Source organism: Psychroserpens sp. NJDZ02, from assembly GCF_004843725.1.
In the GTDB taxonomy this organism is placed as follows: Bacteria; Bacteroidota; Bacteroidia; order Flavobacteriales; family Flavobacteriaceae; genus Olleya.
In genome coordinates this window covers 1,333,603-1,391,273 of the sequence record NZ_CP039451.1, presented here as the reverse complement: position 1 = coordinate 1,391,273, position 57,671 = coordinate 1,333,603, and the positions used below count along the sequence as shown (strand labels likewise).

Here is a 57,671-nt window from a genome sequence, read left to right as displayed (position 1 = left end):
TTTAGCTTGGACCGCTCGAATTTGCCTTTGGAATGTGCTACATAATCCTTTTGATCCATGGCGATTAACTCAAACAATCTAGTTTTTAAAACTAGATTTAATCCTTTTTGATACTGGTCATTAAGTTTAGAATATTTTAATAAAAAGGAATTCCATAATTTTTTACCTTTTAGTCTTTTAAATATATTAGCATTATAATAGTTAAGAGAGACTCCTTTTAATGCCAATTTTTCACACAGTAATATTGCTGTTTTATCATCTCTAGTTGTAATTGCTACGCGAACTGCATTGTGTAAATCTCTTGCGAATATATAGTGCTCTTTTTCTAATAATTTGTTGTATTCATCTCTAGCTTTGGCGTATTGGTTATTTGCTATATAACCTTCTGCAGTTTTAACTATTTCATAATACCAAGGTTGTTTTGGTTTAGGAATAGTGTCTTTATACAATTCTTGTATATTGTTACGTATTATGACTTTAAATTTTTTATTATCATGTTTTTTTTCTTTTTTCTTATTTGCCTTTACTTTTTTACGTCTTTTATCTTTAGTATTAAAAACTAATTGTCCTATTTCAAAAATTTCAGTATAACAGTTTGTTAATCCAAAAGTTAATATAGAATGAGGATTAATCTTGGCTTTAATACTAAATATTCTATTAGTTCCTTTTTGTGTCTCAAAATGATGATAATTATTTATGTAAAAGGAGGAGAAGGTATCTAGAATTGTCTTTTTGTTAATATTCTTGTCTTTATGTGTTATTTTGTATTTATCGGGATAATTAATCATTAAGTCTGGAACATAGTATAATTTACTTATGGTGTCTTTTTTCCCCCCAATATATATATTAACATTATTTTTTTCCACCTTAGTTCCAGATTGTTTGTATATATCGTCTTTTGCAGACCATCCTTTTTTTACAACACCTTGAATGCTAACTAAGCTATCTTTGGGATTAAAACTAAATTTTTCCAAGACCACTTTCATGTAGTACATCTTGAAGTATTCATTAAAATGTATGTTAGTTTTATCTAACATTGAGTACTTTATTCCATAATTTAAAATCCCTTTATACTCGCTCTCATTTACAAAATAAGGTAAGGTGTCTCCTTTAGATAACGTGCGTTGTTTGTTCCAATTATTTTTGTAAAACCAAAAATTGTAAACACCAGAATCTACTTTGTAAGCTTCTATATCTTTTTGATTAAAACTCATTATTCCTTTTTGGGAAAAAGTAATATTAGTTATTAAAAAAGTGAAACTAATTATTAGAGTTAGTTTAATTTTCATTTATTTTATGTTTGCCTTTTTAACTCTTAAAAAGAGTTGATTATTGTTTAAAACTATTAATCAACTCTTTTTTTTTTTTTTTTAACTTACTGAGCTGGAGTAATTACCTGGTATGTTTTGGCATGGTAAGTAATACGATTATCTCTGTCTGAATCATACCTATAAGTATAAGTATGACCACCTCCTGAATTAGTTCCACGCTTTAATTATGGCGGATAGTATTTCCAAAAAATAAAACAAACTAATTAATCATTTGTAAGATCTAGTCATTTTTTTAACCTGAATATGGTGCTTAATAACAACATAAGAAGTAATTATTTTGGAAATAAATGAAAAGAAGTAGCAATAACCATGAAACGGTATACGACTGAAGTCCTCTGTAAAGAGTTATTACTGCTGAGGAAGTAGTAGTTTATAATATTGTTTTAAACATACAAAAGGCTCGCAATTATTGCGGGCCTTTTGTGTTGATTTACAAGATGTTAATCTACGGCATCTTCTACATCATCTGCGACATTTTCTACTGCGTCTCCTACTTTTTCTCCTGTTGATTTTTCTTCTCTACATCCTGTTAGCGTAATCGCTAAACTAAACATAACTAGAAAAGTATATGCTAATTTTTTCATGTTGGTCGTGTTTTAAGATTTGTCTTTTACTTTAATGCCGTCCTCATTGATTTTTACCTTTTTATCCTCGGTTTCCATCTTGATTTTGTCATCTTTTATTTTTATATCTGTACCATCATCATCTTTCATTTCCTGAATAACTTCTTCTTTTTCTGTTTGCTCTCTGCACGCCACGAAGGAAGTGGATAAAAGCACTAGTGTCAATATGGTATATAGTATCTTTTTCATGATTTTTGGTTTTTAAAAGGTTAGATTATCCTATAATATCCTCAAGTCTTTTTACGGTATTTAATGCCGATCTTACAGTGGTTAACTGAGATTCAATAATAGTCTTGATTTCAGAGTCTTCATTAAATTGTTCTAGCTTTTCTTCGTATTCACTAAGACTTGCTTTTTCTCCTCTAATGCATTCTTCTAATAGCGCTTCATCTGTTTCAGAAGATAAAGTAGATTTTACATTAATCCATCCTCTGTGTAAATCAGCTGCAATGGTTCCAGATGTTTTAGGCTCTGCATTGTGCTTTCTTATTTGAAAATCTAACTCGGTTGCAAACGTATTACGTTGTAATGCCTTTTGTTGCATCCAGTTTTTTAAAGGTGCATTTTCTGTTTTTTGCATTACTTGTTTATAACCAGCTTCTGCATCGTAGTTTTTTTGAAGTAAGTCTTGTAATGTATTTACTAATGCGTTATTGTCTTTTGTCGTTTTCATAATTTTTAGTTTTTGATGTGTTAATAATTAATTGGGATTGTTTTAGAATCTATAGCGTATCCCTAAGGCTATATCAAAGTCAACATCGTCACTATAAGCATCATCAAATCCTAATTCTGGTCTAAAATCTAATGATAATTGTAATGGAATATCAAAATTGTACTCGATACCAATGTCTCCAGCGACTAAAGCAAAAGTGCCATCATCATTTCCTGAATCGTAAGATCCAAATCCGGCACCTGCACCAACATACCAGTTAAAGCTGTCATCTATCGGCATAACCCATTGGTATAACCCAACTAGTTTAAATACGTCTAAGTTATCGGAGTCTCTCCAACCTAAATCCAACTCTAATCTGTTGTTGTCGTTTAAATGCCTTTGGTATGATATTTCTCCACCTAGTCCATCGTTATCACCTAATCTTAAACCTAGTGCGTTTTTAGAAATATCTTGTGCATTTACTGTAAATGCTGTGATTGTTATGGCTAGTATTGAGAATATTATTTTTTTCATATGTATTTTTTGTTTATTATTTGTATTAAAAATTTTATAGTAGTTAGACGCCTTTTCCGCCTATTAGTCTTAGTAATATTGCTATTACTGCAATGACTAGAAGGATGTGAATTAATCCACTTGCGCTGTACACAAAAAATCCTAGTGCCCAACCTATTACAAGTATTACTGCGATAATATAAAGTAGTCCTCTCATGATATTTTATGGTTTTAGGTTAATATTTTTATTTGTTTGATTTAAAAGATTCAATAATTTTGGTTTTTTGGACTTCTAAATCCCCCATTAATTTCACCATGGTTGTGGCTTGACTTATAGATGTAGCAACACCTGTTGCATATCCTCGATCTGTAATAACACCCCAAGTATAAATACGATCGGCATTTTGAGGGTGATTTAAATTAATGCTAGTAATGTTTTTATTAATGATTTTTGATGTTTTAGAAAGCTCTGAGATTTGACTGTTAGCCTCCTTTAAATTATCTGCTGTACCTGTAAATACACCAGTAGAAGTTTTTACAGTCCATTGATAAATTTGTGGTTTGTCCACTTTGACTTTGGGAGTATTATTTAACAAGTCACTGTCTAATAAGTCTAATTCTGCTGCCGAAACAAAAAATGTGCTTGTAACTAAAAATATTAAGGTGAATATTGTTGTTTTCATAGTAATTGTTTTCATAATTATTTTAACTGTTTGTAATTATATTATTTATAATGTTCTTTGTTTTTTTTAGGCTATCCTCTATTTTAGAGTCCGCTTTACCAATCAATGTTTTAAAGTCTGGACTATTGGTTGTTTTTGATAGTTTATCTAATAAAAACAATTGATTGTCTATTTTAGATTCTAGCTTTTTTAAGGTTTTAATTTTATAATCTTGTTGGTTGCTATCTAAAGGTGGCTTAATTGTTATTTCTGAATAGTTAGGTATTGATATTAATTTGTCCGAGGCTACTTCATGAAAATCTTCTGCAATCTCTAAATGTGTTAGTTCAATTTTTTTTGCCAAAGCAACATTTTGATCTTTAATAATTACATCTTGTAATACTTTACTCAGTTTAATGACATCTTGGTTGTCTTTAGATAACATTAGTAATAGCTTAGCTTCATTTTTGTTGGTACTTATGGTTTGATTGGTTTGTTCTGTTTTTTTCTTTTCTCGATGTTTGTTTGTGATTAACTCATCACAAGAAATAAAGCTTAAAGCAATCAGTAATACAGTACAGAAGACTAAAACGGTTACTCTTCTATTTTTAAAATATTTCATTGTCTTACTTATAATTTTATGATGTTACAAAGATGCAACCGATGTCTTGTTTTGATGTTACATCATTTTTTGTATTAGTTATAGAATTCTCATTTCTGTTTCATTCGTTACTAATTACACTGCAAAGGTGACACTTAAGAGCAATTTTTGTGTTACATCATTTTCATAGAGCGTTATAAAATTTCAATATTGATTTACATTTTTTGCATAAAAAAAGCCTTACTAAAAAGTAAGGCTGGAGATAAAAAGTGTTGGTGTCTTTAGTCGATAGGTAAATAGACTGTAAATATGGCGCCTTTACCAGGTTGTCCACTAGCGGTAATATAGCCTTTATGGTTTTCTACGATTTTTTTACATATCGATAAGCCTATACCTGTTCCAGAATATTCGTCTTTATTATGTAATCTGCTAAACAGTGTAAAAATTTGTTCTGCATATTGATTGTCAAAACCAATACCATTATCTGTAAAGACTATTTTATGGTAAAAAGGTTTTTTAGGTTTTATGATAGGATCTTCTTTTTCTGCTTCAATAATCTGATGTGTAATCGTTATTTTAGGTGTTTGTCCTTCAATTTTATATTTAATTGAATTCCCTAATAAATTGACAAACAACTGTTGTATTTGAAAAGGTATGACGGTCATTGTAGGAAATGCATCCGATGTGATTTCTGCATGTTCTGATGAGATAATCTCTGCTAAATCTTGTTTTGCTGCTTCTAGTAAAAGATTGACATTAGAGTCTTCAAAAACTTTGTCAGCTTTATTTGATCTAGAAAACTGAAGCAAATCGTCAATTAACGAGCGCATTCTAGTCGCTGCATTTTGTATTCTGTTAATATATTTTAATCCTTTTTCTGATAATTTTTCTGCTTCTTCATCTTCTAGACGTGATAAAAACGTTTGAATTTTTCGTAATGGTTCCTGTAAATCATGACTGGCTACATAATTAAAAGAAGATAATTCTTTATTGTTTCGTTCTAGCTCTGCGTTACGTTCTTCTAAGACTCTAAAGCTTGTAATCTCGTCTGTAATATCCGCGGTTGTCCCTAGTAATACGGTTTCATCATCGTCGTTAACTAAAGATTTACCATAAGCTTTAAGATGCTTTATATTCCCGTTTTTGTGCACCACCCTGTAATAGATATAAGGGAGTTCGGCGTCTTCGCGCATTTGTTCTACTTGTTCCTTTAGTTGGTCGACATCTTCGGGATGCACGTACTTCATAAAGTTGTCTATGGTAGATTCAAAAGATTGTGGTTGTTCTCCTAACAATCTATATAAATTGTCAGAGTAGGTAAACGTATTGGTTTGAGCATTCCAAGTCCAGCTACCATGTTTACTTACAATTTCCGACTGATTGGTAGATTCTTTAAAAATTTCTAATTCTTCGTTTGATGCTTTTAATCGTTTTATGTTTTTGTAAATATTATTATAAGCTGCATACATCAGTAATAGCGAACATAATAAAAGAGAAAATAATAACAAAGGTGTTGCCATCAAGTCGCTTTTATAGGCATCGTTCCGTTTGTCTAATAAATTGTTTTGTAATGTGATAACGCCTTTAATTTTATCTCTAATGCTATCCATTAACACTTTGCCGTTCCTGAAATTAGAAATAAAATTAGGATCGTCAATATCATTTTTTGGAAGTGATCGGTAAGAGGTCTGAAAGGCCAATAACCTTTTGTTAATTAAGACATTTAAATCTATTAAATTATCTTTTAATACACTGTTATCTGTGGTTAATGCTTTAAGTTCTGCAAAACTGTTGTTTATTTTACTTCTACCGACAATATAAGGCTCTAAAAAAATAGAGTCATTTGTAATGATATAACCACGTTGTCCTGTTTCTGCATCTTTAAGATTGGATAGTATTTGCTCTAATTCGACATTGACTTTATAGGTGTGTGTTATCATTTCGGAAGACTTAGTGACTTCCGTGATGCTTCTATAAGTTAAGGCGCCAACAACGAGAATAACCAATGCGCTTATGTAAAGCATTGATCTTAAGAAAGAAATATTATTTGATAATGTTTTGATCATAGTTTAAAAACGTAATAGGAAGTTTTCTTTGTTCATGCTATTGGTATGGTATTGCCAATTGATTGTCACGACTTCTGCTAATACTTTTTTAAGCGTTTTAAAATCGCTAGGCTTTTTAATATAAATATTGGCTCCTTGTATAAAGGTGTTTTCAATATCTTCTTCGGAAGCTGAGGTGGAGTAAATCGCTATTGCAATATCCTTAAATTTTGGATTTTGTTTGATTTCTTTCAAGCATTCTAAACCTGACTTTCTAGGCATATTTAAATCTAAAAATAACACGTTAGGCAGTAAGGCGTCATCACTATTTAAATAATCCATCAAGTAAACACCATCGTTATATGTTTTAACTCTGGTGGTTATTTTTATGTCGTCAAAAGCATCTGTAAAAAATAATCTGTCATCTTCGTCATCGTCTGCCAACGTTATGTTTATATAGTCTTCTTGCATGTCTTTTACTGGTTGTTTTGTTGATTTAATGCTCTTCTTTTTGCAATGATTCGTTGAAACGCCGAAGGTGTAATACCTGTCGTGTTTTTAAATTGCGTGCTTAAATGGGCAACGCTAGAGTAGTTTAGCCTAAATGCAATTTCGGTTAAACTAAACTCTTGTTTATTAATTAATTGTTTAGCAAATTCTATTTTCTGAATAATAATAAAATGCTCAATAGACGTATACGTTACTTCAGAAAATAAGTTAGAAAGATACCCGTAGCTATGCTCCAAAGTTTCCGCTAAATAGACTGAACTTTTTACATTAACCACTGTATCCTCATTAAAAACCATATCGATAATAGTGTCTTTAATTTTTTGGACTAAAATGCTTTTTTGATTTTCGACAATGTCTATTTGATACTTGCTTAAAGCTTCTTCTAGTTTGGCGTGTCTATCTTTGCTTAGTTTTTCTAAAACTTCGATTTCTCCAAATCCAATCGTTTTATATTTGACGTCATTAGCGTTTAGTGTTTGCTCTAAAACTATTTGGCAAATAGCATTAAAATCGAATTTAAAAAACAGGGTCATATTATATATTTAGTTACAAAATAAAGATAATATAAAAATATATTAAAAGTCTATATTATTAAAGTCTAGTGATAATATTAATGATTTTTGCAGTGTTGGAAACAGTATATTTAGTCGTGTTTTTGGTACCCTTTTTATCTAGAATAAATGAAGTGTTCTCTGATGTTATAATAATATTTTGATTAGAATCTATTGATACTTTATAGTTTGGGATTTTTATTTTGATATCAAAATAGTCATCATCAATAGCGAGTCCTAATGCTGATGTAACATTGGTTTTCTCCATTTTAACTGTTGTTTTTATTGCCGGTAGTTGACTAACTATTGTGACATCATTATTAGTCGATAGGATTAACATAGGGGTTATACAAATCAGGACTATAATTAAAAGCAGTTTATTAGGTTTCATGTCTTCGGTTTTAAAAATACTACTCTACTATCTATATTAACAACCAACCACGATCAGGATACTAAAATCCTTAAACCTAAATTTCGAGTAGTATTGTATTAATTATTATTGTGTTGTAAAATTAATAAGAGAACCTATTTAAGGTGTTACATAATTTTATAGGGATGTTACATGATTTTGTAATTAAGAGAACAATTACTTTAGTAGTATCTTTGCTAGCTAAGTATGGTCTTTAAGATCCTTAATGTAATGATGACAGCAGATTTAGATTTTTATAAAAATATTAAGAAAAACAGTTTGCCATTAACAGACCTATTAAAGGATGAAAGTCTGTTTTCTAGTGTGCCTAAAAACTGGTCTGTAGTAGTGACTGATATTGAAAACTCTACCGTGGCTGTATCACAAGGATTTCATAATGATGTTAATTTATGTGCTACGGGAAGTATAATAACCGTTTTGAATACTTTAAAAAGTATTAATAAAAAAGTAACAATTCCTTATTTTTTTGGAGGCGATGGGTCCACTTTTATTATTCCCAACACGTTATTGGAACCTGTCTTATTGGCTTTAAACAATTATAGTCAACATATAAAAAACACTTTGAAGCTTAATTTAAGAGTTGGACATGTAGACGTTGAGAAACTTTATGCAAATAATGTGACGCTAAGAATAACAAAATTAAGACATAATAAATACCTGACAACTCCTGTTGTGTTAGGTAATGGTATTAAATATGCTGAGACCATTATAAAAGCGCAATTTATAGCTTCTGAAACTATAAGTAATAACAAGATAGAATTAAATCTAGAAGGAATGGAGTGTCGATGGGATGAAATATCTCCAAATCAATCTGACAAAAAAGTTATATGTCTTCTAGTAAATTGTGAGGATGAAAAAAAGCAAGCCGAAATTTTTGGCACTATAATGAATGAGATTAATTACATTTTTGGTAATCTTGAAAAACGGAATCCAATTAGTGCTTTAAAGTTAAAGCTAAACACCTCTTTACAAAAAATAAGAAAAGAGATGTATGTCAAAAAAGGAAAAAATAGTAAAGGCTATCTAATCAATAATTGGCTTGTAACGCTATTTGGAAAGTATTACTTTAAACTGTTTAAAGCAGGTAAATATTATGTTTTTAAAGTTAGTCAACTCTCAGATACTATTATGTTAGATGGCTCTATCAATACAGTAATAAGTGGTACAGACAAACAGGTTAATCGATTACAAATTCTATTAGATGATTTAGAGTCTAGTGACAAGATTATTTACGGATTACATATCACGCATGCCTCTATAATGTCTTGTTATATCGAAGATAGAAAAGAAAAGCACATCCATTTTGTAGATGGCACAGAAGGTGGTTACACAAGTGCAGCCATAGCGGTTAAAGAAAAACTGAAAAGAAAAAGATTAGCTAACCCGTAATCTTGAAAAGTAAAAGTCTTGCTTGGTAGTTAAAAGGTTGTTTTTTAATGTGTTTAACAAGTTGTAAGACGATTTAGATAGTATCCCAGATTTCATCTCTTTATTAAGTTCGTTCAAAAAATAGGCGTTAAGTTTTAAGCATTCGTTAATTATAACATCATCTTCAATTTTATAAAAAAGGCTTTTAACTTTTAGAAAACTATATTTTAATTTGATTGCAGAGTTACTCAGCTCTTTTTGTGTGCTATTTAACGTTTTTAAAATGGATATCGATTGTTGTTTAAAGGATAGTGTATAGCTTAAATGGTCTTCAATCCAGGATTTTATATCGTCATTTGTGGTCTTAGATTGTAAATAAACATAAGATAATTCTATAGTGTTACTAACCGTAAGTAAATGCTTTATAGCATTACTACCTACGTCGTACTTTATTATATTATCCATCTTAATGCGTTTATTTGAGTCAAAGTTATGCAAATAGCATGCCTAGAATTTTATAACATTTTTAATAAGTGTTATATAATATTATTTTTTCTTCAAAACCATATACACAGGAAAAAGATCGCTGTAGCCACCTTTATAGGTTTTACCAACATAGGTTCTGTAAGGCGTGCCTTTATAACGACCTTCGGCTTATGCTTTCGTTGGGGCAGATTATTTTGCAACAGGTCATTATTATCAAAAGGCTTCTGTCATTAAATCCGGAACAGAGATATTCCAACTTCGCGCAGAAGCAGATGATAATAAAGAGTAATCCTATTTTTTATGCCAGTTATAGTAAGAGTAACTAACCAAGACATGGTTTTTTTTGTAGTATCAGTTAAAACCTGAAATCTAAGCTAGCTCAAAAATGATGACTAGACACAAAGCACTGGGAAATTAGTAGGTAAAGCTCAAGGAGCTTTTCATATTACAATTTGGTAACGAAAAGGTCTTGCTGTGAGAGAGGTGTTTTAAAACCTCTTTTGGTGTGTGAGATAAGATTTGCGGGATGCTTAAGGATTTAATATTAATACAATTAGATTAAACACTTCAAGTAGAAGCGAGAATAAGATATAGATAGATATTAAAAAAGTAGTGCTTTATCAAGTAGAAGGTGGTTTATATGTCCTTTTTGATAATCTTCAACCTGCCATTATAAAAGGTCAGTTTGTCACTTGGTAACACAAATATGAGTGTCTGGGGTCAGGAGTTCTTTCTTGATTGGTAATTGTTTTTTAAGTAAAGATTGTCATAATAAAAAAAGAACGACTACTTTTAAAATCTTAAGGCGTTTGCTGGAAAGCCTTATCATTGTCTAAGTTTTTTTCTTTATAAATATATAATACTATGAAATATTTTAAAATTTTATTTGTAACGTTCTTTTTTTTAATGAGTAATTTGTACGCTCAAAATCTATCAATTACTTATAATGCAACAAAAAATGCAAGTGATGAGATTCTTGCTCTCTCATCAGAATACAACTTATACATTAACGGAACTACATCTGCTTACTATAGTAATAATGACGATTCAAAGCCATATCAAGATCAATCATTCATTATAAATACAGACCAAATAGGTGAATTTAAAGAGGTTAACATAGCAGACAATTACACAGCATATTTAGTTCAATATTTATTTTACAAAGATTATAAAGAGAACACCCTTATTTATAATGCGTTAATAGGAACAAAAAAAGTAATTATAAAAGAGGATATTAACCTTATAGATTGGACCATACATTCTGACTCAAAAAAGAATATTTTAGAATATGAGTGTATAAAGGCCACAGGAACCTTTAGAGGTAGGGAATATGAGGCATATTTTGCTCCGGAATTATCGCAACGTGGTGGGCCTTGGAAGTTTGATGGGCTGCCAGGCGTGATACTTTCTGTAAAAAGTTTAGATGGGTATTATACAATAGAACCTCTTGAGATTGCTAAAAATAGTACTGAAAATAGTGAAATATCAAATGTTTATAACGACGAGAAAATCATTAGTTGGGATACTTATAAAATTGATTTTAAGAAATGGATGGTCAAACAGTTAAAAAAATTAAAGTCTCGATCATCGGCTGGAGAGAATGGATCTATTGAAATTACAGATAGAATCGAAGATTTAGGGATAGGTAAGTTATCTTTTTAAATGGCTAAAAAAAATAACTACGTACTCTTAATTATTTTTTTTCTGATTAAGGTTTCAACTTTATGCAGTCAGACTGTAAAAGGAACGATTACAGATAAAAATAATACACTAATAAATGTTGCAAACATACTTATAAAGAAGGATTCTTTAACTATTTCGGAATATACGTTGCCTTCTGATGGGATCTATGAGATTAGCTTGAAAAAAGATTATCTTGATAAGATTATCATAGAAGTAGATGCTTACGGTTATAAAAAGCAACAGAAAACAATTACTAATCCAGAAAAATCAAAATTTTATACTGTAAACTTTAAACTTGAAGATTATGAAGAAAGTCTAGAAGAGGTGGTTATTACAGCTCCTAGAAAAGCAGTGGTCATAAAAAAAGATACGATAAGTTATAATCTGGCGTCTTATCTGTCTGGAGAAGAGGTGAAGGTTGAAGATATATTAAAAAAATTGCCAGGCATCACGGTAAATGAAGATTCTGGAGCTATTAAATTTAAGGGTAAGGCTATAGAATCTCTTTTATTAGGGGGTGATGACCTATTTGGACATAATTATGTGTTAGGCTCTAAAAATATTAATGCAAGTGTAATAGCACAAGTACAAGCTATCGAAAATTATTCTGAAAATCCCCTTCTTAAAGGGATAGAAGATGGGGAGAAAGTTGCTATTAACCTAGTACTTAAAAAAGGTAAATTTGACTTTTCTGGAAATGTCGACACAGGATTAGGTTTTTTTGAAGATTTAGATCTAGCTCATTATACAAGTGCAACCTTGTTAGGGGTTACTAAAGGCTATAAATCTTTTGCAACCATAGGGTCTAATAATCTAGGAACTAATAATTCTCCGTTTGACCATTTTAGTTCTCAAAAAAACACAGAACAACTAAGAGAAGTAGATTACTTTGCAGAAAAAGTAATACCTACCACCCGATTTTCTAATTTTTTAAGTGATAATAGAGTAAATATTAATAACCAGTTATTTGGAAACTATAATGCTATTTTCAAAGTAAATAAAAAGATTGATTTAAAAACAAATCTATATTATTTAAAAGATCATTTAAAAAACGATCAATTTATAGAGAATACATTTAATTTAGAAAACGAAATTTTTACTACAGTAGATGACATCTCTTATTCTAATAAACCAAGGCAATATAGGGGTGATGTAGAATTAAAATACAAAATATCCAATACAGTGTTGTTAACCTATAATTTTAGAGCGAGACAAGAAGATATTAGTAGTACCTCAGATATAAAGTCTAATAATAATAATAATAATGATAATTCTTTTGAAACCATATTAGATTCAGATGACTTTTTTATTCTCAATGAATTGAATTATACAAAGCGCCTGACGGGTAAAAAAGCAGTTCAATTTATTGTATATCAGTCTAGTAATAAAATCGATCAAGGGTATAGGATTACGCCTTCTTTTTTATCTAATAGTGATTTTAATTTACAAAATGTAACTCTTGATAAAAATCGCTTAGGGGGAGAAGTATCATTTTTAGGAAGTTCAAAAAAGGGGAGTAATTACGCGTTGTTTGTCAAAGCTAAAAGTGTCGGGCACAACCTAACCTCTGATCTATTAGATAGTAATCAAGACGATAGTAATAATTTAAGTCAAAATGATCTAAATTATTCAAAAAAGAAAATAGAACAGAGCGGCTATTATAATTTTAATTTTAAAAGATTCCGAGTCATTCCAGAATATTCGGTAGGTATTCTACAAAATAATATAGACAACAGAGCTCCTTTAAATGATCAAAATCAAACTAATTTAGTGCTAAAAAACGCATTAAAATTAAGATATAAAATTAATAGGATAAGTTTTTTGCAAAGCTCTGTATCTTACGAAACAGATAATAAAATAGAAAGTTATCTTTTTTCAAACACTATTTTAATTAATAATAGAACCTTAGTTACTAATACGCCAGATCTAGACGTGCAAGAGACCTTAAGTGCAGGTTTACTATATTATTTTTACAATTTAGAAACAGAAAATTCTTTAAATGTTACTCTTAATTATAATAGAAGTAAGAATAGTTTTTTTGTTAACTCTTTTATAGACGAAAACACAACGCGTATCAATTATATTTTCTTACCAGAAAGTCAAGATGATTTTAGTGCAACTGTTAATGGGGAGCTATTCGTTCCGTTTGCAGATACTTTTGTAGAGTTTAATAGTAATGCCTCTGTTTTTAATTATAAAAACTTAGTAAATAATTCCTTATTAAGGAATAATGTGAGTAAGATTGGAAGTCTAGGCGTAAATCTTAGAACCGCTTTTTTATCGTCTCTAAATTTTAGAAATAATTTTAAATTTCAGTACTCAGATACAAAAACTAGTGATGGAAGTTTATTTATTAATAGATCCCTTCGCAACTCGTTTAGCACTTTATTTAAATGTAACGATGCGTTTTTTTTTAAACTAACATCAGATGTTTTTTTACCTTCTTTTTCTAATGATAATGCGTTTTATAATTTCATAGATTTCTCTGTTAGATATACTCCAAAAGGTAAAAAATATAGTCTTGAATTAGTGTCTAATAATATACTCAACGAGGTTAATTTTGAGCAAGTTCAAGTGTCTGATTTTGGAACTAATATTCAAAGAACAAGCTTACTTCCTTCTTATACCTTTTTAGCTTTGAGCTATACTTTTTAAATAGTCTAGTTATATTTAAATTCTTATTTTTTCTTTCTACTAGTCTTTAATAGGTCTTTTATTTAAGCTTAATAATAGGTCTGGATATTTTTTGCAGATAAAGAAGCCCTTAGGCAATTTAGACAAGGGTTTCATTTAAAGGAAAGTCTGGTGATGATGCTTAAATACCAATAAAAGGTGATATAAACTAGAGCCAATATTTTTAATAAGTGTTACACAATTTTACTTTTTCTTCAAAATCATATACACAGGAAAATGATCGCTGTAGCCTCCTTTATAGGTTTTACCAACATAGGTTCTGTAAGGTGTGCCTTTATAGCGTCCTTCGGCTTGCTTTAAAAACTCAGCATCGTAAATGTCTGCTTTTACATATCTAAGAGTCTTGGATTTGCTTTCAAAAAAGTTAGGTGTAAATAATATTTGGTCAAACAAATCCCATTCATCATTATGACTAGTGGTGCCTCTGTCAATAGACAATAAGGTTTCCATTGGATTAAACAAACCTTGGTTAGCCATTAGTAATTCAATACTTTTATTGGACGGATTATCATTAAAATCACCCATAACAACTATCCTAGCATTGGGTATGTTGTCTTTTAGTGTCGCAATAATGGATTGTAAGTTATTGGATGCAGTAATACGCTTATGCTCGGTTTCATTATTACCAGTGCGTCGTGAGGGCCAATGGTTAATTAAAAAATGAATAGATTCCCCTAAAAATAATCCCGAGACTAATAAAATATCTCTGGTATAGTCTGCTGATCCATCATGGTCTTTAAAACTAAAAGTAAACACATCAGAACTTGTTACCGTAAACTTTTTACTATCGTAAATAAAAGCGACATCAATACCGCGTTCGTCTTTACTATCGTAATGCACAAATTTATAAGGGTATTCTTTAAGATGCTTAGACGTAATTAAGTCGTTTAAAACAGCTTCGTTTTCTACTTCTGCTAAACCAATAATCGCGGGATGTGCATTCGTTTCCTTTCTACCAATGTTGGAAATAGCATAACCAATGTTACGTAGCTTATTATTATAACGTTTAATAGTCCAACGTTTTTTCGATGTTGGATTAAAATCTTTATCACGTGTTAAATCATCTTTATAGATATCAAAAAGATTTTCAATATTATAAAAGGCAAACGTATGTTTTTTGGTTTTTGGCCTAAAGGGGTTGAAATTCAATAGTATAAATTTAGAAGGCTAAAAATAGCGAATTTATTATGGATACAATTGTGTAACTTTGTAGTATAATTATTTATATGTTAGAAAAAAAAGATATATCGCTTGAAAAAGCAGTTTTAATAGGTGTTGTAACTAAGGCGCAAAACGAAGAAAAATCTAAAGAATATTTAGACGAACTCGAGTTTTTGACGTTTACAGCAGGTGGTGAGGTCAAAAAACGCTTCACACAAAAAATGGAAATGCCTAACCCTAAAACATACATAGGGACTGGTAAAATGGAAGAGGTAAGACAGTATATAGAAGACAATCATATTGGGACTGCAATTTTTGATGACGAGTTATCGTCGTCGCAAGAGCGTAACATTAGTAAAATTCTAAACGTAAAAGTTTTAGACCGTACCAATTTAATTTTAGACATCTTTGCGCAACGTGCACAAACGAGCTATGCTAGAACACAGGTAGAGTTGGCCCAATGCGAATATCTATTACCAAGACTTAGAGGGATGTGGACGCACCTAGAGCGTCAAAAAGGGGGTATTGGTATGCGCGGACCTGGAGAGACAGAAATTGAAACCGATAGACGTATCGTACGGGACAGAATATCTTTACTTAAAGATAAGATTAAGACTATTGATAAGCAAATGTCAGTGCAACGTGGTAATCGCGGTAAAATGGTTAGAGTTGCTTTAGTTGGATATACCAATGTTGGTAAATCAACTTTAATGAATACCGTTAGTAAGTCAGAAGTGTTTGCAGAAAACAAATTATTTGCCACCTTGGATACTACGGTTAGAAAAGTGGTTATTCAAAATTTACCATTTTTATTAACCGATACCGTTGGGTTCATCCGCAAGTTACCAACGCAATTGGTAGATAGTTTTAAAAGTACATTAGACGAGGTTAGAGAAGCAGATTTATTATTGCACGTGGTTGATATTTCTCATCCTAATTTTGAAGATCATATCGAGTCTGTAAATAAAGTTTTAGGCGAAATTAATAGCGCCGACAAACCGGTAATAATGGTCTTTAATAAAATTGATGCTTATCAAGCAAAACCATTTGATGATACCGATTTAATTACAGAACGTACAGGTGAGTATTATAGCCTTGCAGAATGGGAGAAAACCTGGATGAACAGAGTAGGGAAGGATAATGCATTGTTTATATCAGCCTTAAACAAACAAAATTTAGAAGACTTTAAAAAACGTATCTATGATGAGGTAAGAGATATACATGTGACACGTTTCCCGTATAATAGTTTCTTGTATCCAGATTACGATTACGACAACTTAGAGGAAGAAGAGTAGTATCGTTGTGGCGTTACCCTAAAAAGGGTCAGGCTATCCGTTTTATCTTTTTTGCAAGTGACTAATAACAGCATTTGTATTTAAGTAATCTAAGGTCATTAAGTTGCTCTTAGTATAGTAAAGATCACAAAAAAGGATGCCACTACTATCCTTAACGCATAAAAAAAAGCACCTTGAAAAAGGTGCTTTTTTTTATTATGTATTGTAGGTCTTATTATATTTTGTAGTTTAAACCAACTAACCAGTAAGATTGTAATTTGTTATCTGCAGCTGGTAATAAAACATTTTGTGCATTAGCAGCTTCTTGTTTGTTGCTTCTTAAACCAAAGTCAAAACCAACACCAATCATTTTCCATAAGTTGTAACCAAAACTGTTTATCCAAGTAAAGTTAGATAAGTCGCCATCTTTATAAGATTGGAACGTAGAAAAGTTAGACTTAAAGCTAATTGCTCCAATTTGACGTGTATAGTCAGCTACTATTTTAGCACCTAAAGACGATTCAAAAACAGCATCATTTTTAGCAAATACAAAGTTGTAGTTTAATGGGTGTGCAACAACTATTAAGTTTTCAATAGGTGTCCAAGTTAAACCAACCCCAACATCTAAATATCCTGGGTCGTTAAAGTTATCTAAGATTGTCGTTCTGTATTCCGCTAAACCAGATACCGCTAAGTTTTTAGCAATGTTTCTTCCGTATAAAGAAGAGATGTTAAAAACGTCAGTTGTAGCATTAAAATCTTCGCTATCTGTTGGGTCGTTTTTATCGTCTAATTTTACCCATCCTAAGTTTACATTAAGATTGTTTCTCCAGAAAAAATCGTCTTCAATTAAGTTAGCAAAAGCATTTACTGTAATACCAATACTACCAGATGAGTTATCTGAGGCATCTTGAGAGTACCAGTTGCTAAATTCTGAAAGACTACCACCAATAGTACCAAAAGCACCTTTTCTCCATCCTGGAAGGGCATCTATTTGTGCTTGTAATGCATTAGCTTCTCCTTGTAAGGCATCGGCTGCAGCTTGTTTTTCTGCTTTCTGAGTATGTAACTCTTCTTTCGTTTGGGCTTGCATTGAAATCATTCCAATTAAAAATGCACCTGCTACTAATATTTTTTTCATAAGTTTATGTTTAAAATCAATCGGTTGCAAATATACGGTTTAGTTCTAATTTTCAGCAAAATACAAAATAAGATAAACATTTAATAGTCAGTGAGTTGAATTTTATTTAAACTGATTATCTTTTGAATAATGGCACAAAGGAACAGGCCTCTCCATACATGATGGATTTAGCATATGGTTTTAGCTTGTTAGTCATCATAACATAAGCGTTTATAGGTACTGGCAGGTTACTGCAACCTTTTATAATTACAGGTTTATCCTGGTATATTGTACCATCAATTGCTGTAATTACATCTTGATATATCGCAGTCTCTAAATCCTCAAGAGTTCCAATATGGCTCTTTTCGACGAACGGTTCTAAATTAACGGTCAACAACATAAAAGCCCAATCGGGTATGATGGCATCGGCACTGCAAGTGATAGCTACATATTGATTTTTGTACTGACTCCAGTCATGATTTTTAATGTAGTCTCTAAAATCTTTCTCTTTTAAAACCAGTTCTTGGAATAACCAATCTTTAATATCAAAAAGCACACGCATGCCTTTTGGATAGTAATCCTCAAGATCAATAGTTACTAGTTTACTGTTCGCAACGCGATTAATAATGTCTTCAGCCATAATTTAAAAATAAGTAATATTATTGGTAACCTTCTGCTTGTAATTTAAATAAGTCGGCATATAAGGACTGATTAGCCATTAATGCATCGTGTGTGCCCATTTCTAGTACGCGACCTTCCTCTAGTACTAAAATTTTATCTGCTTGCCTTACGGTGCTAAATCTGTGAGAAATAATAATACTGGTCTTGTCTTTTGTTAAGCCAATAAAACGATCAAAGACTTCGCTTTCTGCTTTTGCATCTAATGCGGATGTCGGTTCGTCTAAAATCATGACCTTGGCATCTTTCATATAAGCACGCGCTAACGCTACTTTTTGCCATTGTCCACCAGATAATTCCTGTCCTTTAGCAAAACGCTTACCAAGTTGTTGATCGTAGCCTTTTTTAAGTTCGGATACGACTTGATTGGCCAGACTTAGTTCGGCAGCGTTTTCAATTTTAGCTTGATTGTCTATTTGACTAATATCACCAATAGCTATATTTTCTCTAACGGTAAACTCGTACTTAAAAAAGTCTTGAAAAATAACACCAAAAAACGCTTGGTATTTAGCCTTGTTAAATCGGTTAATGTTAACACCGTCTAATAATATTTGTCCTGAAGTAGGTTCGTAAAATCGTAATAGCAATTTGGTTAAGGTTGTTTTTCCTGCCCCATTTTGGCCAACAAATGCTAATTTTTCTCCTGCTTTAATTTTAAAGCTAATCCCTTTTAATATTTTGTTATCGGATTCGGGGTAGGAAAACGTAACATCTCTAAATTCGAAACCTTGCGCGATAGTTTCCGGAATCGGCAGGTCCTCACTATGTTTTGGTTGGATTGAAATATCAATAAAATCAAAATAATCTTTTAGATATAAAGCACTTTCTGATATACGTGTAAACTTGGAAAAGAAATCTTGTAAGTTTCGAGTCAATCTATTAAAAGCACCAGATAAAAAAGTTAATTCACCTAAGGTAATGACACCGGATATGACACGATAAATTATAAAGACATAGGCACCATAGTAACTTAAGGTTCCTAAAACATTAAAAACAAAGCCTAAAGCGGACCGTTTAATAGCTAATGTCTTGTTGAGGTCGTAATATTCTTGTGATAAGTTTTTAAAACGATCGACTACAAAATCTGTTAAACCAAATAGTTTAATTTCTTTTGCTGTTTTATCGTTAGCTCCAATAAACCTAAGGTAGTCTAGTTCTCTACGTTCGGCAGTCCAACCTCTAGCTAAAGAGTATTGTTTTTGGCTAAACCAAATTTCGTTTATAAAAGAGGGGATGATACTTAATACTAATAGTATAATAAGGTACGGTTCAAAGTATATTAAACTGGCAACTAAAGTTGCAATAGAAATTAAGCTTTGCACCTCTCCTAAAGCATTGGACATAAGTCCGACACGACTAGTGGTTTGTGTTCTGGCACGCTCTAGTTTGTCGTAAAACTCAGAATCTTCAAGTAAACTAATATCTATTTGATTCGTTTTTTTGATGATTCTGACAGACGAGTCGATAGAGTAGGCATCACCTAATAAACTATCGGTGAGTTGTATGGCACGACTGATTAGATCAGAAAGCACTATTAAACCAAATTCAATACCAACGTAGGTCCAAAGCTGTGTTAAGTCGGAGACCTCTAACTTAGTTTGTAGTATGATTTCATCAATAATTATTTTACCAATCCATAAAATAATGACTGGTAAAACAGCACCGATAAGTCTACAGAAAGCAGAGGCTAAAAATAGCTTTTTGTTGGTGTTCCAGATTTCTTTAAAAAATCTCGGAATAAAAATTAAAGCGCTAAAAGACTTTTTAAGATTGGTTTTGTTGCCTTCTTTTAACGATTTTGGTGCTTGTCTAGCCATGTTGTTTTGTCATTAAAGCATACCAAGCTCTAATTTAGCTTCTTCGCTCATTAAGTCTTGTGTCCATGGTGGATCAAAAGTAATTTCTACTTCAGCATCATTAACGTCATTTAAAGATTTTACTTTCTCTTCAACCTCTAATGGTAACGTTTCAGCTACTGGACAGTTTGGAGTCGTTAAGGTCATTAAGATTTTTACATCATAATCTTCATTTACAAAAACGTCGTAAATTAATCCTAGTTCGTATATGTCTACTGGTATTTCTGGATCGTAAATAGTTTTTAAAACATTTACTATTTTTTCTCCTAATTCTGCTGTATCTATAGTTGTATCGCTCATTTCTTTTCTTTTTCACTTCCTTTTATCAAGGAAATCTGTTTTTTTAAATTCCGCTTTAGCGAATTATTTTAATTGTGTTTGGTAGGCGATGGCATATAACTTAATCTGCTTTATCATACTTACTAAACCATTGGCTCTAGTTGGTGATAAATGTTCCTTTAGTCCAATAGCATCAATAAAATCGGTATTGGCCTCTATAATAGCCTTTGGATGTTGATTAGAAAACACGCGTATTAAAATTGCGATAATTCCTTTAGTTATAATAGCATCACTATCTGCAGTAAATGCAATTTGATCGTCGTTAAGTTCTGCATGAACCCATACTTTACTCTGACAGCCTTTAATTATATTGGAATCTGTTTTATATTCCGGTGCTATTAGCGGAAGTGATTTTCCTAAATCTATCATGTATTGGTAACGTTCTTCCCAGTCTTCAAACATGGAAAATTCATCAACAATCTCGTCTTGTATTTCTTTAATAGTCTGCATTGTTTCAATATAATTTCGGATACAAAATTAATCAATATCCGTTGATTTATTACTAAAGAAGTCTTAAAGATATTTTTGAATATTATAGTCTTCTTGTGTGTTGTGTTATTTAGTTAAAGCAATTAGTTTGTTTACAAGAACAGCGATAGTTTTAGGAGGATTTCCTGCATCAAAAGATGGCGTACTATGTTGCGTGCCATTTACTATTATGGTTAAACTAGCTGCTGCAGCACCATCATATTGATGTGCTTTACTTGGTGGTTCGAGTTTGTCAAGCGATGCTATGTTTATAGCTTCTGTTAACTCTTTTAATGTTGACCAATCTGCTTTAGTACAGGTTTTAATATTTGGTTTGTCTGCTCTGTTAAATTGAGATTTTATAGTATTTTGATCAATTTCTATTAAAGTATACGAACCTCTAGTTGCAGCTGAATATCTAAAAGTCATCCCGTTATCTTGTTTTTGTGACTCCTCGGTATCTGATGCTTGCATACCGCTAAGTACTTCTCTTTTATTATTTAATAATGTAATGGCGTTACCAGAAACTTTATAATTAGTGGTTTCTTGTAGTGTTTCTAAAAAGGTACTTTCGATTGCATTTTCTGCTTCTGGGCACATTTTTTTTGTAGAGCCTATTTGACTAAAAGTTAACTTGTCAGCAGTCATAGTATACGTACCAAAAAAATTATTACAACCAGAAAAACCATAAATACGATTTGTAGCACTGTCAAAACTCAATGATAATTTAGTATTAGTTGTTGCTTTGCTATCTAGGGTGGTTATACTGTAAGTTCCGTTAAGTGGTGCTGTTGACATATCGGGATTTAAGCTGCTTTTTGCATCTTGAGTGGAACCACAACTATTAAGAAGGATAGAAAAAAGTAAAATAGTAATTGTTTTCATGTTAGTAATATTTGGTATTTAATTATAATATTACAAAAAAGAAGCCAAAGTTTTACGATAACATCATTTTTGCTTTTTTAATACCTGATACTAAAGCATCAATTTCGGCTTTTGTGTTATAAAAAGCAAAGGACGCTCTAATAGTTCCTGGTATTTTAAAAAATGCCATAATAGGTTGCGCGCAATGATGGCCTGTACGAACAGCGATTCCCATTTTGTCTAGTAGTGTACCAACATCATAAGGATGAATACCCTCTAAATTAAATGAAATTACTGATGTTTTGTTTTTGGATGTTCCGTAAATTTTTAAACCTTCTATTTCTAGTAGTTTTTTTGTGCCGTAGTCTAGTAAATCATGTTCGTAATCTGCAATAGCATCAAATCCAATGGCGTTCATGTAATCTAAAGCAGCAGCAAAAGCGATACCTCCACAAATGTTAGGGGTTCCTGCTTCAAATTTATGTGGTAATCCAGCGTAGGTTGTTTTTTCAAAAGTAACTTGATCAATCATTTCCCCACCGCCTTGGTATGGTTGCATTTTATTAAGCCATTCTTCTTTACCATATAACATTCCAACACCTGTTGGTCCGCATATTTTATGTGCAGAAGTGACATAAAAATCAACATCTAGAGCTTGTACATCTGGCTTGATGTGTGGGCAAGCTTGGGCACCGTCAATTAAAACAGCAGCGCCAACCTGATGGGCTTGTTTGATAATATTTTCGATAGGATTGATAGTTCCTAAAGCATTAGATATATGATTGACAAAAACTAGTTTTGTGTTTTCTGAAAGTAAATCAGCATAAGCAGTCATATCTAACTCGCCTTCCAGGGTCATTGGAATGACTTTAAGAATAGCACCAGTTTTTTCACATAGCATTTGCCAAGGCACAATATTACTGTGATGCTCTAAAGCAGAAACAATTAGCTCGTCACCTTTTTTTATTATGGAAGCAAAACCATTGGCAACTAAGTTTATACTGTGTGTCGTACCAGCGGTAAAAATGATTTCATGCGCTTTTTTAGCATTAAAATGCTTCTGAATAGTGTGTCTTGCAGCTTCATACTTATCTGTAGCTTCTTGACTTAAGGCATGTACACCTCTATGGATATTAGCATTATAGTTACTGTAGTAATCTACTATAACATCAATAACTTGTTGTGGCGTTTGTGAGGTTGCTGCATTATCAAAATATACCAAGGGTTTACCATTTACTTGTCTATTAAGTATTGGGAAATCTTTACGTATTTTGGTAATATCTAGCATGATTAGGTGTAATTTAAAACGTGTTAGCTATAAATCTAAAAAGTGAGATAAAAACGGTTGCTGCAAAAGCGGCGGCTGCCATAAAGGCGATAACGACATGGGATACTTTGATTGTTTTTTTTGCTAAAAAATTAATCAAAAATCTATAAATCAATAAGGATACAATAAGTGTTAAATAGGTTAGTGATAAACCTACAAACGTCATTAGTATCCCGTCAAAAAAACCACCTTTTGTAAAATAAAATATGGTACCTGTAACTAGAGCAATAGAAAAACAAATAGCTATTAACTTTAGAAAAGTTTTAGTTGAAATCTTTAAAACATCCATATTTTTTACAAGTCAAAACCAATATTAACGCCTAGTTTGTTTGCTATAATTTTGGTGATACGTTGTTTTAATTCTGGAATTTTTACAGATTTTAAAACGTTATTACTAAACGCATACATTAATAACCCTTTAGCTTCTTTTTCAGGAATACCTCTAGATTTCATGTAAAACAAAGCACTTTCGTCTAATTGTCCTATAGTACAACCATGAGAGCATTTTACATCATCTGCAAAAATTTCAAGTTGTGGTTTAGAGTTAATAGTGGCTTTATCACTTAGTAAAATATTGTTGTTGGATTGAAACGCATTTGTTTTTTGCGCTTCTTTATTAACAACTACTTTTCCATTAAATACACCTGTCGCACTATCGTTAAAAATTCCCTTGTAATCTTGGTGACTTTCGCAATTTGGTTCGATATGATGGACTAGTGTATTATGATCAACATGTTGCTTATCCCCAATAATGGTTACTCCATTTAATGTAGAGTCCATATATTCTCCATTTTGGTAAAAGTTAAGATTGTTACGTGTCAACTTTCCTCCAAAAGTAAAGGTATGCACGGAGACATGACTTTCTCTTTTTTGATCTACAAATGTACTGTCAATTAAAGACGCGTTTTTATTGTCATTTTGTACTTTGTAGTAATCTACAATGGCACGTTTATCGGCAATAATCTCAGTCACCGAATTTGTTAATACAGGATTGTCTGTAAGACTTTGGTGGCGTTCGATAATCTGAACATGAGAGTTTTCGTCTACGACAATTAAGTTACGAGGCTGTACCATTAAGGCTGCTTCACTTCCTGTAGAGAAATGTACGATTTCTATTGGTTTTGCAACCACTTTATTTTTAGGGATGTGTATGTAAGCACCCTCTTTTGAAAAGGCTGTGTTTAAAGAGGATAAACCATCTTTAGACGCTATTTTGTTAAAGTAATTCTCAATAATTAGTTGATATTTTGATTTGTGTAATGCAGCAGACATTAAACACACATCAATACCATCGTGTGTTGTTTCTGATAAGTTAGACGAATATTTTCCATCAATAAACACAATTTTGTAAGTGTCTATATCATCTAGAAAGTATTTTTTAACATCACTATATTCTAAAGCATTATCTTGTTTAGGAAACAGACTGTAGTCTTGTTTTAAAACACTGTTTAAAGACGTGTATTTCCAAGCTTCGTCCTTTTTGGTAGGAAAGCCTTCTGCTTCAAACGTTTTTATTGCTTCACTTCTAATATCGTGAATTTTAGAATCGATATCAACATGATTTTCGAATGCTAAAAAGGACGATACTAATTTTTCTTTTAAACTCATATTCTTTTAAGTCTTCAGTAATCAGTCTTCGGTTTGGCACAAGGGCTAACCGTGTCGTGTAATGATTACTGTGTGTTTATTTTGAAAGCTTTAAATTTTGGACGGATCAGTTAGTGTAAACCAAGGTAAACAGTGATTGATCATGGCCTTTTTTAAGCGTCTACTTCTTCTTTAATCCAGTCGTAACCTTTTTCTTCTAACTCGTGTGCTAATTCTTTTCCTCCAGATTTAACAATTTTTCCGTTATATAAAACGTGTACAAAATCCGGTACGATATAATCTAATAAACGTTGGTAGTGCGTAATTACTATAACAGCATTGTCTTTGCTTTTTAGTTTGTTGACACCATTAGCAACGATACGTAAAGCATCAATATCTAATCCAGAATCAGTTTCGTCAAGAATAGCTAATTTAGGCTCTAACATCGCCATTTGAAAAATTTCATTACGTTTCTTTTCTCCTCCAGAAAATCCTTCGTTTAAAGAACGTGATAAAAACTTACGGTCAATTTCTAAAAGTTCTGCTTTTTCACGAATTAGTTTAAGCATTTCTTTTGCAGGCATATCTTCTAAGCCTTTTGCTTTTCTAGTTTCGTTAATCGCTGTTTTAATAAAATTAGTAACGCTAACTCCAGGTATTTCTACTGGATATTGGAATGATAAGAACACCCCTTTATGTGCGCGTTCTTCAGCTGCTAAATCTTCAAGATCTTCTCCTTCTAAAACAATAGTACCTTCTGTGACTTCGTATTCTTCTTTTCCTGCAATTACAGAAGCTAACGTACTTTTTCCAGAACCGTTTGGTCCCATTATAGCATGTACTTCTCCTGCTTTTACTTCAAGATTAATTCCTCTTAAAATGGATTTATCTTCAATGTTTGCGTGTAGGTTGTTTATCTTTAACATATTACTTATTTTCCTAGTTTGATAACGTCGTTTTTATTCTGAGCTAAAGCAGTTACGCTTATAACTTTATTTATTTTTAGTTTGTATGGCCAGCCTTCTTCATTGTCTTCTTTCGGAATCAATTCGCCTAAAACCTCAACTTTTACCATATCTGTTGGTTCTTTTTGAAAAGCTTTAGCTTGATTTGCGATTTCGGTAACCTTATCATTTAAAACAACACCATGAATGTCATTGTCAACCTGAAACACAGCAGCATCTGCATAATACACAAAGTCTCCTGTAAATGGTTTTCCTTGGTCAGTTTTGCAACTCACAAAAGCGATAAATAATAATAGAGTGACTAGTTTTTTCATATTGAATAGTGTTTTTAACCTACAGAGCCTTCTAAAGAAATTTCCAATAATTTTTGTGCCTCTACAGCAAATTCCATTGGTAACTTATTTAAGACGTCTTTACTAAAACCATTTACAATTAAAGCAATGGCTTTTTCTGTGTCTATACCACGTTGGTTGCAGTAAAAAATTTGGTCTTCACCAATTTTACTTGTTGTTGCTTCGTGTTCTACCTGAGCCGTTTTGTTTTTAGCTTCAATGTAAGGGAAGGTATGTGCGCCACATTCGTTACCCATTAGTAAACTATCACATTGGGAGAAGTTTCTTGCATTATCTGCGCGACCGCCAATGTGTACTAAACCACGATATGAGTTTTGAGAATGTCCAGCAGAAATTCCTTTAGAAATAATGGTTGACTTGGTGTTTTTACCCAAATGAATCATTTTTGTTCCAGTATCTGCTTGTTGGTAGTTATTGGTTACTGCTATAGAATAAAATTCGCCTACAGAGTTATCTCCTTTTAAGATACAAGACGGGTATTTCCAAGTTACGGCACTACCTGTTTCTACTTGTGTCCATGAGATTTTTGCGTTTTTCTCGCATAAACCACGTTTAGTTACAAAGTTGTAAACACCACCTTTACCTTCAGCATTTCCTGGGTACCAGTTTTGAACGGTACTATATTTAATTTCAGCATCATCTAAAGCAATAAGCTCTACAACTGCAGCGTGTAATTGGTTTTCGTCACGACTTGGTGCGGTACAACCTTCTAGGTAAGAGACATAGCTTCCTTCGTCAGCAACTAATAATGTGCGCTCAAATTGACCTGTTCCACCTTGATTGATTCTAAAATAGGTTGATAATTCCATTGGGCATTTAACACCTTTAGGAATATAACAAAATGAACCATCACTAAATACAGCTGAATTTAGAGCGGCATAAAAATTATCTGTGGTTGGAACAATAGTCCCGATATATTTTCTTACTAATTCAGGGTGTTCTTTTATCGCTTCAGAAATAGGCATAAAAATAATCCCTTTTTCTGCTAATGTTTTTTTGAAAGTGGTAGCAACAGACACTGAATCGACCACAATATCCATTGCGACGTTATTCATTTTCTTTTGCTCGTCAACAGAGATTCCTAATTTTTTATACATCGCTAATAGATCTGGATCTACATCGTCTAATGTTTTGTTAGGGTCTACAGCTACGGGAGCAGAGTAGTAAGCAATCGCTTGAAAATCTGGTTTAGTATAACGTACATTGGCCCATTCTGGTTCTTCCATAGTTTTCCAAACCTTGAAAGCTTCTAATCGCCATTCTGTCATCCATTCTGGCTCTTCTTTTTTCATAGAAATAGCACGAACGATATCTTCGTTTAGACCAATAGGGAATGTTTCAGATTCTATGTCTGTAAAAAAACCATATTCATATTCTTTGGTTTTTAATTCTTCTCTAAGGTCGTCCTCTGTATACTTTGACATATTTTGTCTTTAAGTTTAATTATAATGAAAATGATTCGCCACACCCGCAAGTTCGGTTGGCATTAGGATTATTAAACACAAAACCGGTTCCGTTTAATCCACCTGAATATTCTAAAGTTGTCCCTATTAGGTATAAAAAACTTTTTTTGTCTACAATAATTTTTACATTATTATCTTCAAAGACCTTGTCTTCGTCTTCTTTTGTTTTGTCAAATTTTAAATCATAAGACAAACCAGAACAACCACCACTTTTTACACCTACGCGAACGTAGTCTATGCTTGGGTTAAAGCCATCATCAGTCATTAGTTCAATGACTTTCTTTTTAGCTGTATCAGAAACTTTTATCATACCTGTTAATTAGATTTTATCTAAATAGATTACAAAGATACAACAACAGTCGCTTTTTTCCATAGCAACTAACATTATATTAGTATATGGTTTTATAGGTTTTTCTTATTATTGAATAAAAGCAGGATTGGTAATAAAAGTGGGGTCAGAAAGTGTCAGTAAAAAGGCTTTTAAATCGGCCTTATCTTGGGCGGTTAATTGGACGCCTTTGCAGACTTTTTTTTTATTAAATAATCGAGAAATCCTTGTCGTTATAGGGGGAATTGGTCTCTGCGCTATTTACTGAGTATTTCAAATCTATCGATATATAGGGTTTGTATTAATATTAATTGATAACTAATTTAATATAAAGAGGATAAGTGTTTTTATACGGACTGATGGACTATAGATATTCTTGATTGTACTTGATAGGCTGACTGATAAGACTTACATACCATGCTTTAGGTGTGTTAAGTGGCTGGGTTTGTAACTAATCTCAATTGTTTTGTTGAAAAATAAACAATTTAAAGTCTTTTAGACTGACTATTAAATAATGCTTAGTATTTTTGCAGAATGATAGAAGACAAAAATCAACAACGTACAGACTTAAGCCAATTAGGAGAATTTGGGTTAATAGATCATTTAGCAAAAAACTTTAAGATAACACAACAATCTACCATTAAAGCTATGGGTGATGATGCTGCTGTTTTAGAATTTGGAGAGAATAGAGTGGTTGTTAGTACTGACTTTTTAGTAGAAGGTGTACATTTTGATTTGGCCTACATGCCATTAAAGCATTTGGGTTATAAAGCAGTAATTGTTAATTTGTCTGATGTGTACGCCATGAATGCGGAAGCAACACAGGTAACAGTGTCTATTGCTGTGTCTAATCGGTTTCCTTTGGAAGCTATTGAAGAGTTGTATGCTGGGATACAAACGGCTTGCGAACTTTATAATGTAGATTTAGTCGGAGGAGATACAACCTCTTCAACCTCGGGCTTAATTATTTCTGTAACGGCTATTGGTCAAGTTAAATCAGGAGATGAGGTTTATAGAAGTGGCGCTAAACCTAACGACTTGTTAGTGGTTACTGGAGATTTAGGAGGGGCTTATTTAGGATTGCAAGTTTTAGAACGTGAAAAAGAAGTCTTTAAAGTGAATCCAAATAGCCAACCAGATCTAGATGCTTATACTTATATTATTGAACGTCAATTAAAGCCTGAAGCTAGAAAAGATATTGTTAAATTATTACAAGATTTAGAGGTTAAGCCGACGTCTATGATTGATATTAGTGATGGCTTATCTTCAGAGATTTTACATTTATGTAAAGAAAGTAAAGTGGGTTGTGATTTGTATGAAGACAAATTACCCTTGGATCCTCAGGTTATTTCTACTAGTGAGGAGTTTAAAATGGACAGTACTACTATCGCTTTAAGTGGTGGTGAAGATTATGAGTTATTAATGACTATATCTCAAGACGATTTTCCTAAAATAAAGGCTAACCCTAATTTAACGGTTATTGGTTTTATTACAGATGAAGCTTCTGGTGCACACTTAGTCACTAGAGGTGATCAAAAGATACAACTTACTGCGCAAGGATGGAATAGTTTTAATAAAGACTAAGAGGTCATTTTTAACAGTGGCTTGTTTAATTCCTGATTAGCATAACGGGTTTGTTTATTTTGATGAATCTTTTTTAATACAGAGTTAATTTCTCTGTACTTAGGCGTTAAATCTGTTAAGGCGCCATTACTGTTTGTGGTCATTTCTTTTTTACAATGGCTACATTGGTACTCGTAAACGTGATGCGTTATTTGTTTGCTAACGGAAAATTTGTGGCCGAAAATGGAACAATATAATTTTCCTTTTCTGGACGGTTTTTGCTGTACTTTATTCATGACTAGTTATGTGTTAGATTTCATACATATGGTTATGTTGTTTAAAATCTGATATATAGCGAAAGCCGAATGTAAAAAAAAAACCGTAACAAGTCGTCAAAAGCCCCGTTTATTCGACGAAGTGCATTATATTTTGTAGGAATTCTTCTTTATTTTCTATATGAGACATGTGTCCACCCTCTAAAACGTTGATAGTTACGTCTTTTAATTTTTCTAAGTGTTGTAAGTCTGTTTTGGACAAAATAGGATCGTTTTTACCTGCAATAATTAATTTTTTACAGGTTAAGTTTTTTAAAATCAAAGTGCTATCTGCTCTTAATTTCATACCTTCTTGTGTGGCAACATAACCTTGAAGCGGTGTTTTTAATGCTTCGGTTTTAATCTGCTCAATCTCTTTTTCAAAACGTAGTCTGTTGTCTTCGTAAAATAAGTTGCTGATAGACATGCTTACTAGATTACTGTAATTGGTTTTGGCAACTCTTATCGCTCGATCTCGTAGTGCGATACGTTCTTTACTATCTGCAAAAGGTGTCGAGTTCATTAAACACAACCCTTCTAGGGCGTCTGGCTTTTTTTCGGCGAAAGCCAAAGCAACATAACCACCAAGGGAATGCCCAATTAGCGTTGTTTTAGCAATATTTAAATTAACAAGGACGGCATTTACAGCCTCTGCTAAGTCTTGCATGGTATGAACATAACCCAAACAATCCGTTAAACCATGACCTAATAAATCAATGGTTATGACTTGATGTGTTTTTTCTAGCAACGCAACAGTATCGGTCCACATCGTACTGTTTTCTAAAAATCCGTGTAACAATGTAACGGTTTTGCCTTGTCCAGAAATGGTGTAGGCAATGGAAATGCCTTTGTAGGTTAAATTCATAGTTTGCAAAGATAGGATTTGTGCTGTTTTTAGTAAGTTGTTTTGTTTAACTATTTACTATATTTGAGAACCTATATTGTAACTTATTAAAATTATGAAATTAAAATCTATCCTTTATACTATTGCTTGTTTTAGTTGTGTGACATTATCCGCACAAGTCGATGATGCAAAACTAGATCAACTTATAGAAAACACTTTAAAAACATTTGAGGTGCCTGGGATTTCAGTAGGGGTTATTAAGGATGGCCATGTAGTTTATGCTAAAGGTCATGGTGTACGTGCATTATCCAATAAAAAGGAGATGGATAATAGTACTTTAGTAGGTATTGCCTCTAATAGTAAAGGGTTTACGTGTTTTGCATTGGCCATGATGGTAGATGCTGGTAAATTAAATTGGGATGACAAAGTAAGACAACATATTCCGGAGTTTAAATTAAAGGATGCTTGGGTGACAGAACAGTTTACAGTTAGAGATTTAGTTACACATCGTAGCGGAATGGGCTTAGGTGCAGGAGATTTAATGTTTTTTCCAGAAGCAGATTTTAAAGTAGCGGATGTTATCAATAATGTAGGACACTTAGAAGCAGAAAGTTCTTTTAGAAGTCAGTTTGCCTATAATAACAACATGTTTATTATTGCAGGTGAAGTTTTAAAACGGGTGAGCGGATTGTCTTGGGAAGCTTTTATTGAAACTAAAATCATGGCACCTGTTGGGATGACTAACAGTGTGGCGTCTTATAATCGTGTGACTGATAGGTCTAATATTATTGAAGCACATACGCTTGCAGATGGTAAGCTAGTACAAATACCACACGATTGGAGTCCAACAGCTAATCCAGCAGGAGGAATTATGAGTAATGTGGATGATATGTTAGTTTGGGCTCAGTTTTTAATGAATGATGCTGTGACTATTAAAGGCGAACGTTTATTATCAGAAGCACAGTTTCATGAGTTATGGCAACTACAAACGCCTCTTAAAGTGAGAAAAAACGATAGTTATGATTCTAATTTTAAAGGCTATGGTTTAGGTTGGTTTTTGACGGACGTTAAAGGGGGGCATAAACAAGTGTATCATACTGGAGGGTTATTAGGTACGGTAACACAGTTTACTATGATTCCGGATTTGGATTTAGCCATAGTCGTGTTGACTAATCAAATGAATGGGTCTGCATTTAATACCATTACCAATACTATTAAAGATAGCTATTTAGGTTACGACGATCGTAATTGGTTAGAGAAATTAGGGACAAGTAATAAAGAATGGTACCAGTATAATGACAGTTTGAAAACAGCTGTTTTTGGGCAAGTGGCTAAAATGAAGAAGAGTAAGACTATTGCAAAAGCGAATACTATTGTTGGAGCCTATAAGGATGTTTGGTTTGGAAAGGTTAATATTACGCAAAGCGGAAAGGAATTGAGACTGGCTTCAGAAAAATCTCAAACGTTAAAAGGAAGCCTACTGCCTTACAACGCAACGACTTTTATTGTTAAATGGGATAACAGAAGTTATGATGCAGATTGTTTTGTGCAATTTGTGTTTAATGAAAAAGGACAAGCCGTTAGCGCGACTTTAAAGCCTATTGCGCCGGTTACGGATTTTAGCTTTGATTTTGAAGACTTAAAATTAATTAAACAAGACTAATTTTGAATAAAACAAAAGACCTTCTAATAACAAGCTTCGCTTTGTTTTCGCTGTTTTTTGGAGCAGGAAATTTATTATTACCACCATTATTAGGTTATAATGCTGGCGAAAATTGGTTTTGGGTAACCCTTGGCTTTATCATTACAGCGGTAGCGATACCAATTATTGGTATTTATGCACATGCCAAATTACAAGGGACTTTGTATGACTTTGGTAAAAAAGTATCACCAACGTTTAGTTTTATTTACTGTATACTAATTTATTTAATAGCGGTTGCTATTCCGTCGCCGCGTACGGCATCGGCAACGCATGAGATTGCCATACACCCTAACTTTGGGACCTCGCCATTATTAACCAGTAGTATCTACTTTATTTTAGTGTTAATTTTTGCTTTAAACCGCTCTAAAATATTAAATATAATAGGTAAATATCTGACGCCATTTATTGTTATTATTTTATTATTGGTTATTGGGATCGGATTATATTCGACACAAATGATCACTAATCCGACGACGATGGATACACCAATTGTTAGTGGGATTTTAGAGGGATATCAAACCTTTGATGCCATTGCTGCAGTGGTGGTTGGTGCGGTTATTATTATCTCTATTAATTTAAAAACAGATGCTTCTTTTGAGGCTAAAAAGGATTTAATTAAAAAATCTGGGCTTATTGCAGGCCTAGGATTGTTTATTATATATGCAGGTTTAATTGCTGTTGGAGCCTCATACGGAGGAGAAATTGATATCAATAGTACCTTAAATAGCGATATGCAACGGGCTAATTTATTAACAGGAATTAGTGTTAAGGCTTTGGGGAGTTTTGGGTATGCCGTATTAAGTGTGCTAATTGCATTGGCATGTTTTACTACAGCAGTCGGTATTGTTACTGGTACCGCAGATTATTTTAAAGGACTAATCAATGACTCGCAAACGGTTTACGTTATTACAGCAGTTGTGGCCAGTGTCTTTGGAGTTGTGGTTGGACAATTAGATTTTAATACTATTATAGTTGTGGCGTTACCAGTGTTATTGTTTATTTATCCAATAACTATTGTGCTTATTTTATTAAATGCGATACCAAACAAATATGCGTCTAGTCTAGTGTTTAGAGTGGTAGTTTTATTAACGTTTGTGTTTAGTATTCCTGATGTATTGGGGTTTTTAAGTCCTTCAGAAGGTTTAACAAAAGTAATTGCGATAATCCCGTTTGCAAAACACAGTTTAGGTTGGGTGTTACCTGCCATTATTGGATTTATTGGGGCTAATTTGATTTTACAAAAGGCTTGATATTGTAAATTTTAGTTCTTAAATTTGTGTAATAACTTAAAATTGAGATCATGAAGAAATTAGTATTAACACTGTCATTTATTTGTATTTGTGTGGTCACTTTTGCTCAAAATGAGCCAACGGTTGGTGATGAGTTAATCGTGGAAGCACCATCAGGAGAATCGTATAATCATATCAGTTTTCCAAGATTAAATATATTAGTCAAACGCGGTAAACTAGCAAGTTATAACCCTGTTATTGGTAACGTAATTATAGTTGAGGAAATTGTCAATAAAGATAACGTGACCTATGTGATTATTAAAAAGAAGGATGATACAAAATTTTTCGGCTTACAGTCGTCTGCTGAGGCTAATTATGAAAAGGCTTTAGAGTCAGGAGAATTAACTATCGTGACCCCTTAGTTTTTTAGGTTTTTAATTACAGAAAACGCTTTATCAACCACATGGTCTTCTACTAAGATGGTAAACTCGTTGGTGGTTGATACCACTTCATAAATTGGAATATTTTCCCAAGCCAAGCGTTTAAATATCTGATAGTATAATCCTGATATTTTAGAGTTGTCTTGTGGTAAGCGTACGCTTATGGCAGATAAACCTTCCTGCAGACCAATTTGATTTTCAGTAGCAAAACATTTTAAAACCACCTTTTTTTCTGAGCTAGATATTATGATGTTACTCTCATAAATCCCTCTTGTAAACGCGTAAAAAATATCTTTATTTGTTTCAACTTGTTCTAAAACCTTAGTATGACTCTGTATTAAGGTTTCTGAGTTTTGAAACGTAAAATCACTTAAGTTAGAGCGGACGGTAATGTCTCCCAGTTTTTGTAGCGTGCTTTTTAGTTTTAAGGAGTGTCGCAACGTGTTTGGTGTATTGTATCGGCGTAAAGCCATCATAATTGCGCCAGATTTAACGGGTTTACGTAACATGGTGCTTATGGGTGCATTTAATTCTTCCGCTAAAGCAGAATAGTTAATAATACTCCTAGATAAGGCTTCTTCCAAGAAGGGTTGTGTCATTAATATGTCTTCAACACAAGCGGCAATCGTTTTCATTCTGTTAACTATTTAACAATTTGTGTAAAAATAGTCTAATTTTTTCAATTTTATGGTAGTCAGACCATTGCTAACTAATTTCGTTTTATAAAATTGAAATAATATGTTGGTATTAAAATTTGGAGGGACGTCTGTTGGATCAATAGAAAACATGATTAATGTAAAAAACATCATTACTGATGGACAGAAAAAAGTAGTGGTATTGTCAGCAATGTCGGGCACAACTAATGCATTGGTCAAAATTTCGGAGTATATTAAAAGCGGACATCCAGAAGATGCTTTAATTGTTATCGATGCCCTTAGAAATACCTATAACAAGACTATAAAAGCATTTATTACCAACCAAGAACTGTACAAAACCGTTTTTGTGTATGTTAATGATGTGTTTAATACATTAGAGGTGTTGGTTAATAAGTCATACGACGTGTTATTGTATAATCAGATTGTCGCTCAAGGCGAATTATTGTCCACGTTTATCTTTAGTCATTATTTAGAACAAGAAGGGGTGAGCGCGTCGTTATTACCGGCGTTAGAGTTTATGCGAATTGATAAAACAAACGAACCTGATAACTTTTATATTCAGCAGAATTTAAACCGAATTATAGCAGAAACGCGAGATTCAGAGATTTATATCACACAAGGTTTTATTAGTCGAGACGCCGAGGGGAATATCGCTAATTTGCAACGCGGCGGAAGTGATTATACGGCTACGATTATTGGGGCGGTTTTAAAAGCCGACGAAGTACAGATTTGGACAGATATTGATGGGTTTCATAATAACGATCCTAGATTTGTAGAGCATACCAAAGCGATTTCTAATTTGTCTTTTGACGAGTCTGCAGAGTTGGCTTATTTTGGAGCCAAAATATTGCATCCACAAACAGTGATGCCTGTTAGCGCTTTTGATATTCCGGTGCGCTTAAAAAACACCATGGCACCAGAAGCACATGGCACTTTGATTACCAATCAAGTACATGGCGAAGGGATTAAAGCTATTGCGGCTAAAGATGGGATTACGGCAATAAAGATTAAGTCGGTTAGAATGTTATTAGCGCATGGGTTTTTAAAGAAAGTCTTTGAGATTTTTGAACGTTACGAAACCGCTATAGACATGATTACAACATCAGAGATTGCGGTGTCGTTAACCATTGATGATACCACACATCTAGACGCTATTGTTGACGAGCTTAATAAGTTTGCAGTGGTAGAGGTGGATGATTATATGAGTATTGTTTGTTTGGTGGGGCATGCTATAATTTTTCATGCCGATACACCAAATTTATTTCAGATTTTACAAGATGTCAGCGTCCGTATGATTTCTTATGGTGGTAGTAATAATAACATCTCGTTATTAATAAACACAAGCGATAAAGTAGAAACGTTGCAGAAGTTACAACGCTATGTATTTGAGAGTGGTAGTGTGTTAGTTTAAAGTTTAAGAAAAGCGCGTTTTAGACGTGCTTTTTTTGTGTGTTATTGGTTTTGTATTCGGTAGGTTGGAGTGCTGTTGAGGTTATTCGTTTTGTTTTTTAAGAATTATAATGTCAATAGCCTTGTCGTAATTGAATGTTTTTAATTGAAAATGATAGTCCATCCAATAGTCAGAGCTATAGCGGTTGGTTTCGGTATAACCATCTTCAGATTGCGATTTGCCTTCTACACCATAAATAGACAGGTTTAATTCTTTGGACTTCGTGTTTGTAGATGCTATTACTGTTGCTGTAGCTTTTGTTGGACCGCCAATATATGGTCTTTTATGTGTAAAATAAGTTAATTCAAGGGTTAAAGAATCATTAATGGAGATAGGATTATTTGGTGTTAATTCAATAATAGCACCGTATTTGTAATCTATAATTTTCATTTTTGGTTTGTCAATGTTTACCTGAGCGTTGCCCAGAGCAGTTATTAAAATAAGCATATAGGTAAATGGTGTTATTTTTTTTACTATCCTTTTTTTTAAAGGCATTATTTTATGATTTTTATGGTTGTTTTATCTAATTTAAATTCGTTTTTCTCTCCGTTTATGTATTCAAAACTAGAAGCGCGTAATAAGTGATCTGTGGTACTAAATAAATCAAATTTATAGTCTAAAGTTGTAACCTGCTTTGTATTGTTTATTTTAAAGTGAGAGGCTATGTCGTCGATATTATAAACATATTCCCAGCTTAATTTTTGGCCTTTATTATTGATGATAATCAAATTAATTATGGCTATTGGGGCTTGTGTTTTTGATAAAATATTGCCGTTCCAGTTTTTTCTGTTTAAAACGTAGCGTTCTCCATTAGTGGTAATCACACTAATAGATTTAATTTTTTTAGTTAAACCAGTAATAGTATGTCTAATGTTTATTTTTTGCTTTCTAAGTAGTTTCAGGTTTTCGGTTGTCGTTATGTTGTTTTCTAATGTATTAGACTGATGGTCTATGTTTGATTTTTCAAAGTTTCTTGTTTCTTGCGTAGATAATTTTTCAGCTGTGATAGGCGTACAAACACCGTCAAAAAAATTAATGTCATTTTTTTCATTTCCTAATTGCAGCGTGAGGTCTCCTTTGGTAAAAAACAGCATGTTAATATGATTATATTTTTGAAGCCTATTAAGCGGAAATAGTAAACCAAATCCCATTAGATGTCTTATCTTTTGTTTAGAAAATGTAAATTCTGCTTGATATAATTGTTGTTCTTTTGTTGAAAAATAAGTGATTCTTAGTCCGTTTGGCATTCCGACGCTTTGGTAATCCATGCTATCCCATCTTTTCTTCTTGTCATTAACCCGATCAAGATTAAAAAGATGCGCTTTGTGCCTAAACCAACTATCATACAAATATGGTTTTGTGCCTAATAGTTTGCTAGACAAGATGTCTATATCTAATTGTTGTTCTTCTTGTATATAATATGTTTTCCAGTTATATTTTTCATAGTATTTAATATAAATAACAAGTAGGGTTATGCTACAAAAAAACAGGAGGACATTTAGTGGCGTTAAAAGACCATGCGTTTTTAATGTGGCAATAATATAGTAGTGCATCAAACTGGCAAATGCTATTGGTGCAATACAGAATATAAACAAACAAATAAAAAAATTTTGTGGTTGGTAGCTTTTTCCCCAACTTAATAAACCGCCACCCAAAAAGGATAGAATTAATCCAATGGCAATTAGTACTATAAACAGTGTTTTTGTATAAGCCATACCTGTATAGCTATAGATAAGTAAGGCGCAAAGGGATATACCTGCGCCAATACCGATGTATATTCTGGAGAGTTCTGAATCCATAAAAATTAAGTAGTTGTTTTATAAAAACGGTTTATTTTGTTGAATACCGTTAAAACGTTTGCGTCAGCTTTACTAGCTTCAAGATATAGGGTTGCATAGAATGCTTTATGACTGTAGTGTACTTGATTAAAGTCTTCCAATAGTACATGGTAGGTGGCATCAAGATTAGTTTGACGGTCTAAATAGGTGTTTATAGGGTATTCTTTTAGTAAATAACTCAAAGTTTCTTCGGAGTGCTGATTACTTGCAGAAAACAAACTGACAGCTAATAGTGATATGGTATCTAAATTACAGCCATAGGTTTCAAAAGCGTATAGTAATCCTGTAGATTCATAAACCGTGTGATCCATGTTTAATGTTTTTAAAAATTTGGCATATAGGTTACAGTACTTGCTGTCCTTTCTAATTAAAGCGATTGCAGGAGTTAGACCAAACGTTTGTTCTTCATCTTTGTATGGGATGTTATATTTGCCAACATCTAAGTTATGTGTAATAATTAGGTTTAATAAAGTAACAACTAATTTTATGGATTCAGGAAAAGCACAAGCCGCTTCAAAAAAAGCAGCGTCACTATCTTCTTTTAAAAATAAGGCATCTCCATTCATAAAATAATCTGGTATCGGTTTACTTTTTACTTGAAAAGGAGAAAATTGATCATTTATCTCTATTCCAAAGTTGAGGTCTAGGTAGTTTGTTTTTTTTATTTCAGCTAATAGTTTATCCTTTTTTATACTTGTAATTAAGTTGTTTAGTGTGTCACAAATGGCTGTCTCTGAGTCTAAATTTGAAAGGAGTTCTATTGTCATGATTGTGTTTTTGTTATCGGTTTAAATTGGAGTTATTTTTAATTTAAATAATGTTATTATTTGAAATACCTTGTTGCAAAACTGTAACGATTTTAGGGTTTTCTTTTATATTTAAGTCTCTAAATTATCTTTTTTCTAATGAAACACCAGATAATAAAAAATTAAAGAGGCCCTCAAAATCGATAATAGCCCAAGCTAAAGGAATAAAAAGTAGTATTACAATGATTGTTTCTAATAGTCTTTTTTTTCTGCTATTATCGGTGGCGATAAGTATTATAAACACCAAGCAGTAGTACAATAATAAATATATAGGAAATCCAATTAAGAAACCTAATATTGAGTCGAATATGTAACCAGCAATCAATAATAGAAGGCTAATTATAGATAAGATTTTAATTAGTAGTAGCGTGATACTTTTTAATATAGTTTTTTGCATTTCTAGTCGTAATATTCAATTAAATATATTGTGTTGTCAATACGGTTTGTTACTAAGTCTTCATGTTGCTCGGTTATTATATTTTCTTTGCTGTCATACGTATATGTAATTATTTTTGTTCCTGTGTTTTTATTAAAAAACTGGTGTTCAATATTTTTTTTGTTGTTATAAATGATTTTTTCTTCGGACTCCAAAATATTATTTTTATAGGTCTTTATGCCAATCTTATTATTAGTGTCATCATACAAATAAGAGACATTATAATAGGTGTTTTCTCCAGAACAATTAATGTTATTTTTCTCTGTTTTTACCTGTAAATTGTAGTCGTTAAATGTGTGTTTTGTATCTTCGATTAGTTGTTGATTATTAGCATAAAGGGTTTCGCTAATCAGGTTATTTGCGTGATCATATTTGAAAAAAGTTGACAGGGTATCTTGGTCGGTGATAAAAGCGTGGTAAATCTTGTTTTTAGTAAGGTCAAATTTTTCTATCTCTGAGATAGTAGCAGCAGTGTTTTCATAATGATGGATTGTAGTAATGTTACCGTTGTGTGTGTATTGCTTGATGTTTAGTGTGTTGTCTTTAGGAAAGTGGCTGCTAATTTTATTTAGCATGTTATTTTTGTAATCATAGGTTTCGTTGATCCAAACATTACCATAAAAATTATAAATATTTCTTTCGATTAAAAACCCGATCTCATTAAAATTATCCTTAAACGTAATGGTTTTGACGCTATCTTTAATAGCATAGCCCGTTCTGCTTTTTATTCGTCCTTTTAAATTTAGTTTTTCAGTATCTGTATGTAATACGTTTACGTTTTCTTTTCTTTGTTCTTTACAAGCGTAACTAATTAGAAGTAATAGCACAATTGTTTTTTTTATGGGTTTTGTTTTTCCTAGAACTAGCATTTTGTTTTTACGTGATATGATTTTTATTCGACTTTTTGGCTAGCAGTTGCAATGCTAGTGTAATGCGGGTTCAAAATTATTGGTATTTGTAAAAACAAAACACACGGTATTCAGTGAAATTAAACAGTTTGCTTACATTTTATGTCTTTCAATTGCGGTAAGTTTTGGAGTGTGTCGTGCCGACGTGCTTATAAAAAGACGTGATGAGGAATGATAGATTTAGGACTCTTTTTTTAGGTTTTTTAGTGGAGTAACGTTATGTGTAAAACAATAAAAAATAACACTAAGAAATATTTAGATGTACATGGCTAAAACTTAAAAACAGAAGCTTATTCCTGATGTTTTAATCGTTAAGATGGGTGCTTTTTTTATTCAGTTGTTTTATCGTAAAGCACCAATCATATGTACAATACCAATACCAATCCCAAAGTAGGAGCTGTGTTTGTTTAAAATGATCATTGGTGACAAGGTTAAGCCATAAAAGCGTGTCAAAGGGAATTCTATTTTAGGATTTATGACCAGGCTTACAGTGTTTTGCTTGTTATAGTCCCACGTGTAATTCTTGGTGAAAAAGCGATCGTTATTTTCTTGCCAATTTTGTGGGGTTGTTACAATAGTGTAGCCTAAACCAAGAGATACGTTTGCTCTAATAGTTCCGCTTGGATTTAGATTGTAAATTTTACCTATTCCAATTTGGTAATTTTCAATTTGATCGTAAGGATCGTTAAATCCCAAAGCAAATACTCCAGATACTCCTGAGCTGTAATTTTCAGGTTGCGACTTTGGTTTTCTTATGTTTCCGGTATAGCCAATCTTAAGGGAATAATTGTGGTCAGTAACATAATTTAAGTTCAAATCTACCCCAATGTAATTCCCTAAGTTTAATTCGCCAGTCGTATAAATAACGTTATTTTTAAAGAATTGCGACTTCGCACTATTGATACTCGTAAAACTAATTAATAGTACAATTATGTACTGTTTCATTGGTTGGTTTTTAATAGCTATTATTACTGTTTAATAGATGTTAAATTATGGAAAAGGTGGCGTTTAAATATAAAGGAAATTGGAGTAGTTTAATTTGTTTGTGTTTTTTACTGACTATTTTTGATGTTGTCTACCATTGTTCTAGCTTTATTGTAACTCATATTACCGCTTATTGATAGTTCTCCATTGTCAATAGCGCTCATCAGAAAAGGTGCCATTACTATTTTTTTATCGATTATAATTACTAATGGTTTTCCTATGTTATTAGTACTTAAAACGGATAATGCTTTTGAATCTTCGTTGTTAAAAATAATCTGTATGGAATAAAACAAACCCGAACCTTGTTGTGGCGTGATCGTTAATTTTTTTAAATTAGTATAGGTTAGGGGCACACCAGGAAGGTCTTTAATCGTGATAGATTTTAAATAGTCTTCCTTATTTTGATTTTCCGCGAAGCTTAACGCTTCATATATTCCATTTGGTGTGTTATACGCTTTATGGGACGCCCGTGCTTTGTTTTTACTAGCTGTGATGTCGTAGTTAATAGAATCTAATACATATAATTGCTGTTTAAAATTTTGAAATGCTGTGTAGCCCTCATCAAACAGTTTTGGGTAGATTGTATCTTTTTTTATTTTTAGTTCTGAAGAAAGGTTTGATTTAAATTGATTTGGCTCGGGATCTAATAAATTTCTATTTTGGTGTTGTGCTGCCGCTTTTTTAGTGTCTAGATATAAGTCGTCAATCTCTTTATCGCTAAAATATTGATTAAAAAGTTGAATTGTTTTTGTGTTTAAATTTTCTTTGGAAATCGAATTTTTCAATTTTTCAAAATGGTCGTCTCCTGTGGTTTTTTTTCTTTGGTCTAATTGCTCTAGATCAATGTCGGTCAATTGATAAAAAATTTGAATTAATTCGTTTAAAGCGATTATTTTATTATTTTTTATGTCGTTTTGAGCATCGCAGCTCATAAAATTAAACAAAAGAAAGGTTAATACTAGTTTTGAAATAGATTTGGTTTGTAATGGTTTCATTGGTTTTGTATTTAATGGCATACTACATTTAGTAGTGCCCCTTTTCTTTTTTTATCTTGATTCTTTTTAATAATTTAATGCGGGTTATAAACTATTTATTTTCCTCTCCCATAAATTAGATAATTCGAGATTTGTTGTTGGGTAGCGTCCTTTTTTGTGTTTAAATAAATTAAATCCATAACAATACTAACAGCTTTTCTAGCACTATAGGATAATTCTGGGTTATTATATTTATTTAATTCGACAAGTTTTATAAAAGATTTTAAGTCGCCATATATGGCTAATTTTTCAAGCTTTTTGATAAAAAGGTTGATGTTTTTTAAGTTTTCGTTGACGTCACTTGTTCTAAAAATAGACATATTATCAATGGTGTTGTGAATGTTGTCTATGGTGTGTTGCGGAATTTCAGTGATACTAGGAATTACATTTACGGTTTTACTTTGGTATATACTGTCCTTAAAAAAATATGATTTTTTAGTAATTTTAGTGCTTTTGCATTCAAAATTTTCACCTAGACATAAGTTGTAGATTTCATAAATATTTAGTGTGTCTTTTAAACTTTCAATCTTGTATTGGTTTGTTGCTCTATAAAAATCACAAATATTTTTTTTGTCAGATACAAAAAACTCACTATCATAGTAGGCTTTAGTATTGTCTTGCTTGTTAGTATAGATTGTTAAATTGTTTCCTTTTGCATCTGTAAAAATCCAAGAATCAGAGTCGGTAATATCGCAGTTTCCGTTTTGACTAATTAGCAGGTTACTAGTAAATAAGAGAAGATAATAGAGGTGTTTTTTCATGTTTTTATATTAAATCAATATATCGTTTTTTAATGGAAGTAATCTGTTAATGTTTATTAGTTGAATTTAAGAAAAGGTGATTAAAATAGTTTCTTGTTTATTTTAAAATTATTTCTTTCTGCATTTTTTTAATCTTTCCGTTGTCTTGATTTTGTGTTATTTCAATCTTAGATTTTTCAATTTTTATTTGATCAACACAATTGTAAATGGTATTAAGTTCACGAAGCCAGTGGTTTGGTAGATTAATCGTGTCTTTTTTTTGACTGTCAATATCAACAATTGCAAAAGAAGGGGTGTTTCCATAAGCTGCGATAGGCGCAATACATAAATTAGGGTTGTCAGTTTTAAAATCAGAATTAGCTTTATTGGGGTAATAGAGAATTGGTTGGATATATGGTTTGTCCTTTTCGATATTAAAAATTATAGCGAAGATACATTCGGTTCCACATCCATCTACAATAGCAAAGCTTTTTTCTGAGACCCAATTAACTTTAGTATAGAAAGGTAGGCGGTGTGTGTGATGTTTTACAATAGGTAGTAAGTCAATTTTATGTCTTATTTTTTCAATACCATATTCAGCTGTTATGCTCTGTGAATAATTGTCATCAAGTGTGGTGTAAATTTTTAAAAATTTGCCATTTGAAGTGGTGTCCAGTAAGACCTCAGTTTCTTTTTTTTTACTTAATGTAACATTCTTTTTTTTGATAAACCCAAAAAAAATAAGAATTATTAATACAAATGTTATGTTTTTCATGGTGGTGACAGCAGTTATTTAAGCCTCTGTCCTATTTGTGGTATTGGTAAATAGAATGACAGTCAGGATGCGTAGTGTTGCTTTGCTAGCGTGTTTGTTTATGTTGGATTTACGTTGATTGTAGGACACGTTGGTAGATGGCAAGTGATACGTTTTGGTTTGGCGACTTAATAAACAGATATTGATCTAACGGTTAAATACTATTTGTTAAATAGGCTGTTATAGTCCACAATCATTATCGGTTTTTAAATAGAGTATTGCCTTTGCGTCACCAAGTTTAGCCCCTAGTTTTACATCTTCACAAAAACCATTAACATCTCCTTTTTCTTTTTTTGCATCAGCCCGACTTCTTATCGCATTATAGTATTTTGGGAACAGGTTTATTGCTTTGGAATAACTTTCAATAGCCAAATCATATTCTTTCTGTGAAAAATAGGTAAAACCAAGGTTTTGATAGGCTAGATAATTTTTAGAATCGCTGTTAATGGCTGCTTTAAAATGGGTGATGGCCTCATCAAATTTATTCTGTTCAAAATAGACTTTCCCCAAATTTGTTAATGGTAACGTCCAATCTGGTTTTAGCTCTAAAGCTTTTTTAAAATCAATCTCTGCTTTTGCATATGCTTTAGTTACAAAATACATCATTCCTCTGTCAACGTAACCCCATTCAAAATTAGGATTTAGTTCTAGAGCTTTATTAAAATCTAAAATAGCCTTATCGTATTCTCCCAAACGGTCATAAGTAGCGCCTCGGTAATAGTAGATCGTGAATTCAGTTGGATATAGCTTTACGCTTTTGTTAAAATCTTTAAGTGCTGATTTATAATCATGAATTTCTTTATACAACAGCGCTCTATTGTAATAATATTTGACATTGGTTGAGTCATTTTTTATAAATATGGATTGCATCCTAATTTTTGATCTGACGAACACATAGTTTGAAGTGTCAATTGCAGTTCCTGTAATCTCAGGTATTTGACTAAACGTAAGAATTGGAATTAAATAAAGGATGATATAGAGTGTCTTCATATTTTTTATAATACAGCAAAACGAGTTTGTGTCAAATTAGGTGCGTAGTTAAGCAACTAATTTAGTAAATAAATCGCAGATATAATATTTAGGGGAAATGTTTATAAGTCGTCCGCCACTAGGCTATAGTTTTATATGATGTTACCTCTATGTAATTATTATTCGGCTAATCCTTTTACTTTATTCCACAGGCTTTCCCCTTTATTTTTAATTTCCTCTCCCGTAACTTTTAAATTTTCTGTACTTGAGTATTTTTCTAAGTTTGCTATAAGCGTTTTAAAATTTTCTATGGTTTGAAAAATTTCTTCTGTGTGGGTTATATTTTGTTCTTTCATTACTTCTTCCCAATCTATTTTTGATAAAATTGAAAACATATATTTTGTAGCGATTTTGCTTAAAAAATATTTATCGTAAAAGCTGTTTAGGACTTCGCCTGGTTTTCTGTTTTTTAGATATTTAATAGATTCATCAATTTTTTCTTTATCGCCAGAAGTAAGTAGTTTACTTGTTTTAAGTTTTGTTAATGCTGCAATAGCTTTTTCGTTGTCCTCATTTTTTAAATATAAGTAGGTTTCAATAGACCAAACAATTTCATTATCCAGCCCAATTTCTTTAGCGTCTTTCAAAAACATTTCAAAATCTTCTAAAGCCCGTTTTTCGTCAACTTCCCTTTCCATCATTAATCTGTCAAATCCTCTAAATAAGTGATTTAAAGAGTGAAAACCTATATGGGTTTGTTTGTTGTTGAGATTCCCCCATTGAAACATAGCTCTTGTGTATGGTAAATCGACTTCTTGATTATGGTTTAACCAGTCTATATTTCTTGTAATCTCATCTTCTGATAAATAGTATAATCCTTTTTCGTAAAATAAGAATCCTCTAAAATACTGTAATAATGTTTTTATTTCGGAATCAGGAAGCAATTCTGGGTGTGTTTTAGAGCATTCATAAAGTGAGACTTCTTTTCCTAAATCTTTGCTTAAAATTACAATGGCACTTAAAACAGAGTGCTCAATGTTTTCAGTATATACTTTATCAGCCCCTTTTAGGTATTCTCTTTGTTTGCTAACAGAGTCTCCATAAGTTACATTAAAAGCATCTATTAAAGTCGGGAAAATATCTTCGTCGGTTTCCATTATAAAATTTTCCATGTTTTTATAATCACGATAAATGGAAATGTAATCTAGTACTGATAAGTTTTCAGGGTTTTCTAAATCATATTTGACTACTTTATTGAAAATTCTATCAAGGTCAGATTTAAAAGATTGAAATTCTGGTGATATAGTATTTTTTTCTGCTGAAGCTCTAATTAGTATTTTACCAAATTTGTAAGTAGCCACTTTATAAGAGTCTAGGTTTTCTACTAGTTCTTTTTTATCATTTTCTAGTAATTGTTGGTCTGTTTTATGGTCTTCAGAACAGCTAAATGTTACGATTAATAGTAATACTAAAATTATGTTTTTCATATTTTGGTAGTTTTTTTGTTAATGGTGGATCGTTTATGTGCCAGAATAAATATGGGTTTGTCTGCAAGGCTTTTTTTTGGGGAGATCCGATGTTACAAATGTGTAATTATCTTTGATTTAGTTATTAAGTCTATATCAGTTTTATAAGGTGGTGGTGTTAGTTTTTTTTAAACGTATTGTTCTCAACTATTAAATTAATAGATGAGAGGTTTTGTAACAGTACTCTTAATTTGGATTTTGTTTTTTTTACATAACGATATTTTAGAATAAAATAACCCAATGCAAACATAGGGAAAACTAGCATTAAAATAAAAATAGGTAATGCTGGATACTGGTAATTAACAAATTTTAAATCAGTTTGTAAAACTATAGGATAATTTGATAATATATGTTTTTTTTTCTCCTCTATAATTTCTGACACGGGTGATTTTATTTCCTTATAAAAGTTTGTGAATTCCCGGAGTTTGGAAAAAAATAGGCCTTCTCTAAAGATGCCGTCCTCTTTTATAATTTCGTCACCTAAAACTAGTAAATACTTCAATTGTCTAGAATAGGTCTCAGTTTTTTTTGTCATAATTCAGATTTGTTGCGCAAAGTTATTGAATAAAGGTTTAGGCGAGTGCTCTTGATGGTATCGGTTGATATAAATTTTGCTTTACTGCAGTATGTTTTTTGTTATTAATCGTTTGTTTGATTCCAAAAGTGTAAAATATAAATATTTTACAATTACTAAGCATAAACACAAGCTAAACGTCTAAGATTGATGTTAAATATAATGCTCAGGTGTTCTGATCCTTTTAAGACTTTTTTTTCTTCAAAAAATCACGTCTATAATATTAAAATCTTGACCATTTCATTTTTCACTGAATTCAGGGTATTAAAGTTATTTAAAGAACAGGACCTTTGCATTTTGAAACATGCTACATTAAAAATATGACACTAAAAGAATTATCCTTGCTAGAAGACGCAGAATTAAAAACTGCTTTTATTACTTATTTTAAACCATGGGCTTTAACCACGCCATGCCTTGAAACACTAAAAACAATTGCCACTAAAATTGTAGCTATACACTATGATGAGAAGCTAAAGATCGCTTTTAAAAACGAGGATGACGATGAAGTCATCATAACCTTTGGAGCACCTTATCAAGGCGATTTTAAAGCAACCCCATTTGCAGTGCCTGAGTCTTATAAAACGGTGGTCAAAATGCATAATATGATACGATTTGGTGATGGCGTACCTGATGCTATAGACTTTTATGGATATGATGGAGACGCGCCTTCCTCCGAATTTATGATGGAAGAATTGGAAGGTGACGAAGACAGACATCAAGGGTTTTGTGATGCCGGTCAAAATTGGATTATCTGGGATCATGAACAAAAAAACGCTTTAGGAGAGCCTGTCTTTATAATAGCGGACCATGGTTTAATTGTTGAAGATAATGATGCTTTTCCAGAGCAAGATAAAATAGCTTTTGGTACAGGAGGTCTATTTATTAGATTAATGAGCAAATTTATATTAGACGACCAAAAATATGGTTGGGGATAAAACATACCTAAAACCGTTAGATTTAAACGTCAATATCTAATCAATTACCAGAGACTAATTACTTTCAAACAAATGGACTGTTTTTGGTGAAAGAACAAAACACAAAGCACTTAGTCTCAAAATTTAAAATTAATTTTGCCGCTTTTTTAAAATTTTATTTCATGAAACACACGATTACCTTACTCTTTTTATTTTTAAGCCTCACTTCATTTTCACAAACCGAATTCTCATCGCTTTGGAATACGTCAAATACAGATACAGGGACTTCTGCTATTAACGAAATTGAAATACCAACAAATCCAGCGTACACCTATAATTATAATGTAGATTGGGGAGATGGACAAACGGACACAGGAGTTACAGGTGATATTACCCATGCCTATGCGACTCCAAATACCTACACCATAACGATTGACGGAACTTTCCCGTCCATATATTTTAATGATCAAGGTGATAAATTAAAAATTATAGAGATTTTAAATTGGGGTAATATCCAATGGCAAACCATGGAAAATGCTTTTTATGGTTGTGAAAATTTAAATTTTGACGCCATAGGTGCTCCTGATTTATCACAAGTAACCACGCTTAAAAATATGTTTAAAAATGCTGCATCTTTTAACGGTATTATCAACCATTGGAATGTAAGCACTATTACAGATCTTTCAGGTCTATTTTATGGCGCTACGACCTTTAACAGACCTTTAGACTTGTGGAATACAGGAAGCGTAACAGATATGTCCGAAACATTCTTTCGTACATCAAGCTTTAACGAACCTCTAGACAATTGGAATACAGCACAGGTAACAAACATGTCTAAAATGTTTTATTCTGCTTCGGCATTTAATCAAAGTATAAATGGTTGGGAAGTTAGTAATGTAACGGATATGTCTTACATGTTTTATAAGACCACTTTTAACCTTCCATTAAGTAGTTGGTTAGTTAATAATGTAACTGACATGTCTTATATGTTTGGCGATGCAGATTTTAATCAACCTATAGAAATTTGGAATGTAAGTAATGTAGAAGATATGTCTTATATGTTTTATAAAAACACAGGCTTTAACCAACCCCTAAACAGTTGGATAGTTAGCAACGTGACCGATATGTCTCATATGTTTGATGGATGTACTAGATTCAACCAGCCAATAAACGATTGGGACGTTAGCAATGTGACCAACATGAGTTTCATGTTTAGGGATAACCGGTATTTTAATCAACCTTTAAATAGTTGGATTGTTACTGCGGTTACAGATATGGAATCGATGTTTGATGGCGCAACTCAATTTAATGAGAATATTACAACTTGGGATGTTAGTAATGTTGTTGATATGCAATCAATGTTTGAAGCTGCTTATCTATTTAATCAGGATATTACAGGTTGGATTGTTAGTAATGTTACTAATATGAATAATATGTTTCGTTCTACAAATGCGTTTAACCAAGCTATTACAAGTTGGGATGTTAGCAAAGTAACAGATATGAGTTCTATGTTTGCATCAACTACCACGTTTAACCAACCTCTTGAAATATGGGATGTTAGTAAGGTTAAAAACATGAGCTCTATGTTTAACGCTGCACGTGTTTTTAATCAACCTTTAAATGGTTGGACTACTTCAGAAGTAACCAACATGTCATATATGTTTTACTCCTCTACTGCTAACCCTACAATTTTTAATCAGCCATTAAATGACTGGGACACGTCCTCCGTAACCAATATGTCTAGCATGTATAGAAATGCAATGGCATTTGACCAAAGCTTAGCATCTTGGAACATAAGTAACGTCTCAAACATGTCTGACATGCTAGATGATTCTGGTTTGTCTCAAACTAATTACGATAACACACTAATAGGTTGGGAGGCTCAATCGGTAAGAGATAACGTGACTCTTGGTGCTGAAGGATTAAATTATTGCGATAGCAGGGATCAACGACAAAATCTAATTGATAACTCTAATTGGATAATCAATGACGATATTATAAACTGTTCATTTGTGCTTTGTACGTCTTTGGTTTCTCCTCTTAATGGTGATACTAGCGCCCCATCAAATACAGATATAATTTGGGAAATGGTTCCGGGAGCTACAGGTTATAAAATTAGTTATCGAATAGAAAATAGTGGTGTCGTTACTGCTATAGTAACAGACCTAGATGTAGGTAATGTAACTGGTTTAGACTTGACATCAGATTTAACACCTGGCGACACTGTTTACGTAACGGTAGTGCCTTACAATGCAACAGATGGAGATGCTACAGGATGTACAGAAGAAAGTTTTAGCGTTATATCTAGTTGGATTAATGACCCTACAGCCTTTAAAATTACAATAGACACCAGTATATCACAAAGCTATACTAGTGATGATAATCAACTTAGAATAGATGCTAATTCTAGTTATCCAGATTACCTAACTTATAATTACTCTATAGACTGGGGAGATAATCAATTTAACAATAATGTGACTGGAGGTATTACCCATACTTACCTTGTCCCTGGTATTTATACCATCAGTATTATTGGAGACTACCCAGCACATTACTATTCTAATTTTGCGCGAGACAATCAAAAATTACTTTCTATAGATCAATGGGGAACCCAACAATGGCAATCAATGAAAAACGCGTTCTATTATTGTAAAAATATGGAATATAACGCTACAGACCTACCCGATTTGTCACAGGTAACAACGACATATCGTATGTTTGGTTCTGCCAATCTTTTTAATGGTAATATAAACGATTGGGATGTTAGTAATATTGAAGACATGTCTAGTATGTTTCAAAGTGCAAGTGACTTTAACCAGCCTTTAAATGATTGGAATGTTTCCAACGTGACCAATATGTCATCTATGTTTTCTAGTGCAAGCGATTTTGATCAACCATTAGACCATTGGATTACAAGTAATGTTACAGATATGTCCACAATGTTTTCATCTTCTAGTGCATTTAACCAAAATATCAATAGCTGGGACGTGAGTGCCGTAACCACCATGAGACAGATGTTTTATAGAGCTAGTTTATTCAACCAACCACTACTCGGTTGGGATGTGACTTCTGTAACCGACATGGAATCTATGTTTAACAACGCAACAGTTTTTGATCAACCAATAGATATTTGGACTGTTAACAACGTGACCAACATGTCCTCTATGTTTGAATATGCGACAGCATTTAACCAAAATATTAATAGTTGGAGTGTCACTGCCGTTACCGACATGAGTTCTATGTTTGAAAGTGCTACCAACTTCAATATGCCTTTAGATAATTGGGTTCCAATTGCGGTAACTAACATGCAATCTATGTTTGAAAGCGCAGTAACATTTAATCAAAATATTAGCGCCTGGAACGTTACCAATGTTATAAATATGGCATCAACATTTAAAAGTGCTAAAGCCTTTAACAAGCCATTAAATGGATGGGACGTCAATTCTGTAGTAGATATGACCTCTATGTTTGAAAGCGCAGAAGCCTTTAATCAACCATTAGACCTTTGGGAGGTTAGTGCTGTTGCCAACATGACTTCTATGTTTGAAAAAGCCCTGGTATTTAACCAAGACTTAAACGATTGGATTGTTAATTCTGTTACTTTAATGCCTTCTATGTTTGAAAACGCAAGCGCTTTTAACTCACCAATTAATGACTGGACCGTAGCTTCTGTAACCAATATGAAAAGCATGTTTAAAAATGCTATTGTTTTTAATCAGACATTAAACAATTGGAACACTGGAGAAGTCTTAACCATGGCCGAAATGTTTAGTGGTGCCTCTGCTTTTAACCAAAATATAGATATCTGGAATGTTTCTTTTGTCGCCACAATGGAAGCGATGTTTAAAAATGCTATCAGCTACAACCAAACCATGAATTCATGGAACGTGGCCTCTGTACTGACTATGGAAGAGATGTTTAGAGGCGCTAGCGTTTTTAATGAAACTATCGACGGTTGGAATGTAAGAGGGGTTATTACTATGGAAGAAATGTTTTATGACGCCATAGCCTTCAACCAAACGCTTAATAGTTGGAGAGTTACCAATGTTTCTAATATGATTTCTATGTTTAGAAACGCAACAGCTTTCGATCAAAATTTAGACGATTGGATTATTGGAACCACAAATATGAAATACATGTTTAGTAATGCCACGTCTTTTAACCAGCCATTGTCTGCTTGGGATGTTAGCCCTGTTACCGACATGCAGTACATGCTGGATTACACCGCATTATCTAGAGAAAATTATGATGCGACTTTAATTGCCTGGTCTGAGCTAGTCGTAAATTACAATATAAACCTTGGTGCCCAGACCTTACTGTATTGTGATGCCCAAACACACAGGCAATCTATGATTGATACATATGGATGGACATTTACAGGAGATATTTTAGACTGCCCAATACCAACTTGTACTCAATTGATTTCGCCAGCAAATGGAGACATAGATGTCCCTGTTAATACAAATCTTACTTGGGAACGCGCACTTTATGCTAGAGGCTATACACTAACAGTCGTAACGCAACCTGGAAACGTCTTATTAGTGGATAATGAAACGGTCACAGAAACATCTTATCAATTTTTATCAGATTTTTCAGGAGGTGAACTAGTACAAGTTACAATTACTCCTTTTAATGATGAAGGAGAGCCGTTAGCCTGTACAATGGAAAGTTTTACTATTATCAACAATAGCACACCAACAGTTCCCGATTGTACAACCTTAACATTACCATTACATGGGAGTACAGACATATCTGTAGATACTGATTTAGAATGGGAACCAATTGCCAATGCCGATGGCTATAGAATTACAGTAGGAACAACGTCAGGAGGTAGTGACATACTAAATGACATTGATGTTGCTAATGTAACAGCCTATCAATTAGCTTCAGGCCTTCCTGAAAACACTATAATCTATGTGCAAATAACACCTTATAACACTATTGGAGATGCTATAACATGCGCCGAAGAGAGTTTCACCACAGAAACTATTCCTGTTGCTCCAGAGTGTACCAGCTTAACATTACCTTTAGATGGTACTACAGATGTCTCAATAGATACTGATTTTAGCTGGAATCCCGTACCTAATGCCACAGGTTACTTACTTTCAGTAGGTACTACTGGTGGCGGTATTGAAATTCTTAATAATATTGATGTTGGAAATGTAACCACTTACGATCTTCCTGACGACTTAAACACTAATCGTTTAATTTTTGTAAACATCACACCGTACAACGCGGTTGGTGATGCCATAGGTTGTACTGAAGAAAGTTTTAGAACAGGAGATTCTGCATCTACAGACCCTCCAACTTGTACCACTCTGACTGCTCCGTTACACAACGCTACGGACGTAGACATCACGACGGATTTAAGCTGGACAGCTATAACCGATGCAACTGGTTATACCATTTCTGTGGGAACAACTACAGGTGGGACTGATATTCTTGCACTTACAGATGTTGGAAACGTCATCACTTACAACTTAGCATCAGATTTACCTGAAACGTCTACCATATTTGTAACGATTGCACCTTACAACGCGGTAGCTAGTGCGACAGGCTGTACTGAGGAATCGTTCACAACAGAAACATTACCAACACCGCCTAACTGTACTACTTTAACAACACCGTTAAACAATGCTACAAACGTAGATATTACTACGGACTTAAGTTGGACTGCCGCAACAGATGCCACTGGATATATTATTTCTGTAGGATCAACTACAGGTGGTACTGATATTTTAGATAATGAAGATGTTGGAAACGTCATCACTTATAACCTAGCATCAGATTTACCAGAAATGGCAACTATTTTTGTAACCATTACCCCTTACAACTTAGTGGGTAATGCCACAGGATGTACTGAGGAATCGTTTACTACAGAAACTCTACCAACACCGCCTAACTGTACTACTTTAACCACACCGTTAGACAATGCTACAAACGTAGACATCACTACGGACTTAAGTTGGACTGCTGCAACAGATGCGACTGGATATATTATTTCTGTAGGAACAACTACAGGTGGTACTGATATTTTAGATAACGAAGATGTTGGAAACGTCATCACTTACGACCTAGCATCTGATTTACCTGAAACGTCACCTATTTTTGTAACGATTACTCCTTACAACTTAGTAGGGAATGCAACGGGTTGTACAGAGGAATCGTTCACAACAGAAACATTACCAACACCGCCTAATTGTACATCTTTAACTAATCCATTACATAATGCTACAGACGTAGATATTACTACGGATTTAAGTTGGACTGCCGCAACAGATGCCACTGGATATATTATTTCTGTAGGAACAACTGCAGGTGGGACTGATATTTTAGATAATGAAGATGTTGGAAACGTCATCACTTACGACTTAGCATCTGATTTACCGGAAACATCAACGATATATGTAACTATTACACCATATAACGCAGTAGGGAATGCAACGGGTTGTACTGAGGAATCGTTCACAACAGAAACATTACCAACACCTCCTAACTGCGCGACTTTAACGACACCGTTAAATAATGCTACAAACGTAGATATTACTACGGATTTAAGTTGGACTGCTGGAACAGATGCAACTGGATACATAATCTCTGTGGGAACAACTACAGGTGGGACTGATATTTTAGATAACGAAGATGTTGGAAACGTCATCACTTACGACCTAGCATCAGATTTACCTGAAACATCAACGATATATGTAACTATTACACCATATAACGCAGTAGGTAATGCCACGGGATGTGCTGAGGAATCGTTTACTACAGAAACTCTACCAACACCGCCTAACTGTACGACTTTAACGACACCGTTAAACAATGCTACAAACGTAGACATAACTACGGACTTAAGTTGGACTGCTGCAACAGATGCAACTGGATACATAATCTCTGTGGGAACAACTACAGGTGGAACTGATATTTTAGATAGCGAAGATGTTGGAAACGTCATCACTTACGACCTAGCATCTGATTTACCGGAAACATCAACGATATATGTAACTATTACACCATATAACGCAGTAGGTAATGCTACGGGATGTGCTGAGGAATCGTTTACTACAGAAACTCTACCAACACCGCCTAACTGTACGACTTTAACGACACCGTTAAACAATGCTACAAACGTAGACATAACTACGGACTTAAGTTGGACTGCCGCAACAGATGCCACTGGATATATTATTTCTGTAGGAACAACTGCAGGTGGGACTGATATTTTAGATAATGAAGATGTTGGAAACGTCATCACTTACGACCTAGCATCTGATTTACCGGAAACATCAACGATATATGTAACTATTACACCATATAACGCAGTAGGTAATGCCACGGGATGTGCTGAGGAATCGTTTACTACAGAAACTCTACCAACACCGCCTAACTGTACGACTTTAACGACACCGTTAAACAATGCTACAAACGTAGACATAACTACGGACTTAAGTTGGACTGCTGCAACAGATGCGACTGGATACATAATCTCTGTGGGAACAACTACAGGTGGGACTGATATTTTAGATAATGAAGATGTTGGAAACGTCATCACTTACGACTTGGCGTTGTACTTGCCAGAAACGTCAACGGTATTTGTAACCATTACACCATATAACACGGTTGGTAATGCAACAGGCTGTACTGAGGAATCGTTTGTTACAGAAACATTACTATACCCACCGACATGTACAACATTAATTAACCCAATCCATAATGAGACTGACGTTGCTTTAGATACCAGTATTGACTGGGACATTGTTCCTACCGCTGATGGTTACACCCTCTCCATAGGTTCTACATCTGGAGGAACTGATATCGTAAATAATGAAGACGTAGGTAACGCAACCTCGTATAATTTAATTCAAGACTTACTTCAAAACCAATCGTACTACGTCACTGTTACAGCATACAACATTGACGGTGATGCCCAAGGTTGTACAGAAAGTGTGTTTACCACATTAACAATTCCAAAAAATGATGTTAAATATGGTTTTTCACCAGATAATGATGGCATTAATGAATTTTGGCATATTGAAGGTATAGAGGATAACCCAAGCAACACCGTTACTATTTTTAACCGTTGGGGAGATATGGTCTTTCAAATTGAAAATTATAATAATACCACTAATGTCTTTAGAGGTATAGCCAATAAAAAAACTAAAATGGGTGCAGATGTATTGCCAGAAGGGACTTACTTCTTTCAATTTGATATTAATGGCCCGCATAATTTCGACAAATTAAAAGGATTTGTAATTATAAAAAGATAACCCCAAAGCAATGACTATTACAAAAAAAACAATCACACTTGCCATAATTATAGGATTTACCTACTGCTTAAAAGCACAACAAACCCCTACATTTTCAGAGTATAATTATAATCCCTTTATTATTAACCCAGCATATGCTGGGTTAACAGAAAACACCGAATTTACATTGAGCAATACTGGCTTTTTCAATCAATTTGAAGGCAGCCCGAAAAGTTTTTCATTTAGCGGACACGGTTCGCTAAATAGAGATAAAATAGGAATTGGTGCTGGTATCACACGTGATCAAATAGGGGTGACCACTTCTACCTCTTTTTTCGCTGCTTATTCTTATAAAATATTTTTCGATTTTAAAAGCAATAGGCCATATTGGCAAGCATACGATGCTGGCGTCTTATCTTTTGGTATCACCGCTGGATTACAACAGTATCAAAGTAACTTAACAGAATTAGGGATTTTAGACGATCCTAAATTCGCTCAAGATATAAACGCAACAATACCGACTATAGGTTTCAGTTTTCTATTTAATCACGCGTCATTTTATGTCGGCTTCTCTACACCAAATGTTATGGGAGACAGTCTGGCATCAGATAGCAATTTAGTATTAAACAGTCCGTATTACGGCTACTTTGGTTACCGTGTTTATAATAATCGTTTTGAAGAGTTTATGATAAAGCCAAACATCTTACTAAAATACGAAGATGGTGCGCCACTACAAGCCGATTTTAATGTTTCGCTTAGTTTTAGAAACAAACTAGAAATAGGAACAGGGTACAGAACCAGCAATTCTATAAACTTTTTAGCAGGCGTCTATCTGTTTAATAACTTGCGTGCGATATACACTTACAATCTAGCGAGTAAAAACACGACTTTTGGAAATACACATGGTATTATATTAAGTCTTCAGCTTGGGGATGGTTACAAAAAAGATTAATCTTAGTGTAGTAATAAAAAACGGCGATAGATAAAATTTGTTATCGGATGACCGCTCATAAAAAAAAACACAAACTTTAGTTTGTGTTTTTTTATACCCTTATGTAATTAAAATTAGTACAATACAAATAAGCCCTTAAATAAATCGGCTACCTTAGAGCAACCCCTTGACCTTTAATAAATATACGTAGTTCTGCGTATTGCAAGACTCTAATGTAAATTGTAATTTCGTGTTATTGCAAAAAAATCAAAGTGTTTATATAACTAGTTGTAACCAATTACACGAAATCAATATTGATTATGCCAGTAATTAGAACTAGAACTCAAAGTACAGAAAGCTTAAGGGGCTTTTATGAATCTCTAGCGTCTGAAAATGAAACCTGGAGATTTACTAAAAAAAGTATGATTGAATTGAAGAGAAATTCCCTAAGAAAACATTTTACGCTTTAACTTCTCACTCTAGGCTAGTAATATTTGATAAAGATGATACTCTATCTGATTGGTTAGTTATTTTTTCAAGCATGTTTCCTAATGAATATGAAATGAGCGCAATGCTTCCAGATAATAAATCTATTTGGACCAATGCACGAATTACAACTCAGACTGATTTCGTTGCTCAAACTATAGCGCATTTCGAAAGCGCTTTTAAAAAAAACTTGGTAAAGAATAATAAAAGACAGTGAAACATTACTTCTATTACAATCAAAAACTGCCCACAACAAAGTACTGTGTTAAAACAAGTAAAATTTCATTATTCCCCCAAAAAAAACACTTTTATATTCCTCATCAAATATCAACCTT

General features: G+C 32.9%; 54 protein-coding genes and 1 pseudogene (1 of these 55 running past the window's edge). 12 read left to right on the top strand and 43 right to left on the bottom strand.

The annotated features are described in order from the left end of the window. From E9099_RS06160 to E9099_RS06110, 12 genes are all read right to left on the bottom strand, one after another. Window positions 1-1,289: the 5' portion of a hypothetical protein gene (locus E9099_RS06160; RefSeq protein WP_136582813.1), read on the bottom strand. Its footprint begins 496 nt before the window's first position; 1,289 of the gene's 1,785 nt are visible here — the first part of the coding sequence; it begins with the start codon at window positions 1,287-1,289; the stop codon falls past the left edge of the window. A gap of 482 nt (window positions 1,290-1,771) precedes the next feature. After that, the gene (locus E9099_RS19145; RefSeq protein ID WP_168800721.1) at window positions 1,772-1,915 is read right to left on the bottom strand and encodes a hypothetical protein; all 144 of its coding nucleotides are present in this window, start codon (window positions 1,913-1,915) and stop codon (window positions 1,772-1,774) included. Between the two features lie 12 nt (window positions 1,916-1,927). After that, entirely contained in the window at window positions 1,928-2,143 is a 216-nt protein-coding gene (locus tag E9099_RS06155; protein ID WP_136582812.1) for a hypothetical protein, read from the bottom strand. A 25-nt stretch (window positions 2,144-2,168) separates the two neighbouring features. Further along, on the bottom strand, window positions 2,169-2,627 hold the full coding sequence (locus E9099_RS06150) for a ferritin-like domain-containing protein (RefSeq protein ID WP_136582811.1): 459 nt from the start codon (window positions 2,625-2,627) through the stop codon (window positions 2,169-2,171). Window positions 2,628-2,669: 42 nt separating this feature from the next. Next, on the bottom strand, window positions 2,670-3,140 hold the full coding sequence (locus tag E9099_RS06145; protein ID WP_101016038.1) for an outer membrane protein: 471 nt from the start codon (window positions 3,138-3,140) through the stop codon (window positions 2,670-2,672). A 43-nt stretch (window positions 3,141-3,183) separates the two neighbouring features. Further along, window positions 3,184-3,336, bottom strand: coding sequence for a lmo0937 family membrane protein (locus tag E9099_RS06140; protein ID WP_116823882.1), 153 nt, complete (start codon window positions 3,334-3,336; stop codon window positions 3,184-3,186). 28 nt (window positions 3,337-3,364) lie between these two features. Continuing rightward, window positions 3,365-3,802, bottom strand: coding sequence for a hypothetical protein (locus tag E9099_RS06135; protein WP_136582810.1), 438 nt, complete (start codon window positions 3,800-3,802; stop codon window positions 3,365-3,367). A 22-nt stretch (window positions 3,803-3,824) separates the two neighbouring features. Continuing rightward, window positions 3,825-4,403: a hypothetical protein gene (locus E9099_RS06130; protein WP_136582809.1), complete on the bottom strand. Its 579-nt coding sequence runs from the start codon at window positions 4,401-4,403 to the stop codon at window positions 3,825-3,827. 260 nt (window positions 4,404-4,663) lie between these two features. Continuing rightward, a complete protein-coding gene (locus E9099_RS06125; protein ID WP_136582808.1) occupies window positions 4,664-6,448 on the bottom strand; it encodes a sensor histidine kinase in 1,785 nt (594 codons plus the stop codon). Between the two features lie 3 nt (window positions 6,449-6,451). Then, window positions 6,452-6,898 (bottom strand): response regulator, encoded by a 447-nt coding sequence (locus E9099_RS06120; protein ID WP_136582807.1) that lies wholly within the window; start codon window positions 6,896-6,898, stop codon window positions 6,452-6,454. Window positions 6,899-6,903: 5 nt separating this feature from the next. Then, entirely contained in the window at window positions 6,904-7,470 is a 567-nt protein-coding gene (locus tag E9099_RS06115) for a helix-turn-helix domain-containing protein (RefSeq protein WP_136582806.1), read from the bottom strand. A gap of 58 nt (window positions 7,471-7,528) precedes the next feature. Continuing rightward, the gene (locus tag E9099_RS06110) at window positions 7,529-7,879 is read right to left on the bottom strand and encodes a hypothetical protein (RefSeq protein ID WP_136582805.1); all 351 of its coding nucleotides are present in this window, start codon (window positions 7,877-7,879) and stop codon (window positions 7,529-7,531) included. A gap of 225 nt (window positions 7,880-8,104) precedes the next feature. Here E9099_RS06110 and E9099_RS06105 point away from each other — a divergent pair, with 225 nt between their 5' ends. Beyond that, entirely contained in the window at window positions 8,105-9,307 is a 1,203-nt protein-coding gene (locus E9099_RS06105) for a DUF3095 domain-containing protein (RefSeq protein WP_240788961.1), read from the top strand. On the opposite strand, the gene E9099_RS06100 is transcribed toward E9099_RS06105, so the two are convergent. Together E9099_RS06100 and E9099_RS19455 are read right to left on the bottom strand one after the other, a co-directional pair. Further along, on the bottom strand, window positions 9,293-9,751 hold the full coding sequence (locus tag E9099_RS06100; RefSeq protein WP_136582804.1) for a hypothetical protein: 459 nt from the start codon (window positions 9,749-9,751) through the stop codon (window positions 9,293-9,295). The two genes, E9099_RS06105 and E9099_RS06100, sit on opposite strands and share 15 nt — an antisense overlap. Before the next feature lie 81 nt (window positions 9,752-9,832). Continuing rightward, window positions 9,833-9,937 (bottom strand): annotated as a pseudogene (locus E9099_RS19455) (endonuclease); the annotation flags it as partial. A gap of 699 nt (window positions 9,938-10,636) precedes the next feature. On the opposite strand from E9099_RS19455, the gene E9099_RS06090 reads away from it, so the two are divergent. After that, on the top strand, window positions 10,637-11,434 hold the full coding sequence (locus tag E9099_RS06090) for a GLPGLI family protein (RefSeq protein ID WP_136582803.1): 798 nt from the start codon (window positions 10,637-10,639) through the stop codon (window positions 11,432-11,434). Continuing rightward, window positions 11,435-14,110 (top strand): carboxypeptidase-like regulatory domain-containing protein, encoded by a 2,676-nt coding sequence (locus tag E9099_RS06085; RefSeq protein WP_136582802.1) that lies wholly within the window; start codon window positions 11,435-11,437, stop codon window positions 14,108-14,110. It begins immediately after the preceding gene. Window positions 14,111-14,332: 222 nt separating this feature from the next. Here the strand turns inward: E9099_RS06085 and E9099_RS06080 are convergent, their stop codons facing one another. Next, window positions 14,333-15,298, bottom strand: coding sequence for an endonuclease/exonuclease/phosphatase family protein (locus E9099_RS06080; protein ID WP_136582801.1), 966 nt, complete (start codon window positions 15,296-15,298; stop codon window positions 14,333-14,335). A gap of 77 nt (window positions 15,299-15,375) precedes the next feature. Between E9099_RS06080 and hflX the strand changes: the two genes are divergently transcribed. After that, complete coding sequence (gene hflX / locus E9099_RS06075) at window positions 15,376-16,605, top strand: GTPase HflX (RefSeq protein ID WP_136582800.1); 1,230 nt, start codon at window positions 15,376-15,378, stop codon at window positions 16,603-16,605. A 214-nt stretch (window positions 16,606-16,819) separates the two neighbouring features. Here the strand turns inward: hflX and E9099_RS06070 are convergent, their stop codons facing one another. From E9099_RS06070 to E9099_RS06010, 13 genes are all read right to left on the bottom strand, one after another. Continuing rightward, a complete protein-coding gene (locus E9099_RS06070) occupies window positions 16,820-17,725 on the bottom strand; it encodes a DUF3078 domain-containing protein (RefSeq protein WP_136582799.1) in 906 nt (301 codons plus the stop codon). Window positions 17,726-17,840: 115 nt separating this feature from the next. Continuing rightward, window positions 17,841-18,344, bottom strand: a complete 504-nt coding sequence (locus E9099_RS06065) for a DUF2480 family protein (RefSeq protein WP_136582798.1) — start codon at window positions 18,342-18,344, stop codon at window positions 17,841-17,843. A 19-nt stretch (window positions 18,345-18,363) separates the two neighbouring features. After that, on the bottom strand, window positions 18,364-20,199 hold the full coding sequence (locus tag E9099_RS06060; RefSeq protein WP_136582797.1) for an ABC transporter ATP-binding protein: 1,836 nt from the start codon (window positions 20,197-20,199) through the stop codon (window positions 18,364-18,366). A gap of 12 nt (window positions 20,200-20,211) precedes the next feature. Continuing rightward, window positions 20,212-20,538, bottom strand: a complete 327-nt coding sequence (locus tag E9099_RS06055) for an SUF system Fe-S cluster assembly protein (protein WP_101016070.1) — start codon at window positions 20,536-20,538, stop codon at window positions 20,212-20,214. A gap of 63 nt (window positions 20,539-20,601) precedes the next feature. Continuing rightward, complete coding sequence (locus E9099_RS06050; RefSeq protein ID WP_136582796.1) at window positions 20,602-21,027, bottom strand: SufE family protein; 426 nt, start codon at window positions 21,025-21,027, stop codon at window positions 20,602-20,604. Window positions 21,028-21,132: 105 nt separating this feature from the next. Then, window positions 21,133-21,930 (bottom strand): META domain-containing protein, encoded by a 798-nt coding sequence (locus E9099_RS06045; protein WP_136582795.1) that lies wholly within the window; start codon window positions 21,928-21,930, stop codon window positions 21,133-21,135. Window positions 21,931-21,982: 52 nt separating this feature from the next. Beyond that, on the bottom strand, window positions 21,983-23,197 hold the full coding sequence (locus E9099_RS06040) for an aminotransferase class V-fold PLP-dependent enzyme (protein WP_136582794.1): 1,215 nt from the start codon (window positions 23,195-23,197) through the stop codon (window positions 21,983-21,985). Window positions 23,198-23,210: 13 nt separating this feature from the next. Then, entirely contained in the window at window positions 23,211-23,525 is a 315-nt protein-coding gene (locus E9099_RS06035) for a hypothetical protein (protein WP_136582793.1), read from the bottom strand. Between the two features lie 5 nt (window positions 23,526-23,530). Beyond that, complete coding sequence (gene sufD, locus E9099_RS06030) at window positions 23,531-24,844, bottom strand: Fe-S cluster assembly protein SufD (protein ID WP_136582792.1); 1,314 nt, start codon at window positions 24,842-24,844, stop codon at window positions 23,531-23,533. 152 nt (window positions 24,845-24,996) lie between these two features. Beyond that, complete coding sequence (sufC, locus tag E9099_RS06025) at window positions 24,997-25,749, bottom strand: Fe-S cluster assembly ATPase SufC (protein WP_101016081.1); 753 nt, start codon at window positions 25,747-25,749, stop codon at window positions 24,997-24,999. 5 nt (window positions 25,750-25,754) lie between these two features. Further along, window positions 25,755-26,102, bottom strand: a complete 348-nt coding sequence (locus E9099_RS06020; protein ID WP_136582791.1) for a hypothetical protein — start codon at window positions 26,100-26,102, stop codon at window positions 25,755-25,757. A gap of 14 nt (window positions 26,103-26,116) precedes the next feature. Beyond that, the gene (sufB, locus tag E9099_RS06015) at window positions 26,117-27,565 is read right to left on the bottom strand and encodes a Fe-S cluster assembly protein SufB (RefSeq protein WP_136582790.1); all 1,449 of its coding nucleotides are present in this window, start codon (window positions 27,563-27,565) and stop codon (window positions 26,117-26,119) included. Window positions 27,566-27,584: 19 nt separating this feature from the next. After that, window positions 27,585-27,914, bottom strand: coding sequence for a HesB/IscA family protein (locus tag E9099_RS06010; RefSeq protein ID WP_101016087.1), 330 nt, complete (start codon window positions 27,912-27,914; stop codon window positions 27,585-27,587). A gap of 552 nt (window positions 27,915-28,466) precedes the next feature. Here E9099_RS06010 and thiL point away from each other — a divergent pair. After that, a complete protein-coding gene (thiL, locus tag E9099_RS06005) occupies window positions 28,467-29,516 on the top strand; it encodes a thiamine-phosphate kinase (protein WP_136582789.1) in 1,050 nt (349 codons plus the stop codon). On the opposite strand, the gene E9099_RS06000 is transcribed toward thiL, so the two are convergent. Together E9099_RS06000 and E9099_RS05995 are read right to left on the bottom strand one after the other, a co-directional pair. Then, window positions 29,513-29,791 (bottom strand): hypothetical protein, encoded by a 279-nt coding sequence (locus E9099_RS06000; protein WP_136582788.1) that lies wholly within the window; start codon window positions 29,789-29,791, stop codon window positions 29,513-29,515. The genes thiL and E9099_RS06000 overlap by 4 nt on opposite strands. Before the next feature lie 109 nt (window positions 29,792-29,900). Next, entirely contained in the window at window positions 29,901-30,674 is a 774-nt protein-coding gene (locus tag E9099_RS05995) for an alpha/beta fold hydrolase (protein ID WP_136582787.1), read from the bottom strand. A gap of 94 nt (window positions 30,675-30,768) precedes the next feature. On the opposite strand from E9099_RS05995, the gene E9099_RS05990 reads away from it, so the two are divergent. Genes E9099_RS05990 through E9099_RS05980 form a run of 3 tightly spaced genes read left to right on the top strand, consistent with a single transcriptional unit; the run spans window position 30,769 to window position 34,006 of the window. Next, window positions 30,769-32,316 carry a serine hydrolase gene (locus tag E9099_RS05990; protein ID WP_136582786.1) on the top strand — a complete coding sequence of 516 codons (1,548 nt, stop codon included), beginning with the start codon at window positions 30,769-30,771 and terminating at the stop codon, window positions 32,314-32,316. 2 nt (window positions 32,317-32,318) lie between these two features. Next, window positions 32,319-33,605 carry a branched-chain amino acid transport system II carrier protein gene (gene brnQ / locus E9099_RS05985; RefSeq protein WP_136582785.1) on the top strand — a complete coding sequence of 429 codons (1,287 nt, stop codon included), beginning with the start codon at window positions 32,319-32,321 and terminating at the stop codon, window positions 33,603-33,605. A 50-nt stretch (window positions 33,606-33,655) separates the two neighbouring features. Continuing rightward, entirely contained in the window at window positions 33,656-34,006 is a 351-nt protein-coding gene (locus E9099_RS05980) for a hypothetical protein (RefSeq protein ID WP_136582784.1), read from the top strand. Here the strand turns inward: E9099_RS05980 and E9099_RS05975 are convergent. Continuing rightward, on the bottom strand, window positions 34,003-34,659 hold the full coding sequence (locus tag E9099_RS05975) for a hypothetical protein (protein ID WP_136582783.1): 657 nt from the start codon (window positions 34,657-34,659) through the stop codon (window positions 34,003-34,005). The two genes, E9099_RS05980 and E9099_RS05975, sit on opposite strands and share 4 nt — an antisense overlap. A gap of 103 nt (window positions 34,660-34,762) precedes the next feature. Here E9099_RS05975 and E9099_RS05970 point away from each other — a divergent pair, with 103 nt between their 5' ends. Then, entirely contained in the window at window positions 34,763-36,091 is a 1,329-nt protein-coding gene (locus tag E9099_RS05970) for an aspartate kinase (RefSeq protein ID WP_136582782.1), read from the top strand. Between the two features lie 81 nt (window positions 36,092-36,172). Here E9099_RS05970 and E9099_RS05965 read toward each other — a convergent pair whose 3' ends face one another. The 12 genes from E9099_RS05965 to E9099_RS05910 all read right to left on the bottom strand — a co-directional run bounded on the left by E9099_RS05965 (window position 36,173) and on the right by E9099_RS05910 (window position 46,720). Then, window positions 36,173-36,520 (bottom strand): hypothetical protein, encoded by a 348-nt coding sequence (locus E9099_RS05965; RefSeq protein WP_136582781.1) that lies wholly within the window; start codon window positions 36,518-36,520, stop codon window positions 36,173-36,175. Between the two features lie 104 nt (window positions 36,521-36,624). Next, on the bottom strand, window positions 36,625-37,929 hold the full coding sequence (locus E9099_RS05960; RefSeq protein ID WP_136582780.1) for a hypothetical protein: 1,305 nt from the start codon (window positions 37,927-37,929) through the stop codon (window positions 36,625-36,627). Between the two features lie 5 nt (window positions 37,930-37,934). Further along, window positions 37,935-38,735: a hypothetical protein gene (locus E9099_RS05955; RefSeq protein WP_136582779.1), complete on the bottom strand. Its 801-nt coding sequence runs from the start codon at window positions 38,733-38,735 to the stop codon at window positions 37,935-37,937. A gap of 124 nt (window positions 38,736-38,859) precedes the next feature. Beyond that, window positions 38,860-39,171, bottom strand: coding sequence for a hypothetical protein (locus E9099_RS05950; RefSeq protein WP_136582778.1), 312 nt, complete (start codon window positions 39,169-39,171; stop codon window positions 38,860-38,862). Between the two features lie 2 nt (window positions 39,172-39,173). Further along, complete coding sequence (locus E9099_RS05945; protein ID WP_136582777.1) at window positions 39,174-40,079, bottom strand: hypothetical protein; 906 nt, start codon at window positions 40,077-40,079, stop codon at window positions 39,174-39,176. Window positions 40,080-40,460: 381 nt separating this feature from the next. After that, window positions 40,461-41,063 carry a hypothetical protein gene (locus E9099_RS05940; protein ID WP_136582776.1) on the bottom strand — a complete coding sequence of 201 codons (603 nt, stop codon included), beginning with the start codon at window positions 41,061-41,063 and terminating at the stop codon, window positions 40,461-40,463. A 107-nt stretch (window positions 41,064-41,170) separates the two neighbouring features. Then, window positions 41,171-42,097: a SecDF P1 head subdomain-containing protein gene (locus tag E9099_RS05935; protein ID WP_136582775.1), complete on the bottom strand. Its 927-nt coding sequence runs from the start codon at window positions 42,095-42,097 to the stop codon at window positions 41,171-41,173. 95 nt (window positions 42,098-42,192) lie between these two features. Next, window positions 42,193-42,897 carry a hypothetical protein gene (locus E9099_RS05930; RefSeq protein WP_136582774.1) on the bottom strand — a complete coding sequence of 235 codons (705 nt, stop codon included), beginning with the start codon at window positions 42,895-42,897 and terminating at the stop codon, window positions 42,193-42,195. 97 nt (window positions 42,898-42,994) lie between these two features. Further along, complete coding sequence (locus E9099_RS05925) at window positions 42,995-43,651, bottom strand: hypothetical protein (RefSeq protein ID WP_136582773.1); 657 nt, start codon at window positions 43,649-43,651, stop codon at window positions 42,995-42,997. Between the two features lie 219 nt (window positions 43,652-43,870). After that, on the bottom strand, window positions 43,871-44,680 hold the full coding sequence (locus E9099_RS05920) for a tetratricopeptide repeat protein (protein WP_136582772.1): 810 nt from the start codon (window positions 44,678-44,680) through the stop codon (window positions 43,871-43,873). Between the two features lie 158 nt (window positions 44,681-44,838). After that, window positions 44,839-46,146 (bottom strand): short-chain dehydrogenase, encoded by a 1,308-nt coding sequence (locus tag E9099_RS05915; RefSeq protein WP_136582771.1) that lies wholly within the window; start codon window positions 46,144-46,146, stop codon window positions 44,839-44,841. Window positions 46,147-46,303: 157 nt separating this feature from the next. Continuing rightward, complete coding sequence (locus E9099_RS05910) at window positions 46,304-46,720, bottom strand: hypothetical protein (protein ID WP_136582770.1); 417 nt, start codon at window positions 46,718-46,720, stop codon at window positions 46,304-46,306. A 359-nt stretch (window positions 46,721-47,079) separates the two neighbouring features. On the opposite strand from E9099_RS05910, the gene E9099_RS05905 reads away from it, so the two are divergent. From E9099_RS05905 to E9099_RS05895, 3 genes are all read left to right on the top strand, one after another. Beyond that, the gene (locus tag E9099_RS05905; protein ID WP_136582769.1) at window positions 47,080-47,694 is read left to right on the top strand and encodes a hypothetical protein; all 615 of its coding nucleotides are present in this window, start codon (window positions 47,080-47,082) and stop codon (window positions 47,692-47,694) included. A 161-nt stretch (window positions 47,695-47,855) separates the two neighbouring features. Further along, a complete protein-coding gene (locus tag E9099_RS05900; RefSeq protein WP_136582768.1) occupies window positions 47,856-55,940 on the top strand; it encodes a BspA family leucine-rich repeat surface protein in 8,085 nt (2,694 codons plus the stop codon). A 10-nt stretch (window positions 55,941-55,950) separates the two neighbouring features. Continuing rightward, entirely contained in the window at window positions 55,951-56,871 is a 921-nt protein-coding gene (locus E9099_RS05895; protein WP_136582767.1) for a PorP/SprF family type IX secretion system membrane protein, read from the top strand. Window positions 56,872-57,671 lie beyond the last annotated feature (800 nt).

Excerpts from the sequence above, each read along its gene's own strand:
- E9099_RS19145 (WP_168800721.1), bottom strand. The coding sequence starts at position 1,915 with ATGAAAAAATTAGCATATACTTTTCTAGTTATGTTTAGTTTAGCGATT.
- E9099_RS06155 (WP_136582812.1), bottom strand. The coding sequence starts at position 2,143 with ATGAAAAAGATACTATATACCATATTGACACTAGTGCTTTTATCCACT.
- E9099_RS06150 (WP_136582811.1), bottom strand. The coding sequence starts at position 2,627 with ATGAAAACGACAAAAGACAATAACGCATTAGTAAATACATTACAAGAC.
- E9099_RS06145 (WP_101016038.1), bottom strand. The coding sequence starts at position 3,140 with ATGAAAAAAATAATATTCTCAATACTAGCCATAACAATCACAGCATTT.
- E9099_RS06140 (WP_116823882.1), bottom strand. The coding sequence starts at position 3,336 with ATGAGAGGACTACTTTATATTATCGCAGTAATACTTGTAATAGGTTGG.
- E9099_RS06135 (WP_136582810.1), bottom strand. The coding sequence starts at position 3,802 with ATGAAAACAACAATATTCACCTTAATATTTTTAGTTACAAGCACATTT.
- E9099_RS06130 (WP_136582809.1), bottom strand. The coding sequence starts at position 4,403 with ATGAAATATTTTAAAAATAGAAGAGTAACCGTTTTAGTCTTCTGTACT.
- E9099_RS06125 (WP_136582808.1), bottom strand. The coding sequence starts at position 6,448 with ATGATCAAAACATTATCAAATAATATTTCTTTCTTAAGATCAATGCTT.
- E9099_RS06120 (WP_136582807.1), bottom strand. The coding sequence starts at position 6,898 with ATGCAAGAAGACTATATAAACATAACGTTGGCAGACGATGACGAAGAT.
- E9099_RS06115 (WP_136582806.1), bottom strand. The coding sequence starts at position 7,470 with ATGACCCTGTTTTTTAAATTCGATTTTAATGCTATTTGCCAAATAGTT.
- E9099_RS06110 (WP_136582805.1), bottom strand. The coding sequence starts at position 7,879 with ATGAAACCTAATAAACTGCTTTTAATTATAGTCCTGATTTGTATAACC.
- E9099_RS06105 (WP_240788961.1), top strand. The coding sequence starts at position 8,105 with ATGGTCTTTAAGATCCTTAATGTAATGATGACAGCAGATTTAGATTTT.
- E9099_RS06100 (WP_136582804.1), bottom strand. The coding sequence starts at position 9,751 with ATGGATAATATAATAAAGTACGACGTAGGTAGTAATGCTATAAAGCAT.
- E9099_RS06090 (WP_136582803.1), top strand. The coding sequence starts at position 10,637 with ATGAAATATTTTAAAATTTTATTTGTAACGTTCTTTTTTTTAATGAGT.
- E9099_RS06085 (WP_136582802.1), top strand. The coding sequence starts at position 11,435 with ATGGCTAAAAAAAATAACTACGTACTCTTAATTATTTTTTTTCTGATT.
- hflX (WP_136582800.1), top strand. The coding sequence starts at position 15,376 with ATGTTAGAAAAAAAAGATATATCGCTTGAAAAAGCAGTTTTAATAGGT.
- E9099_RS06070 (WP_136582799.1), bottom strand. The coding sequence starts at position 17,725 with ATGAAAAAAATATTAGTAGCAGGTGCATTTTTAATTGGAATGATTTCA.
- E9099_RS06065 (WP_136582798.1), bottom strand. The coding sequence starts at position 18,344 with ATGGCTGAAGACATTATTAATCGCGTTGCGAACAGTAAACTAGTAACT.
- E9099_RS06060 (WP_136582797.1), bottom strand. The coding sequence starts at position 20,199 with ATGGCTAGACAAGCACCAAAATCGTTAAAAGAAGGCAACAAAACCAAT.
- E9099_RS06055 (WP_101016070.1), bottom strand. The coding sequence starts at position 20,538 with ATGAGCGATACAACTATAGATACAGCAGAATTAGGAGAAAAAATAGTA.
- E9099_RS06050 (WP_136582796.1), bottom strand. The coding sequence starts at position 21,027 with ATGCAGACTATTAAAGAAATACAAGACGAGATTGTTGATGAATTTTCC.
- E9099_RS06045 (WP_136582795.1), bottom strand. The coding sequence starts at position 21,930 with ATGAAAACAATTACTATTTTACTTTTTTCTATCCTTCTTAATAGTTGT.
- E9099_RS06040 (WP_136582794.1), bottom strand. The coding sequence starts at position 23,197 with ATGCTAGATATTACCAAAATACGTAAAGATTTCCCAATACTTAATAGA.
- E9099_RS06035 (WP_136582793.1), bottom strand. The coding sequence starts at position 23,525 with ATGGATGTTTTAAAGATTTCAACTAAAACTTTTCTAAAGTTAATAGCT.
- sufD (WP_136582792.1), bottom strand. The coding sequence starts at position 24,844 with ATGAGTTTAAAAGAAAAATTAGTATCGTCCTTTTTAGCATTCGAAAAT.
- sufC (WP_101016081.1), bottom strand. The coding sequence starts at position 25,749 with ATGTTAAAGATAAACAACCTACACGCAAACATTGAAGATAAATCCATT.
- E9099_RS06020 (WP_136582791.1), bottom strand. The coding sequence starts at position 26,102 with ATGAAAAAACTAGTCACTCTATTATTATTTATCGCTTTTGTGAGTTGC.
- sufB (WP_136582790.1), bottom strand. The coding sequence starts at position 27,565 with ATGTCAAAGTATACAGAGGACGACCTTAGAGAAGAATTAAAAACCAAA.
- E9099_RS06010 (WP_101016087.1), bottom strand. The coding sequence starts at position 27,914 with ATGATAAAAGTTTCTGATACAGCTAAAAAGAAAGTCATTGAACTAATG.
- thiL (WP_136582789.1), top strand. The coding sequence starts at position 28,467 with ATGATAGAAGACAAAAATCAACAACGTACAGACTTAAGCCAATTAGGA.
- E9099_RS06000 (WP_136582788.1), bottom strand. The coding sequence starts at position 29,791 with ATGAATAAAGTACAGCAAAAACCGTCCAGAAAAGGAAAATTATATTGT.
- E9099_RS05995 (WP_136582787.1), bottom strand. The coding sequence starts at position 30,674 with ATGAATTTAACCTACAAAGGCATTTCCATTGCCTACACCATTTCTGGA.
- E9099_RS05990 (WP_136582786.1), top strand. The coding sequence starts at position 30,769 with ATGAAATTAAAATCTATCCTTTATACTATTGCTTGTTTTAGTTGTGTG.
- E9099_RS05980 (WP_136582784.1), top strand. The coding sequence starts at position 33,656 with ATGAAGAAATTAGTATTAACACTGTCATTTATTTGTATTTGTGTGGTC.
- E9099_RS05975 (WP_136582783.1), bottom strand. The coding sequence starts at position 34,659 with ATGAAAACGATTGCCGCTTGTGTTGAAGACATATTAATGACACAACCC.
- E9099_RS05970 (WP_136582782.1), top strand. The coding sequence starts at position 34,763 with ATGTTGGTATTAAAATTTGGAGGGACGTCTGTTGGATCAATAGAAAAC.
- E9099_RS05965 (WP_136582781.1), bottom strand. The coding sequence starts at position 36,520 with ATGAAAATTATAGATTACAAATACGGTGCTATTATTGAATTAACACCA.
- E9099_RS05960 (WP_136582780.1), bottom strand. The coding sequence starts at position 37,929 with ATGGATTCAGAACTCTCCAGAATATACATCGGTATTGGCGCAGGTATA.
- E9099_RS05955 (WP_136582779.1), bottom strand. The coding sequence starts at position 38,735 with ATGACAATAGAACTCCTTTCAAATTTAGACTCAGAGACAGCCATTTGT.
- E9099_RS05950 (WP_136582778.1), bottom strand. The coding sequence starts at position 39,171 with ATGCAAAAAACTATATTAAAAAGTATCACGCTACTACTAATTAAAATC.
- E9099_RS05945 (WP_136582777.1), bottom strand. The coding sequence starts at position 40,079 with ATGCTAGTTCTAGGAAAAACAAAACCCATAAAAAAAACAATTGTGCTA.
- E9099_RS05940 (WP_136582776.1), bottom strand. The coding sequence starts at position 41,063 with ATGAAACAGTACATAATTGTACTATTAATTAGTTTTACGAGTATCAAT.
- E9099_RS05935 (WP_136582775.1), bottom strand. The coding sequence starts at position 42,097 with ATGAAACCATTACAAACCAAATCTATTTCAAAACTAGTATTAACCTTT.
- E9099_RS05930 (WP_136582774.1), bottom strand. The coding sequence starts at position 42,897 with ATGAAAAAACACCTCTATTATCTTCTCTTATTTACTAGTAACCTGCTA.
- E9099_RS05925 (WP_136582773.1), bottom strand. The coding sequence starts at position 43,651 with ATGAAAAACATAACATTTGTATTAATAATTCTTATTTTTTTTGGGTTT.
- E9099_RS05920 (WP_136582772.1), bottom strand. The coding sequence starts at position 44,680 with ATGAAGACACTCTATATCATCCTTTATTTAATTCCAATTCTTACGTTT.
- E9099_RS05915 (WP_136582771.1), bottom strand. The coding sequence starts at position 46,146 with ATGAAAAACATAATTTTAGTATTACTATTAATCGTAACATTTAGCTGT.
- E9099_RS05910 (WP_136582770.1), bottom strand. The coding sequence starts at position 46,720 with ATGACAAAAAAAACTGAGACCTATTCTAGACAATTGAAGTATTTACTA.
- E9099_RS05905 (WP_136582769.1), top strand. The coding sequence starts at position 47,080 with ATGACACTAAAAGAATTATCCTTGCTAGAAGACGCAGAATTAAAAACT.
- E9099_RS05900 (WP_136582768.1), top strand. The coding sequence starts at position 47,856 with ATGAAACACACGATTACCTTACTCTTTTTATTTTTAAGCCTCACTTCA.
- E9099_RS05895 (WP_136582767.1), top strand. The coding sequence starts at position 55,951 with ATGACTATTACAAAAAAAACAATCACACTTGCCATAATTATAGGATTT.